Below are 57,348 nucleotides of genomic sequence, written 5' to 3'. Positions count from 1 at the left end.
TGTTAAAGAACGTTGCGACGTTGTCGCTAGGGATGCGTATAATACATCCTTTATTTTTCGAGTCAATACTTTGTTTTAAACTTTCTTACGATGATTTAAAACCAAAGTTTTATTTAACTCTCTGATTAACTTTTGCCTCGCTATGCGTTGGCGCCTGCCGTCTCAGTGGGGTCGCATTATAGGGAGAACAGATTTTTACGCAAGTACTTTTTCAAAGAAAAACTAAAATAAAACACTGTTCGGTCAGTATATGAGCGAAAGCCCTTAAAACTGATAGTTTTATAAACAATATAGGCTTTACTGGCACTGAAATAAGCACTACTGCTACACTAATACACTTAATATGTTTAATTTAAAGGTGCATATATGGCAATACGTTCTTATAAAGGAATTACCCCTGCGTTTAATAAGTCTGTTTATATAGACGAGTCGTCTGTATTAGTCGGTGATATTACTATAGGCGATGATAGCAGTGTATGGCCTTTAGTTGCTGCTCGCGGCGATGTTAACCATATTCGTATTGGTGAGCGCTCTAATATTCAAGATGGCAGTGTATTACATTTATCGCGTGCAACTAAAAACAATCCAGATGGTTACCCTCTTATAATAGGCGATGATGTAACGGTTGGTCACAAAGTGATGCTACATGGGTGCGTACTTGGTAACCGTATACTCGTGGGTATGGGTGCGATTGTCATGGATAATGTAATTGTAGAAGATGATGTTATTATTGGTGGGGGCTCGTTGGTACCACCAAATAAGCGCCTGGAATCAGGCTATTTGTATGTAGGAAGTCCAGCAAAGCAAGCCCGTCCATTGACTGAGCAGGAGCTCGCTTTCTTAAAAATATCGGCAGATAACTATGTCCAATTAAAAGATGAATATCTAGCTGAAGCTAACTAATTCCACTTCAATTTGACCTGCCGAGTTATAACTTTCTTCTTCTATTAGTTGCTCGGCACGTTCTTCGTATTCAAAACGGTATTTTTCAAAATAATCTGTAGCGTGACTTTCATCCGTGAGTTTAAGTTTACTTATCGCAATAACACACTCCACCAGCATGCCACTCACTTGAGCAAAAAACACTAATTGGTGGGAAGGCTCTCTAAACTCGAGTCTATCTATAAATTGTACAGCTTGGTTCATTTTAGTGAGCCTTGTTTAAGTGCTTTAACCACGGGGATAATTTCTGGCATTTTGTTATGCCAAACATAATAAGCTTGCGCTGCCTGCCCTACCAACATACCACTGCCATCTAAAAGCTTAGTATTGTTATTATGCTCTGCAACCCAGTTCATAAAAATAGTGTTTGTCAGTGAATAAAACATATCGTATGCAACATCACAGCATGTTAAGTGCTTTTTACCTAAGGCTGGTAATTCGTTATTCATACTGCTAGATGTTGAGTTTACAATTAGTGAGTAATCGCTTACTGGTAAATCATCGAACCCATAGCCTGAAACTTTTCCGTATTCAGCAAATAACTGAGCTAAGTCTTTTGCTTTTTGAGCGGTACGATTAACAATAATAATTTCTGCGGGTTTGTTTTCAAGCAATGGCAATATTACTCCCCTTGCAGCACCACCAGCACCAATTATTAAAATACGCTTATTTTTAATCATAACTTTATTAGCAAGAAGGTCATTTACAAAACCAACGCCGTCGGTGTTATCTCCTAATAATGTACCATCGTCTCTTTTTTTAAGTGTATTAACTGCACCGACTATTTTAGCGAGCGGTGTAAGTTCATCAGCCATTGCAAACGCCTGCTCTTTAAATGGCATGGTAACGTTCGCACCTTTTCCACCTTGCTCAAAAAATGTCGATACTGTTTTTTCAAAGCTGTCGATAGGTGCTAATATTGCGCGATAGTCGATTTGCTCACCTAGCGAGATAGCAAATTGTTTATGTATCGCGGGGGATTTTGAATGTTTAATTGGATTTCCAAAAACCGCATATTTGTCCATTTTAAAACAACCTCTTTGCAGCTAAGTGCTGCCTATAATCGATGATAAATAATATGATTAAACGACTTTTCTCTAAATCTAAGCCTAAGAAAGTAGATCAGACACCTACACCTGAAAAAACGCCTTACGAAATCATTGGCGGAGAGAAAGGTGCACGCGCTATTTCCGAACGATTCTACGACATTATGGCCTCAGATGAATACGCTAAAGCGTTATATGATATGCATCCTCAACCATTAGATAGAATTCGCCAAGTCTTTTTCGAGTTTTTATCTGGTTGGTTAGGTGGGCCTTCACTATTTGAGCAAAATCATGGGCAGCCCATGTTACGTAAACGCCATATGCCATTTTTAATTGACCAGAACTTACGGGATCAATGGATGTATTGTATGAACAAAACCCTTGATATTGAAATTGACAACCCACTACTTCGAGAAGGGCTTAAAAATTCATTTGCTCAGCTAGCAAGCCACATGATTAACCAACATTAATCATAAACAATAAAAAGACGCTTTCGCGTCTTTTTATTGTTTATATTTGCCACTCTCGGGCTATCAACTCTTCTGGTTTACTTGAAAGCCATGCTTGTGGTCTCAAGTAATACTGATATAAGTTTGCTTCAAGGCTGTTTTCAGCTGGTGTAAAGTTATACTCCCAGCGAGCCAGTGGTGGCATGGACATTAAAATAGATTCTGTTCGCCCGCCACTTTGCAATCCAAATAATGTGCCTCTATCCCACACTAAGTTAAACTCAACGTAACGACCACGGCGGTAGAGCTGAAAGTCACGTTGCTGTTCAGAGTACTTATCGTTTTTGCGACGTTCAATAATTGGAATATAGGCATCTAAAAAGCCATTGCCGACTGACTGCATAAACGTAAAGCTTTGCTCAAAGCCTAGTTCATTTAAATCATCGAAAAATAACCCCCCCACCCCACGTGTTTCATCACGATGTTTAAGGTAAAAGTACTCATCGCACCATGTTTTGTATTTTGAATAAACATCACTACCAAACGGCACACATATATCGTGTGCCACTTGGTGCCAATGCTGGACATCTTCAAATACCGGGTAAAAAGGGGTTAAATCAAATCCGCCGCCAAACCACCAAATAGGCTCTTCGCCCTCTTTTTCGGCAATAAAAAAGCGTACGTTGGCATGACTTGTTGGTACGTGCGGGTTTTTGGGATGAATAACAAGTGAAACCCCACAAGCATGAAAACTACGCCCTGCAAGCTCTGGCCTATGGGCGGTTGCAGAACCTGGCATGGATGCGCCAAATACATGAGAGTAATTTACGCCCCCCTGCTCAATTACGTTACCATCAGTAGTTACTCGAGTACGGCCACCACCGCCTTCAGCTCTTTGCCAGCTATCTTCGACAAATTTAGCACTGCCATCTGCAGCTTCTAGCCCTTGGCAAATGGTATCTTGCAAAGCCATAAAGTAGGCTTTTACTTGTTCTAATAATTCGCTTTGCATATTACCCTCTAAATACTTTACCGGTCATGGCATCTTTTATTGTGCTGGGTTGTGTGTTTCCACCTAACGGCTCGTCGACATAGAAGCCAACTTGATCAGCAAATTGCTCCTTTGCTTGCTCAATGCTTATTACTGTTTCTTGGCCTGTTAAATTTGCGCTGGTTGATACCAGTGGCTTTCCAAATTCTTGGCATAAGCGCTTAACTGTTGGGTGATTTGTTACCCTAACCGCAATAGTATCAAACTGCCCTGTTAACCATTTTGGTGTGCTTTTTGCCGCTGGCATAACCCACGTAATAGCAGCCGGCCAACTAGAAAATATATCTGCACGTTTGTCCATAGGTACTTTTGCATCATCAACATACTTTAATAATTGCCCATAATTATCAGCAATTAAAATAAGGCCCTTTTCAACTGGTCGCTGCTTAATTGCCAATAACTTTTCAACAGCATGCTGATTATCGGGGTCACATCCTAAGCCGAACACAGCCTCTGTTGGATAAACAATAACTTCGCCTTCATTTAAGCATGTAAGTGCTGAAGGCGTATTTGAACGTTCTGACAAGGTGGTCTCCAAAAATATTAAACGTTATTGAGTAAGCTTATGCATGCAACTTTTTTGCGGGCATTGCAGTAGTGTACCATTTGCCATGTGTCTTTCTATGACGATGGGCCAATCACATTTAGGGCATGGCTGCTCTACAGGTTTATTATTAAGCGTGTATTTACAGCTTGGGTAGCTGTCGCATGAGTAAAATACTTTACCAAACTTATTACTGCGAGCAACTAAGTGGCCTTTTTTGCATTTTGGGCATGCTGGTAACGTAGCCTCTTGTTCCTTTTGCTCGTTGTCGTTTGCAATATAATGGCAATCAGGGTACCCCGTACAACCAATAAACATACCATAACGGCCATTTTTAACCACCAGCGGTTTGCTGCATTGAGGGCAAGAGGAATCTTCAAGTACTTTTATTTCGTTACTTTCGTGGTGTACTAATGGCCTAATAAAGTCACATTGAGGGTAACTTGCACACCCCAAAAAAGGGCCTGACTTACTGTTGCGGATCACTAACTCTGAACCACACTGTGGGCATACTTCGTATTCTTTTTCTAAGGCGTGCTTATTTGCCGAGAAAAGCGAATGGTCGATTTTACTCATGGTGTTCCTAAGAGGTAAGTGAATTTTCGCCTAATATACCCAAACCAATTAAAGATACAAGCTATGCTATGCGCTTCATCTCTAGTAATTTGGGTGATATAAATAAATTCATAAGGTATTAATGCAATAACTCGGTGGGCTCATCAAAAATTAAGTCTTCCATTTGCTCGTATGCCTCTTCAGAGCCGGGGACATTAAATAACACCATAAGCACTATCCACTTTAAATCATCTAAGCTAATCGCTGGCTTATCGAGTGCTGCAAGCTTATCCATAACCATTTCACGGGTAATACTGTTGATAACCCCAATTTGCTCAACAAACATTAAAAATCCACGACACTCAACGTTTAGCATATCGCATTCGCTTTCTGTAAATATACGAATAGCGCGCCCTGGGTTAGCGATTAAATAAGGAGATTCATCGCTGTGTTGTAAATCGGCTAACTGTTCTAGCCAATTTAAGGCTTTAAATATTTCTGGTTTATTAAAGCCTGCGCGAACTAACTCGTCGGTTAATTCATTTTGCTCAGCAAAAATGTCAGCTTCGCTATGAATGTAATTTTCAAATAGATACATAAGAATATCGAACATGCTACCTTCCTACGCTAAGCCTAATATAACCATCTAAAATGCGTTCAATTTGATCGTCTAACTCTAAATCAAGCAACCTTGCCAGTACTTTATCTATTGGCCATTGAACTCGGCGTACAATATCGTCAACGGTTGTTACCTCAAACCCAATGCTATTTAATACTTCGCAATCACTACTTTGCTGCAGCGTCTCTTCTTTACTATATAGACCGCTTTGATAAGAAAAGCTCACTTCATCTAAAATATCAGTCACATTTTCAACAAGTTTAGCCCCTTGCTTAATTAAAAAATGGCTGGCTTGTGCAAGCGGGTTTTTAATAGAGCCCGGCACTGCAAACACCTCTTTATTTTGTTCAAGCGCATAACGCACCGTAATTAATGAGCCACTTTTAATTTCAGCTTCAACAATTAAAACACCTAAAGATAAGCCCGAAATAATTCTATTTCGACGAGGAAAGTTATGCGCGTTAGCGGCAGTACCGGGTAAAAATTCACTGATTAATAAACCACTATTGAGCACTTGTTCGGTTAACAGTTTATGACGTTTAGGATAATAAATATCAACGCCCGTGCCTAATACTGCAATGGTTTTACCAGATCCAGCTAGTGCACCTTTGTGCGCAGCACCATCTATTCCTCTGGCCATGCCCGATGTAACGGTAATACCTGCCTTCGTTAATTCGTATGCAAACTCTGAGGCTATTTCAAGCCCTGTTGGGGTGGCGTTACGGCTACCAACAATAGCTATTTGCGAGCTAGAAAGTAAAGACACATCGCCCTTACAAAAAAGCAATAAAGGTGCGCTAGCTATCTGCTTTAATGAATCTGGGTAACGTGCATCAAAAAAACAAATTACCTCTATACAATGCTGTGTAATGCGTTCTTCATAATGCTGTACTTGCTGCCAGTCTGTTCTGAGTAAATTACTGGCCTGGTTAGCGGTTAAGCCTAACTCGAGTAATTTAGCGTGGGGTAAGTCAAACAATGACTCAAGTGGGTGGTGTTTAGATAGGGCCAATAAGGTTTTTGTACCTAATCCCTTACACATATAAAAGGCAAGCCAGTGAGCTAACTTGCCTGATGACTGATCCATGCTCTCTCCTAGAGCACCGACTCGCTACTTCTTAATGAATAACTGCAATATCTCCAACGCGAATTGGGTGCTGGTTTTTTGTTATTAATGCATAACTTACTTTGTCATACACTTTGAATACAATTAACTCGCCTACTTTTTCTTTAGGCATTTTCCATGTTGTATTATCTTCGTCAGCTTTATCACTAAATAACTGACTTGCATCAGATAACAGTTTTTCAAATTTACTTGAATCCTCTGGGTAACGAGGACCACGAGGGCCATCAATAACCGTAGGTGATTCACGCTCTAAATCTAAAACATGGCCTGGTTCAATATTTTGCTCGCGGCCTAAGTTTAGCACTACAACATCCATCGTGCTGAATTCTCTTACTTGGCGAGGTGATGCTATGACTTGCCCTTTAACAGGCTCTTTTGGGCGGTGAATATCAAAATACGCAGGCAATAGCTGTCCTTCCATTGCTGGCATTAAAAAGTCACCTTGTTTAATTTCTCGTTTTACTGATTCGACTCGTAACGACGACGGCACACCGTTACTTTCATCGCCACTTCTAAACGCTCGCGCCATGCCAACGTAAGATGCACGCGTTGCTAATACTTCGCCCGTGTTTAAATCAACATAGGGTTCACCCTCGTTGTAAATCGCATAGGCGCCATGTACTTTAAGATCACCTTTAACATATAAAATATGGCCCAAAGTTTGTGTTTTTGTGTTTTCGTTAGCACCTAACACATACGGCATATTTTTTATATCGTCGCTGTTAATCGCTTGCTCGTAACTTAAGTAAGGTTTAATCATTTGCAAAGGTAAAGTGGTAATTGCATTTAACCCTTTTGGCGTAATACGTCCTTGAGGAGACAGCTTTCGATACGCTTTATTAATAACTAAACGTGGATTTCCGTCTGCATCGTATATAAGTGCCAATGCATCACCCGGATAAATTAGGTGAGGGTTATCAATTTGCGGGTTCATTTGCCATAGTTCTGGCCACAACCATGGCTCATCTAAATAAATGCCAGATATATCCCACAACGTATCACCTTTTTTTACAACATACTGTTTTGGTGCATCTTTTTTTATTTTTAGCACGTCAGCAATCGCCCCAAAAGAGGTGCTTAGTGCCAGTATGATTGCAACTAACGGAAATTTCATTGAGCTTCCTTGTATTGTTTTTTCATTATTATTGCTCAAAACCTGTTAAAGGTGAACGTGAATGGCTAAAATAAGAGCATACAATACCCTAAATTAAGCACAAGTGAAAAAGGTAACTAATGGCTAGGTTAGAAGTTTTAAGATTTCCAGATGAGCGTTTACGTACAATAGCAAAAGATGTTGCAGACGTTGACGACCAAGTTCGCCAAATTGTAAAAGATATGCTCGAAACCATGTACGACGAAAATGGCATTGGTTTAGCCGCAACGCAAGTAAATATCCACCAGCGTATTGTGGTTATTGATGTATCTGAAGAGCGTGACGAACCGCTGGTATTAATTAACCCGCAAATTATTAAAAAAGATGGGTCAACGATTAGCGAAGAAGGCTGTTTATCAGTACCTAACTCGTACGCAAAAGTAGACCGAGCTGAAACAGTCACAGTGGCTGCACTAAACGAAAACGGTGAAGAATTTGTGTTAGACGCAGATGAGCTATTAGCTATTTGTATTCAACACGAACTAGACCACCTACAAGGCAAGCTATTTATTGATTACTTATCTCCATTAAAGCGCCAACGTATCCGTAAAAAGCTTGAAAAAGAAGCCAAGTTTGCAGCACAGTAATCAGTACCTTAGGAAAACTCAGTGATCCAACCATTACGCATAATATTTGCCGGTACGCCGGATTTTGCCGCACGCCATTTACAAGCGCTAATAAATAGCGAACATGAAATTGTGGGCGTATATAGCCAACCAGATCGCCCTGCAGGTCGTGGTAAAAAATTAAAAGCGAGCGAAGTCAAAGCGCTAGCACTAGAAAATGACTTGCCTGTTTTTCAGCCTCAGTCATTAAAAAATGATGAGGCACTTGCAGAGCTCACCGCCTTAAATGCCGACATAATGATTGTGGTGGCCTATGGCTTAATTTTACCCAAAGCTATTTTAAATGCGCCACGCTTAGGCTGCTTAAACGTGCATGGTTCTATACTACCTCGCTGGCGTGGTGCTGCGCCTATTCAACGTGCAATTTGGGCAGGTGACGAGGAAACGGGCGTAACCATAATGCAAATGGATGAAGGCTTAGATACCGGCGACATGCTGCATATTAGCCGCTGCCCTATTAGTGATACAGAAACCAGTGCCAGTTTATATAACAAACTAGCAGAGTTAGGTCCTAGTGCATTAATCGACACCGTTAATAAGCTAGCTAATGGTGACATTACCCCTGAGCCTCAAAATGATGAGCTAGCTAACTACGCTAAAAAGCTCTCTAAAGAAGAAGCAAATATAGATTGGTCTATGAGCGCCGTGCAAATAGAACGTAATATTCGCTCTTTTAATCCTTGGCCAGTGTGTTTTACCCAAATGGGCGAACAAACCGTAAAAATATACCAAGCGAAAGTAGTTGATCAATCAGGTAAGCCAGGCGAAATTTTAGCAAGTGATAAAAATGGTGTTGTGGTTGCCTGTGGTGAACACGCTTTAAGTATTACTCAGTTACAACCGCAAGGTAAAAAACCAATGGCAATTAGCGACTTTTTAAATGGTCGCAGTGACTGGGTTAGCCCTGGCACACTATTAGGCGAAAATAATGAATAAAGTACAAAACGTACGAGCGCTAGCCGCTGAGACTTTATATAACGTGGTTGATAAAGGCGCTTCGCTTAATCAAGAACTACCATTTGCAAGCCAAGGTTTACCACCAAAAGACAAAGCACTGTTACAGCAAATTTGTTATGGCGTATTACGCTACTTACCTAGCCTTGAAAACTACTGCCAACATTTAGTAGAAAGCCCACTAAAAGGTAAACGTAGAATTTTTCAGTTTTTACTCTACGTAGGTATTTATCAATTGCAGCACATGCGCGTTCCACCGCATGCAGCAATTAGCGAGACCGTAAATGCACTGGGTCAAATGCGCGCACTAGGATTAAAAGGGTTAATAAATGCTATTTTACGTAGCTTTCAACGCCAGCAAGCAGAGCTTGAAGAAAAAGCAAAGCTTATTCCAGTGTGTTTGTACAACCACCCTAATTGGTTTATTAAACAGGTAAAAGAAGCCTATCCAGAAAACTGGGAAGCCATACTTGAAGAAAACCAGCAACAAGCGCCAATGTGGTTACGTGTAAACCAATCACAATTTAGCACGCAAGAATATAGCGATATGCTAACGGCTAACGATATAGAACATACATTAAACCCAGACTTTATAGACGGGATTAAACTTGCCAAGCCGCGTGATGTTTTTTCACTTCCTGAGTTTGATACGGGTGCTTGCTCAGTGCAAGATGCAGCAGCGCAGTTAGCTGCTCGATTTTTAGAGCCAAAAGATGATGATGTTATTTTAGATGCCTGTGCAGCACCTGGCGGTAAAACATGCCATATATTAGAGCTTGCCGACGCCGACGTACTTGCACTTGATAGCGATGCCACTCGCCTTGAACGCGTAAAGCAAAACTTAACCCGAATAGGTTTAGGTGCCGACCTACAATGTGGTGATGCATCGCAACCGCACACATGGTGGGACGATGAACAGTTCGATCGTATTTTATTAGACGTGCCTTGTTCAGCAACCGGCGTTATTCGTCGCCACCCTGATATAAAATGGCTACGTCGTGCATCCGACATTGAAGACTTAGCCGCACTACAAGGTGATATACTCAATAGCATTTGGCCTCTACTCAAGCCTGGTGGTACATTGGTATATGCAACATGTTCGGTTCTTCCAAAAGAAAACCAACAACAAGTTGCTAAATTTTTAGCTAATAACGATGACGTAGAGCATATTCCACTGCATGATAAAGACACCCTCACCACACCAGGTTTACAGCTACTTCCGGATGAAAGTGATGGTTTTTATTACGCTAAAATGGTTAAAAAAGCCTAGTTAAATAGGGCTTAATAACGCGTACAACAAGCCATTTTTAAATTTAAAAATGGCTTTTTATTACTACTTAATACACTGGTAAATAATGAAAATAATCATACTCGGTGCTGGACAGGTTGGCGCCACGCTAGCTGAAAACTTAGTAGGCGAACAAAACGAAATTACCGTAGTAGACATTGACGGTAACCGTATACGCGAACTGCAAGATAAATATGACCTCCAAGGTGTAATGGGGCACAGTGCTCACCCTGATGTATTGCGTCGCGCCGGTGCAGAGGATGCAGATATGATTATTGCGGTAACCAGCTCAGATGAAGTAAACATGGTGGCGTGCCAAGTGGCGTATAGTATTTTTAATACACCCACTAAAATTGCCCGAATTCGCTCTGAGCAGTATTTAAAATACCGTGAAAAACTTTTCCAAAACGATGATTTACCAATCGATCATTACATTGCCCCAGAAGCGTTAGTCACTAAGTATATACGCCGCTTAATTGACTACCCTGGCGCCTTGCAAGTATTGCAGTTTGCCGATGGTATGCTCTCGCTAGTTGCAGTAAAAGCCTATTACGGTGGTTTATTAGTAGGCTATGCCTTATCTGCATTAAAAGAGCATATACCCAATGTAGAAACTCGCGTTGCAGCTATTTACCGTCAAGGCAAAGCCATTAAACCGCTCGGTACAACCGTTATTGAAGCCGACGATGAAGTATTCTTCATCGCAGCAACCAAACATATACGCGCCGTAATGAACGAACTGCAGAAGCTTGAGCGTTCATACAAAAAAATAATGATTGCCGGTGGTGGTAACATTGGTGCAGGCCTTGCTCGCTCTCTTGAAAAAAATCACACCGTTAAGCTAATAGAGCGCAGTAAAGAACGTGCTGAACAGCTTTCAGAAATGCTCGACAATACGGTAGTATTTTGTGGCGACGCCTCCGATCAAGAACTTCTTTCTGAAGAACATATCGAACAAGTGGATGTGTTTATTGCCGTTACCAACGACGATGAAGCCAATATTATGTCGGCCATGCTTGCCAAACGCATGGGCGCGCAAAAAACCATGGTGCTTATTCAACGTGGTGCGTATGTAGACCTAGTACAAGGTGGCGAAATAGACATTGCCATATCGCCGCAACAGGCAACAATTTCTGCATTGTTAACCCATGTACGTCGAGGTGATATTGTTAACGTGTATTCATTGCGTAAAGGGGCTGCAGAGGCTATTGAAGCAGTTGCTCATGGCGATGAAAATACCTCCAAAGTAGTTGGCCGTGCAATTGCCGATATAAAACTACCTGCAGGGACAACTATTGGGGCCATTGTGCGTAACGACGATGTACTCATTGCACACGACGACACCATTATTATGTCGGGCGATCACGTGATTATGTTTTTAATTGATAAAAAACATATCAACGTAGTAGAAAAGCTCTTCCAAGTAAGTGCTATATTTTTATAACGCATCAAACACAAAAAAGCCGCTGAACATGGCGGCTTTAGTGGAGTATGATTGGGGCTTATCAATGCTACTGTACTTTGGCAAATTCTTCTTTAGAAAGCTCACCATTTCCATCTGTGTCTAAATCTTTAAAAATTTTCACTAGTTGTGAGTTTACTTGAGCTTCTTCCATGCTGATAACACCGTCACTGTTGCTATCAAACGATGCAAAGTCTACCGCTGCATAAGCTGCTGAAGAAGATGCTAAAGCTAAAACCGCAAGTGTTGTATTTAATGTTTTCATAGTGATGTTCCTAGTAAAATGAGAAATCCTTTTCTAAGATCCCTGTCTGTGAAAAATAGCTAAACCAATACCGGTTAACTTTAAAATTTTGCAAACTCGTCTTTAGACAGCTCACCGTTACCATCTGTATCTAGCTCTGTAAACTCAGCCATTAAATCAGTGTCTATTGCCGCTTCGCTTGGGCTAATTGCACCACTGCCGTCGGTATCTAAACTGTCAAAATCTGATGCTGCAAATGCTGCTGAAGAAGACGCTAATGCAATAAGTGCTAATGCTTTGTTTAAATGTTTCATGACTTAATCCTTCAAAATTTTATTTAAAAAATAACCTAATTAACTCGTAAAATAGCTTCACTTCCTTGTTATCCTTTTTCGAAGGCTCCCTTGCCTACTTAGGTTGTCTTTGGCAACTCAGGATGCTTTTTATTTAATTAAGCTTTTGAAAACTCTTCTTTTGATAACTCATCGTTTTGGTCAGTATCGAGCTCTGAAAACATGCTCATTAATTTTGCATCAACCGATGCCTCAGCTTGGCTAATTGCGCCATTGCCGTCTACATCGAGTGTATTAAAGTCAGAGCCTGCAAAAGCGGCTGACGAAGAAGCGAGTGCGATCAGTGCTAATGTTTTATTAATGCGTTTCATAGTATGTATCCTTCAAGTTGTATGTGAGTGATTGGTACTTACTGTTAATCACGTTTTTCGATTAGTACAACCAGACTATTACAACTTAAATGCCAATATTTATTAATTAATATTTTTCAGTACCTTACGTGTTAAATACTGAAAAAAGTGCAAATTTAAGCATTATTTTTGTAGCTATTTAGCAACGCAGGTTTAGTTAAAATTGGTAAGTTAATAAAAATCAGTTAGTTAGGTTTCATATAAAAAACCACAAAGCCAGGCAACTTGAATAGTTAAGGATGTGTTAGGTATTGATCAGGAAGTTTTAAACTGAACAAGGTGTAAAAATAAAATAAAATATAAAAAATTTGAATGCTATATCTCTGTTTTTATTTAATAAAAAATAATAATTTAAAGGCTGATAATTTATTTTCGTTCATAAAGTAAAAAGTCGCTATTTTGTTGCAAAATAGCGACATTAAAACCTAATCAGCATCGAGTTCTATCATAGCGGGGTCAATAAAGTGCTCTTTCATAAAAGCTTTCATCTCTTCTTTACTGGCTAATAACTTAATACCGCAACGCACGCCTGCATTATGATCTTTCACGCTGCACACTTCGCCTTCAAAGCCTTTGCTATTACTACCTAATACCATAGTGCATTGTGAGTCTTTGATGCTTTCTAGATCTGCGTCAGTTTTTACATCAAACATAGCCCCCGTTAGCGAAATATCTTTTATAACACCATCGAGTACCTTGTCATCACTGAGTTTAAGTTTTGCAGGCAATAGAGTTGGAATACGGGTTTGCGAACGTAAACTAAATAGCTGAACTTGCTTGGGGTAGTTTATAAAAATCAGCCTAACGGGGTGAGATGCAATAGATTTAATTTGCTGTCTAAACGCAATTATTTGTCCATCGTCACCTTCTATTAATGCTCTTACAACGACGGTGACGCCATCTCGTAAGTAATCATTTGCGCCCGGTAAACGTTTAGCTGTAGGAAAGTTTAAAATAATAAACTTTTCATCAAGCAAGCCTACCATTTCTGTTTTCACGCGCTTACTGCTAGTGGGTGTTAATATTTCTAAGTCAACTAAACTACCAACCGGTATATTATTTAATTTGTCTGCATGCGTTGCTGGCATATCCATTCCATAAACATAGTAGTAAAACGTTGTGTTTTATCCGCGCCAAAACGTAGGCGTAAATAACACAAGCAAAGTAAAAATTTCTAGTCGGCCAAATACCATTGCAATAGTCAGCAACCATTTAGCGCCGTCGGTTATTGCACCATAATGCGAGGCAACATCACCCAACCCTGGGCCTAAGTTATTTAAACACGCCGCCGTAGCCGAAAACGCCGTTATATTATCCATTCCCGTACCCATAAGCGCCAGCATAATAATAATAAATACTAAGGCATAGGCAGAGAAGAACCCCCACACAGCCTCTACAACCTTATCAGGCAATGCTTTACGGCCAAGTTTGATTGAATAAATAGCACGAGGATGTACTAAGCGGTTTAGCTCACGTACGCCTTGCAGGTAAAGTAAAAACACGCGTACCACTTTCATACCGCCCCCGGTAGACCCTGCACAGCCACCAATAAAGCTCGAAAATATTAATAAAATAGGTAAAAACAGCGGCCATGTTGAAAAGTTATCGGTAGCAAAACCCGCCGTTGTACTCATTGATACCGCTTGAAATAGTGCTTGGTCAAGGGTTTCATCACCATTGGCGTATATCTCGTTCGACGACAACACAGTGAAACAAATAACCACCAGCGCTAATTGAATGCATAAAAATACTTTAAACTCGGGGTCGCGAATGTAGACCTGCACATTCCGGCTTGCCACCGCCGCATAGTGCAAGGAGAAGTTAATAGCGGCAATGATTAAAAAGAATACACAAATAAAGTTAATAACCGGGCTGTCGAAATGGCCCATAGAAGCATCATAAGTCGAAAACCCACCAATGGCGACGGTAGAAAATGCATGACAAATGGCATCAAACCAGTCCATTCCTGCCGCCCAATACGCCAACATACAGGCAATGGTTAACGACACATAAATATACCAAAGATGCTTTGCGGTATCGGCTATGCGAGGGGTCATTTTTGAGTCTTTTACTGGGCCGGGGATTTCAGCACGATACAACTGCATTCCACCAACACCTAGCATGGGCAATATTGCAACAGCTAATACAATGATCCCCATACCGCCAAACCACTGTAATTGCTGGCGATAAAACAGCACTGACTTGGGTAAATATTCAATCCCCGTCAGCACCGTAGCTCCTGTCGTTGTTAAACCCGAAAAGGCTTCAAACACCGCATCAGCAAGGGATAAATTAGGCTCTTGTAAAAAGATAAGAGGCAAGGATGCGAATGCCCCCAGTACCAACCAAAACAAAACCACAATTAAAAAGCCTTCGCGGGCTTTCAAATCCCCGTTTTCATGTCGGTTTGGGTAATACGCTATTAAGCCAATAATAATACTGAAAATAAACGCTAAAACAAAAGGAACACCACCACCATCTTTATAAATTAAAGACACCACAGCAGGTGGCACCATGGTAATACTAAACAGCGCAACAAGTTGCCCAAGAATTTTTATGATGGTACGAAATTGCATTTAGCTAATCGCTTTTATTATTAGTAAATTCAGGCTCAACTGCATTAGCCTGGTTAAATAGAATGAATATGCATTACATGCAACTTGTGTAGGTTATTACTCTTTAATGGTTAACTCAACTGCGCCGTGACTTAAATCAAAAATATCTTTAATTGCTTGCTGTGCTTGGCGGCTATCAATGGTGATCACCCAATCAATATTAGCAGTAAATTGCTTTTCAATGTTTAGCACTTGGTAGTGCGTTTTAAGTAGCTGCTCAATTGCGCCTTGCATGCTGTATTCACTGCTGCCAAGTAGCTCAACACTTGGAACTTTAAGTACGGTGTCTAATTTGGCTAATGCATTATTTAACGATCCACCATAAGCACGCACTAACCCGCCAGTTCCAAGTTTAATCCCTCCAAAATACCGGGTCACCACGGCAGTAACTTCACCTAGCCCTGATCCCACCAGCACATTTAACATTGGTTTACCGGCCGTACCATTTGGCTCACCATCATCTGAAAAACCATACACGTGGCTGCCACCGGGGTTACCTGCCACATGGGCCCAACAATTATGCCGAGCATCGCTGTATTTATCTTCAATACTTTTAATAAAAGCTTTAGCTGCGGCTAAATCTGGAGTGTGTGCAATATGCACAATAAACGTGCTTTTTTTAATTTCTTCTTGGTGAAACACAGCACCGGCTGGGTATTTATATTCTGACATATTTTACTTAACCAAAAAAATGGGGCCATTAGGCCCCTTCTCTTGCTAACTTATCACTTAATCTAAGTGTAAGTCGCGCGTCATATTTTCTAAACTATCATCGTGCACAATAATGTTATCTTCAATACGAATACCGCCATAAGGTTTAAACGCTTCAACCTTATCCCAGTTGATGTATTGCTTGTTGTCGGTTTGCGCTAAATCACCTAACAACGAATCAATAAAGTACAAACCAGGTTCAATAGTAAACACCTGATTTTTCTCTATCATACGTGTACAACGTAAAAATGGGTGTCCTTCTGGAGATGCTTGATGTGTACCTTTATCGTCACTCATAAAGCCGCCCACGTCGTGTACTTGTAAACCAAGGTGATGCCCTAAACCATGCGGAAAGAAAGTAGAGGTAATTTTACGCTCTACAATATCTGCAGCCGGTAAGTTAACTATATTAAAGTCGCTAAGAATTTGCGCTATGCGGTTATGACACTCAACATGTAAGTCGCCGTAAAGCATACCTGGCTTTAATCCTTTGCCTAATTCGATTTGCGTCGTCGTCATTGTATTAACTAGCTCAGCAAATTCACCCTGCTTTTTGAAGTCATAAGTACGCGTTATATCTGCGGCGTAGCCGTTAAAGTTTGCGCCAGCATCAATTAAAAATGAGTTATGCGTTTGCGGTGCGTTTGGCTCAAAATGAGTGTAATGCAAAATAGCGCAGTTTTCGTTAAGCGCCACTATATTGCCATACGGCATTTCGTTTTCGCTTTGGCGTGTAGCCATAAGGTACGCTTGTTGAATATCAAACTCACTACCACCATTAAAAAAAGTGTCGCGTGCAGCTTTATGGCCATCAACCGCTATGCGGTTAGCATTACGTAAACACTCAAGTTCATACTGCGTTTTGTATGCTCTATTAAAGTGTAAATAGTTAAGCACGGGCTCTGGGTTCATTATGCTAAAGCCAAGTGCTTGAGCTACTTCTATGTATTCGCCCATGTAAGCGTACTTTGCTTTGTCATAAGGAAGTAGCTTTTCAACCTGATCGGGTTGTAACAATAGTTCTATATCAAAATACTCAGCCCAAAAATCACGTGGTTCGTCAGGTACTTTATGCCAAAAATCAACAGGACGATAAAAAATAAGCTTAGGTTTGTCGCTACCATTAACAACAATCCAGCAATGTGGATTATCAATAACAGGTAACCAAGCTTTAAAGTGAGGATTAACTTTAAACGGGTAATACATGTCGTCTAAAAATTGGCGCTTTGCTTGGCCAGAGTGAATAACTAATCCTTCTAACCCTTCGCTTTCGCAAATTGTACGAGTACGCTGCTGCAGTGTTGCAATATGTTCGGCGTATAAAACGGCTAATTTATCCATTGTTAATCCATCTGTTAAATTTAACTTGCTTTGAGTCTACCACTTATAGCTATTACGCTCAAAAAAGGGGGATGGCCCACTGTGAGCACAATCCCCCTTATTTAAACTTATGTTTACTAACCGCCTATTTTCATTTCCAGTATAGGAGCCAGTAAATTACCCTCTCGGCCCATACGAGTATGATATACCTGCCTGTAAGCAAATACATTTTTGACATAATCGCGTGTTTCTCTATACGGAATAAGCTCTATCCATAACTCTGCTGGCATTGCATCATCAGGCACCCAACGTTTTATACGATGGTAGCCTGCGTTATAAGATGCTGTAGCAAGTATTTCGTTACCATGGTTTTTCTTTTTCAAGTAACGTAAATAACTGGTACCTAACCTAATATTTGTTTTAGGTTGATATAATCGACTATTAGACACACTGCCTTTATTTACATACTTAGCGGTACTTGGCAGCAATTGCATTAAACCTCGTGCATTAGCACTTGATCGCGCGTCAGGAGCAAATGAGCTTTCACGCCTTGCAATAGCAATACTCCAAGCTACATCTATTTTATTACGCTTGCTGTAGCGCTCAAATATGTCTTGAAAAGCAAATGGAAAACGTTGTTCAACATTATCCCAGGCTTTTATTTTAGCGAGTGTGAATATCGTGCTGTCGTGCCACCCCAAATTGGTAGATAAAACAGAGGCTGCAAGCTTTTCTTCTTCATTTGAAGTGTTTGTTAAGTAATTCCATTCACGTCTCGCTGAAGTAACACGATCTAACTCATATAATGCTTTTGAACGTTTAAAACCAGGGGCATTACTCACCTTTGCAATTAATTGCTCACTAACCACTTTTGGTTGATTATTTAGATCAATCGGCAAACCTAAACGCGCAGCGGCTAAAAAACCGTAGTAGTCTCGGTTAGTCGCAATACTTTGCCACATTTTTTTAGCTGTTTGATCGTCACCGCGTTCTGCATAACTATACGCAAGCCAATATTGCTGACCTAAGCTAAGATTTTCTTTGCCTGTAAAAAACGCAGCAATACCTGCCCAATCTTGGGTTTTAAGCATGTTACCAAGCTGCCATTGCATTAATTTGTTGTCTTGGCGCTCTTTTGGCACTTTGTTTAACCAAAAACTGGCTTGCTTATGCCCGCTAGAAGCAAGTGATAAAGCAAAGGTGTAGTATAAATCTGCCTTTTCTTTATCGCTGTAGTTAAACATACGCTCTATTTTTTCCCATGCGCGCAGCGCTAGTTCTTTGTCGCGCCAAATTAGACGCTTAACACCATAAAGTGCAATTTCACCCTCTTTAGGCGATTTATTTTTATAGCGATATAACCCCGCCGCAGCGCTTGGGTCGCGGCGAACTTTTAAATATAAGTCAGCAAGGTAACGCTCATTTTTTGGTAAAAGTGTTTTTAAATAAGGTAGTAGGCTTTGCGTTCCGCCTTGCGCGGCAAGTGTAATTCGTTGCCATACAGTATCGGCATTCATATAGCCTTTTTTGCGCCAGTACGAGAATAACGAATCGCACTCCTTAGGTTGTGACTTTCCCACCGTCCATAAATCCGTCACCTGATTTAAAATGGCTTTTTCTGGGGCGCCTAAATCTAATTGATAACCCAAATATGTACAGGTGTATTCAGCGTTGCTCGTGTCGCGGTAATTACGAATATACGCCGCTTTTCTATTATTTTTTTCAAGATACTCCAGCCATACTTTACGAACGGGCCATTCAAGTGGCGTATGCTGATATATATTTAAGTAATCTTCTATTTCTGCTTGATATTTTATGCTCGGGTTTCGTTGCCAGTATGTTTTTTCTACATACGGTTTTAGTGGGTGGTTTAGGTTATTAACTACGTTTTTAAACTCGCGGTAACTTGCGTTGCGTACTTTTTTTTCAGCATCTAAAAATGCGTCGTTATCGATGCTAGCCTCGGCAGAATAAAGAGGAAAAATAAAAGCAGCTGCCGCAAAACTAAATAATTGTTTTTTCATAATGTCCTTTAATAAAAAATTAAAGTAGTGAATAAAAGCTTTTTCACCACCTTAGCACCAAACCAGCTATATTTTAACCAGTCGTTTGTAACCGAGTTAAATTTTTCGTTGCATTTTCTACTCAAAGCAAGCACACTGATTGAAATGCAAACTCATCGTACCAGTCTTAGTTCGTCAACTAGGGAGAATAAAATGTTATATAAAAGCGATTCCTTTGAAGTTAGCTTCCTAAAGGAAAACATCGCCGAGTTTAAGTTTTGTGTTGCAGGTTCTGTAAACACATTATCTCAAAAAACTCTTTCAGATTGTGCAGCAGCATTAAAAGAATTAGCTGCTAATTCTGATATCAAAGGCATGGTTTTTACCAGTGATAAAGACCACTTTATTATTGGCGCCGACATCTTCGAATTTTTACCTACATTTACTAAACCTGAAGAAGATTTAGTCGTGTGGATCAAAAACGCAACTGACGTTTTTGATGCAATTGAAGATCTTCCATTCCCAACTCTAAGCGTTGTAAACGGCTTAGCACTTGGCGGCGGATGTGAGTGGGCACTTGCTACCGATTATCGTGTTGCAAGCGAAAGCGCTAAAATGGGCCTACCAGAAGTTAAACTTGGCATAATGCCTGGTTTTGGTGGCACAGTGCGCTTACCACGTATCATTGGCGCAGATAACGCCATGATGTGGATCACCTCTGGCGCTGAAAACCGCGCAGCTGACGCCCTTAAAGTAGGTGCGTTTGACGCAGTAGTTAGTGCTGACAAACTTTTAGAGTCAAGTGTAGCAACACTTGAGTTAGCGATTGCAGGCAAGCTAGATTGGCAAGCAAAACGCAACGCAAAACTACAGCCACTTAAATTAAACCGTGTTGAGCAAGGTATGAGCTTTGCTATGGCAGAAGGTATGGTAATGGGTAAAACCAAAGGCCACTATCCTGCTCCGGTTATGGCAGTGCGTACTATTAAAGCAGCGGCAAACTGTACTCGCGATGAAGCAATGGCAATCGAAAATGCTAACTTTGCAAAACTTGCGCGTACCAACGAAGCTGCAGCGCAAACGGGCATTTTCTTAAATGACCAGTTCATCAAAGGTAAAGCACGCAAACTTGCTAAGCACAGCGATGTAGAAATCAAACAAGCTGCAGTATTAGGCGCGGGTATTATGGGCGGCGGTATTGCATATCAGTCTGCTTATAAAGGCACACCAATCATAATGAAAGACATCCAACAAGATGCGCTTGATTTAGGTATGGGTGAAGCGTCTAAATTATTAGGTGCAAAAGTTAAGCGTGGCCACATGCCAATGGAAAAAATGTTGGCAACACTAAGCAAAATTAAGCCAACACTTAACGATGCAGACCTACAAGACGCTAACATTATTGTTGAAGCCGTTGTAGAAAACCCTAAAGTTAAGCAAGCAGTATTAGCAGACCTTGAAAAGAACATGCCAGAAGGCACTGTACTTACATCAAATACGTCGACTATCTGTATTGACCTACTTGCTGAAGCACTTGATAAACCAGAAAACTTCTGTGGTATGCACTTTTTCAACCCAGTGCCAAAAATGCCATTAGTAGAAATTATCCGTGGTGCAAAAACGTCAGACAAAACAATTAACGCAGTCGTTGATTACGCCCTTAAACTTGGCAAGTCTCCTATTGTTGTAAACGATTGCCCAGGCTTTTTTGTAAACCGTGTTTTATTCCCTTACTTTGCAGGCTTTAGCAAATTAGTTGTTGAAGGCGCTAACTTTGCAAAAGTAGATAAAGTAATGGAAAACGTATTTGGCTGGCCTATGGGTCCGGCTTACCTACTTGATGTTGTAGGTATTGATACGGCTTATCATTGTACTGGCGTAATGGCTGACGGTTTCCCTGAGCGTATGGAACGTGCAGAAAAAGATCCGGTAACTGTTTTTGCTAACGAAAAACGTTTTGGTCAAAAGAACAAAGCAGGTTTTTACAAGTACGAAACAGACCGTCGTGGTCGTCTTAAAAAATCAAGCGATGCAACAGCCGTTGAGCTACTAGCGCCAATTACTGATGCACCGAAAGAATTCGATAAGCAAGAAATCATTGACCGTTGTATGATTCCAATGATCAACGAAGTACTTCTTTGTTTACAAGAAGGCATTGTTGCTTCTCCACAAGAAGCTGACATGGCACTTGTTTACGGCGTTGGTTTCCCTCCATTTAGAGGCGGCGCGTTCCGTTACTTAGATCAAACTGGTTTAGCTAACTTTGTTGCAGCAGCAGACAAATACGCTCACCTAGGTGCGATTTACCAAGTATCAGAGCAAACTCGCAAATGGGCTGAAGAAGGCCGTGTTTTCTATAAGGTGGAAGGTTAATATCATGAATAATCCAGTAATTGTAGATTGTATCCGCACACCAATGGGTCGCTCAAAAGGCGGCGTATTTAAAAACAAGCGTGCGGAAGACTTAAGCGCTCATTTAATGAAGGGCTTACTAAAACGCAACCCAGCGGTTGATCCAGCATCAATCGACGACATTTATTGGGGTTGTGTACAGCAAACATTAGAGCAAGGCTTTAACGTTGCACGTAACGCATCACTACTTGCGGGTATTCCACACTCAGTACCAGCAACCACAGTTAACCGCTTATGTGGTTCGTCAATGCAAGCATTGCACGACGCAGCACGCGCCATTATGACGGGCGCAGGCGACACTTACCTAATTGGTGGTGTTGAGCACATGGGCCACGTTCCTATGACTCACGGTAACGACTTTCACCCAGGCTTAGCAACTTCAATTGCACAAGCGTCTGGCTCTATGGGTTTAACAGCAGAATACCTTGCTACTATTCACGGTATTAGCCGTCAGCAGCAAGATGAATTTGCATACCGTTCGCACCAACGTGCACATGCTGCAACAGTTGAAGGCCGTTTCCGCCGCGAAATTTTAGCAATGGAAGGTCATGCAGCAGATGGTTCTTTAATTTTAGTTGAAGATGATGAAGTAATTCGTCCTGAAACAACAGTTGAAGGTTTATCTCAGCTTCGCCCAGTATTTAACCCAGCTTCGGGTTCTGTTACAGCGGGTACGTCTTCAGCACTTTCTGACGGCGCATCAGCCATGTTAGTAATGAGCGAAGAAAAAGCAAAAGAGCTAGGTTTACCAATTCGTGCGCGCATTAAAGCAATGGCGGTTGCCGGTTGCGATCCATCAATCATGGGTTACGGCCCAGTACCAGCAAGTAAAAAAGCACTTGCCCAAGCTGGTATCACTATTGATGACATCGACGTAGCTGAGCTTAATGAAGCCTTTGCTGCGCAATCACTACCAGTACTTAAAGACTTAGGTTTAGCTGATGTGGTTGACGAAAAAGTTAACTTGAATGGCGGCGCTATTGCACTGGGTCACCCTCTGGGTTGTTCTGGTTCGCGTATTAGCACCTCGCTAATTCACTTAATGGAAGACAAAAATGCTAAGTACGGTTTAGCGACAATGTGTATTGGTTTAGGCCAAGGTATCGCAACTGTATTTGAGCGTGTTCAAGACTAATACTCTTAACACGTAAACCATCTTGGTGAGTAAAAAGGCGCACTGACGAAAGTTAGTTCGCCTTTTTTATTTGCCAAATTTTAAGGCGCTATACTAACGCAATTTAGTTTTGTGTTGTTGTGATCGGGTTTATAATTTGGCGTTGATATAAATACACTTAAATTAAAACTGATCCAGATCTAAGTAAATTAGTTAATTTATACTTAAAATTACGCTAAACTTTGGCGCAACAAAAAATCTGACTACTTGTAAAGTCACAGATTTGAAAACTATTTACAGGCATACGTACTATGAATTTTGATAACCCCGATCACCAATTAGATGCCATTGGCCTTCGCTGCCCCGAGCCTGTAATGATGGTACGTGCTGCTATTCGTAAAATGAACGACGGTGAAACACTGTTAATAACCGCTGATGACCCATCAACCACCCGTGATATTCCAAGCTTTTGTGTATTTATGGATCACACGCTGGTGGCTAAAGATGCCGATGAAGCACCGTATAGATATGTGGTGAAGAAAGGGTTGTAAAGTTCTCAGTTCTCAGTTCTCAGTTCTCAGTTTTAAAATAGAAACCGTGCTCGTTAAATCAAGTACGGTTTTTTTACTTCTCTTTACGCTAAAAACTGACAACTATAAACATTCTGCTATTTCTTAGTAATAGTCACTTTTGGCTCTTCATAGTCACTAAAATCAATGCTTACTATGTATGTGCCTTTTATCGCAGGTGTGTAACTAAAGTAATTATAAATAGTATTACAGTCTGCCGTTGCAGCTTGCCCAAGTGTTAAACTTTGACCTTGTGGGTATGAGTCGCTGTAACCACAGTTAAAGCCTTCACTAAAATCGGCATCGGCAATTTTGAATTCGTACACTTTACCTGGTGTGCTAAATTTTACCTGTGCTTGATACAGTGCTGGGCCCACTAAGTTAAATTGATACTGTGGCTCTGCGTCCCATAAAGTAAAATCGCCTCGCAGGTACATGGTGCGGTCGAGTTCTTTTTGTGGCAATACATCGTTAATTGATATTTGGCTTGAACATGCACTGAGTAACCCAGCAATAGCGAGTGGTATTATTTTTTTTATTAAAATCATCAATTTTTATCCTATTCATTATACCTATTAGCTTAATTAAGTTAGGTAGGTATTAAAACTAAAAAGCCAGCGTTATGCTGGCTTTTTAAATTGCTAATGGTTGTTATTTTTGTAAAACAGAAATATCTGCAATATCCAAAAATAAACTACTTAACTGACTTAATAGCGCAAGGCGATTTTGCTTAACAGCTTCATCGTCGGCCATAACCATTACGTTGTCAAAAAAGTTATCAACACTTTCACGAATGCCTGCCAATTGGCTAAGCGCTTCTTGGTAGTTTCCATCGGCATAAAGTGGTGCAAGCTCAGTTGCAAATTTTGCCACTTGTGATGCTAATACTTTTTCAGCGTCGTCGCTTAATAAGCTCTCATCAACATTGCCTTGGCTTGTGATATCGTTTTTAGCAAGAATGTTACTTACGCGTTTATTTGCGGCTGCAAGGGCTTCTGCTGCGTCTAAAGTACGGAAGTGGCTCACTGCTTTAACACGACGGTCAAAATCAACTGGTTTAGTTGGACGACGTGCTAACACAGCTTGAATAACATCTACTTCAATACCTTCGTCTTGATACCATGCACGGAAACGCCCTAGCATAAATTCAAATACGTCGGTTGATACATTTAGATTAGTTAGCTTATCGCCAAACAATGTTTGTGCTTTTGCTACTAGGTCTAAAATATCAAGAGGTAACTCTTTTTCTACCATAATACGCAGTGCACCAATAGCAGCACGACGAAGTGCAAATGGGTCTTTATCGCCTTTTGGTGCTTGGCCTATACCAAAAATACCCACCAGCGTATCAAACTTATCTGCAATGGCTACTGCACAACTAATTAGGTTTGTAGGTAAGTTGTCGCCTGCAAAGCGTGGCATGTATTGCTCGTTTTGTGCAAGCGCTACATCTTCTGCTTCACCGTCAAAGCGAGCGTAATGCATTCCCATTACACCTTGTACATCGGTAAATTCCATTACCATTTCGGTCATTAAGTCTGTTTTACTTAATAGGCCTGCACGTTTCGCTAAGTCTTTATCTGCGCCTAATTGCTCAGCAATATACCCTGCAATTTCGCTAATACGCTCAGACTTATCTTTAAGCGTACCTAACTGCTTTTGGAATAAAACGGTATCAAGCGATTCTAAACGGCTTTCTAATGTTTTCTTTTTGTCGGTCTCAAAGAAGAACTGTGCATCAGCCAAACGTGGGCGTACAACTTTTTCGTTACCAGAAATTACTACGCTTGGATCTTTACTCTCGATGTTAGATACAAACAAAAACTTATTTAAAAGCTTGCCGTTTTGATCTAATAACGGGAAGTATTTTTGATCGTCCTTCATAGTGTAAATTAGCGCTTCGGCTGGTACATCTAAAAATGCTTCTTCAAATGTTGCCGTTAAAGTAACTGGCCACTCTACCAGTGATGTTACTTCTTCTAGTAAATCTTCATCCATTGCAACAACAGCGTTAACTGCGCTTGCAGCTTCTTCTATTTGTGCACGTATTTGCGCTTTACGTTGTTCGTAATCAGCAATAACGTAAGCCGATTTAAGTACATCAAAAACCTCATCAGCATGGTTAATGCTAATTTTTTCTGGGTGATGAAAACGGTGACCTTGAAGTTGGTTACTTACTTGCTTACCAAGAATCTCACCTTCTAGCAATTCGCTACCAAATAAAATAGTGACGGTATGAACTGGGCGAATAAATTGTGTTTTATTCGCACCCCAGCGCATTGGCTTTGGTATTGGTAATTTACTTAACGCTTTTGCGATAGCATCTGCCATTAGCGTTTTAGTTTCTTGCCCTGCTACTTTAGCAATGTGCAATAACCATGCGCCTTTATCCGTTTCAAGTGTTTGTGCTTCACTTACCTCAATACCACAACCGCGTGCCCAACCCATTGCTGCTTTTGTAGGGTTACCTTCACTATCAAATGCTGCTTTAGTTGCTGGGCCGCGCTTTTCAACTTCTTTGTCCTGTTGTTTAGCTTCAAGTGCTTTAACTTGTAAACCTAAACGACGAGGCGATGCATACCAGCTTACGCCTTGATGTGCTAATTCTAGCGATTCTAACTCTTGAGTTAAATTTGCAGCAAATGCCTCGGCAAGTTTACGCAACGACTTTGGTGGTAACTCTTCAGTGCCAATTTCTACTAATAAATTTTGTGCTGTCATGCTTACTTATCCTTACACAGCGGGAAATCAAGCGCTTCGCGTGCATCGTAATAACTTTGTGCACACGCTTTTGATAACGCACGAACACGTAAAATATAACGCTGACGTTCTGTAACCGATATAGCATGGCGCGCGTCTAATAGGTTAAATGCATGCGATGCTTTCATCACTTGCTCGTAGGCAGGAAGTGGTAAATTTGCTTCTATTAACTTTTGGCTCTCAGCTTCACACTTATCAAACTGCGCAAACAAGTCTTCTACGTTTGCATGTTCAAAGTTGTAAGTAGATTGCTCTACTTCATTTTGATGAAATACATCGCCGTAAGTTACACGCCCTAGTGGACCGTCTGCCCATACTAGGTCGTAAATGCTATCTACGCCTTGAATATACATCGCTAAACGCTCTAGGCCGTAAGTAATTTCACCTGTTACTGGTGAGCACTCTAATCCGCCTACTTGTTGGAAGTAGGTAAATTGCGTTACCTCCATACCGTTTAACCAAATTTCCCACCCTAAGCCCCATGCGCCAAGCGTTGGTGATTCCCAGTTATCTTCTACAAAGCGTACTTCGTGAGTTAGGGTATCAATACCCATTGCTTCTAGTGAGCCTAAGTAAAGCTCTTGAATGTTATCTGGTGATGGCTTTAAGACTACCTGAAATTGGTAGTAATGTTGTAAGCGGTTTGGGTTTTCACCATAGCGGCCATCCGTAGGACGGCGACACGGTTGTACGTATGCGCTAGACATTGGCTCAGGGCCAATTGATTTCAAAAATGTTTGCGGGTGAAATGTCCCAGCGCCCACTTCCATATCAAGTGGTTGAATAATGACACAGCCTTGCTGTGCCCAATAATCCTGTAAAGCCAGGATCAAACCTTGGAAGGTTTTTACGTCGTATTTTTGCATATTTGGCTTTTTACTATCTAAGAAGTAGCGTGAAAATTATCCTTAGTATACCGTGTGTACACTCAGGTTTTAAGCAGTTTGTGTATTTGTAGAAAATAAAAAAGGAGCCCTTAGGCTCCTTTTTATTATCTAAATATGTTTTTACACGTCTAAGTTAACTACGCGTAGTGCGTTAGTTTCAATAAAGTCACGACGTGGCTCTACCTGATCGCCCATAAGCGTAGCAAATAACTGATCCGCGCCTACAGCATCTTCAATGGTTACTTGTAACATACGGCGTGCGCCTGGATCCATGGTAGTTTCCCAAAGTTGATCTGGGTTCATCTCACCCAACCCTTTGTAGCGTTGGATATAGATCCCGCGCTTAGATTCAGTGATCAACCACTCCAAAGCATCCACAAAGTTATCAACAGGTTTTGTTTTCTCACCGCGTTGAATATAAGCACCTTCTGTAATGATGTTTGCAATGTTAACACCAGTCACAGCAATACGTTGGTAGTCACGCGATGTGATGAAGTCGTAGCTTAGTACGTGAGACTTATCTACACCGTGTTGACGAATATTCACAACAGGATAATACAAGTTACGCTCTGCATCATACTGAGTTGCAGCGTTGAAAATAGTTGCATCTTCGTCACGGTCAACTAAATCGTCAACAAGCTCTTTTGTCCACGCAATTACTTTAGCTTCGTCTGCAAGGTCTTCTTTTGTTAATTCGCTTTGGTAGATTAAACGTTCCATTACCGTGTTAGGGTATTTACGTTTTAAGCGCTCGATTACTTTAACTGTATTTTGGTAATCGTGAACTATTTTCTCTAATGCTTCACCTTCAAGCGCAGATGCATCGGCACTTGTGTATAAAGCTGCATTATTAAGTGCAAGCGATGTTAAGTACTCAACAAGTGCTGGGTCATCTTTAATATAGCGCTCTTGCTTACCTTTTTTCACTTTATAAAGTGGTGGTTGAGCAATATATATATATCCGCGCTCTACAATTTCCGGCATTTGACGATAGAAGAATGTAAGCAATAAAGTACGAATATGAGAACCATCTACGTCCGCATCGGTCATGATGATAATACGGTGATAACGTAGTTTTTCAGGGTTATATTCGTCACGGCCAATACCACAACCTAATGCAGTAATTAGTGTTGCAACTTCTTGTGAAGACAGCATTTTATCAAAACGTGCTTTTTCTACGTTTAGAATTTTACCTTTAAGCGGAAGAATCGCCTGATTCTTACGGTTACGACCCTGCTTGGCTGAACCGCCAGCAGAGTCCCCTTCCACTATGTAAAGTTCTGATTGTGCAGGATCTTTTTCCTGACAATCGGCTAATTTACCCGGTAAACCGGCAAGATCCATTGCGCCTTTACGACGTGTCATTTCACGCGCTTTACGTGCCGCTTCACGCGCACGTGATGCATCTATAATTTTCCCAACAACAATTTTTGCATCTACTGGGTTTTCTAATAAAAACTCAGTGAACTTCTCAGCCATTGCTTGTTCTACGGCAGACTTTACTTCGCTAGATACTAGCTTATCTTTTGTTTGCGAAGAGAACTTAGGATCAGGAACTTTAACACTAATTACAGCAGTCAAACCTTCACGCGCATCGTCACCGGTTGCGTTACTGGTTGTTTTTGCTTTCTTGTTAAAGCCTTCTTTTTCCATAAAGTTATTAAGTGTACGTGTTAACGCAGATCTAAAACCGGCTAAGTGAGTACCACCATCACGTTGTGGAATGTTATTTGTAAAACAGTAAATGTTTTCTTGGTATGCGTCATTCCATTGCATTGATACTTCAACGCTAATTCCGTCTTCTACACGCTCATGTGTAAAGTGGAAAACGCCTTTATGAATAGGTGTTTTGTTACGGTTAATGTATTCAACAAATGCCTGAATACCACCTTCGTATTTAAAGTGGTCGCTTTTATTTTCTTCACGCTCATCATTTAAAATGATACTAACGCCCGAGTTAAGGAACGACAGTTCACGTAGGCGTTTTGCTAAAATATCGTAATGAAAATCTAAATTAGTGAATGTTTCTGCACTTGGCCAAAAACGTAGTTCCGTACCCGTTGTTTCAGAATCTCCAATAACAGCAAGTGGCGCATCTGGCACACCCATAGTGTAAAACTGCTCATGAAGTTTACCTTCTCGACGCACGGTTAGTTTTAATTTTTCTGAAAGTGCGTTTACAACCGAAACACCCACACCATGCAAGCCGCCTGATACTTTATAAGAGTTATCATCAAACTTACCACCAGCATGAAGTACCGTCATGATTACTTCGGCAGCAGAAACGCCTTCTTCTTCATGGATAGACACTGGGATACCACGGCCATTATCTCTAACCGATACAGAGCCATCTAAGTGAATCGTTACAAAAATATCATCACAATGACCAGCAAGGGCTTCGTCTATTGAGTTATCAACGACCTCAAACACCATGTGGTGTAAGCCTGTGCCATCATCGGTGTCCCCTATATACATCCCAGGACGCTTTCTTACTGCGTCTAATCCTTTAAGTACTTTAATACTCGACGAGTCATAATTCTCAGACATGGTTAATCCCACTTATCTTGTTATTAGGTTGCCATGTTTCACGTGGAACATTTTTAGTTCTCGTTGCATGGGTTCCACCACAGCAGAAATACTCTCAGATAAAATTGAAGAGATAAATATTTGAGAACTGCAGTGAGACAATAGTTGTCCAACTTTCTCTTTTGTATCTTCGCCTAACTCTGAGGGTAAATCATCTATTAGCAATATAGATTGCTTATCGGTCTCTGACTCAATTAAGCTATTTTGCGTTACTTTTAACGCATACAATAATAACTTTAACTGCCCGCGTGAGAACGTATTCTCTACACTGTTGCCAGCGACACTGAAACTAAAGTCGGCCTTATGTGGGCCTTTACTTGTAAATCCTTGGCGAGCATCTCGCTCAAAGTTTTGCTCTAACGCATCTGCAAGAGATTCATTCTCTTTCCAGCCTGCATTAAACGTCATTTCTAAATCGCGTATAAGCGTTAATTCTGAACACATTTTATCAAAAAATTGCTGTTTAAACCTACTTATATACGCCAATCTTAATTTATTTATTTCTTCAGCCAGTCTAACAAATTCTTTGTCCCAAAACTTAATTTGGTCAAAATAATTCTTAGGCTTAGATTTTAGTAAAGCATTACGCTGTTTTAATACTTTATTAAACGATTGCCACAAGTAAAAAAACTCATGTTCCACGTGGAACAAACCTAAGTCTAAAAACTTTCTACGCTCTTTTGGCCCACCAAAAAATAAGGAATAACTTTCAGGCGTAATAATTTGAACAGGCATAAGCTGTGCAAGCTCAGATATTTTACGGCTCGCTTTACCCTGAATCTTTAAATTTGTTTCACCTAAACGCGTTTTGCTAATACCAATAGGAATTGATAAATCATGCACCGTCTTTCGGCCATGAATTACAAATTGCTCTTGCTGGTGTGCAATAATGCTTTTGTGCTTTGGTGTTCTAAAAGACTTGCCGTGAGAAAGGTAATAAATAGCTTCTAAAAGGCTGGTTTTTCCGCTGCCATTTTCACCATATATAATGTTTACGCCATTAACAGGTTCTAGCGTCAGCGCCTCAATATTACGAAAATATTTGAGGCTCAAATGACTTAAGCTCATTATATGTTTGTGATCTTATAAACGCATAGGCATAACAACATACATTGCTTCATCATCACCAGCACCTTCTATTAGTGCACTGCTGTTTGAGTCTGCTAACGTAAACTGTACATCTTCAGTTTTTAATGTGTTTAATACATCCAAAACGTATGAAACATTAAAACCAATCTCTAACTCATCACCTTGATAATTTACTTCAACAACCTCTTCAGCTTGTTCTTGCTCTGGGTTATTGGCAGTAATTTTTAATAAACCATTTGATAAGTTTAAGCGTACACCACGAAATTTCTCATTTGATAAAATAGATACACGCTGAAAAGCATTTCGTAACCATTCACGGTTAGCAATAATTGTTTTATCACCGCCTCGTGGAAGTACACGACGGTAATCAGGAAAACGACCATCAACTAGTTTACTGGTAAACGTAAACTCAATGTCAATAATGCGAATGTGGTTAGCACCGAATTGAATAGTGACTAGCTCATCGTCGGCAACCATAAGGCGCATGATCTCTTGCACACCTTTACGTGGAATAATTAATTGGCGTTGAGTATTCAGTGATTGAGTAAGCTTTTTCTGTGCAATCGCCAAGCGGTGTCCGTCGGTAGCCACCGTTTTAATATCGCTATTATCAACTTCAAACGACATACCGTTTAAGTAATAACGTACATCTTGGTTTGCCATTGAAAAGTGCGTGCTTTCAAGTAATTTACGAAGCTCTAAACGCGTTAGTTGAAATTCAACTTCACCATCCCATTCTTCTAAATTGGGGAAGTCAGCCGCTGATAACGTTGTAAGTGAAAAACGACTTTTACCACTCGTTAATAACAACTGGTGGTCTTGTAAGCTTAACGTAATGTCTGAACCTTCAGGTAGACTTTTACAAATATCGAGTAACTTTTTAGCAGGTAAAGTTAATTTTGTATCGGCAATATCATCACCAACAAAAACACCAGACACTAATTCAATTTCAAGGTCGGTCCCTGTCATCGAAAGCTGTCCGTTTTCTACTACTAACAAAACGTTAGATAAAATTGGTAACGTATGCTTACGCTCAATTGCACCCGATACTTGAACCAATGGCTTTAAAAATTGTTGTCTTGATATTGTTATTTGCATAAAAAAGTCAGCCCTAAGATGACAATGTTCTTATTAAATTTTGATAATCTTCTTTAATTTCGTGACTTTCATCACGTAACGATTTTATTTTACGACACGCATGTAAAACCGTTGTATGGTCACGACCACCAAACGCGTCTCCAATCTCAGGTAAACTGTGATTGGTTAATTCTTTAGACAGCGCCATAGCAACCTGACGTGGCCTTGCTATTGAGCGGCTTCGGCGTTTAGAAAGTAAATCCGAGACACGAATTCGATAATATTCAGCCACTGTACGCTGTATATTATCAATTGTGACGAGCTTATCTTGCAGCGCCAATAAGTCACGCAATGCTTCTTTTACAAAGTCGATAGAAATAGGACGTCCAGTGAAGTTTGCATTTGCAATTACACGGTTAAGTGCGCCTTCAAGTTCACGTACATTTGAACGTAATTTTTTTGCAATGAAAAAAGCCACTTCATGAGGTAAATTTATTTTACTCTGCTGCGCCTTTTTCATCAAAATAGCGACACGTGTTTCAAGCTCTGGTGGCTCAATAGCAATTGTTAATCCCCAACCAAAACGAGACTTAAGCCTGTCTTCTACCCCTTCAATTTCTTTAGGGTAACGGTCAGAAGTTAAAATAATTTGCTGATTACCTTCAAGCAACGCATTAAAGGTATGAAAAAACTCTTCTTGAGAACGTTCTTTATTGGCAAAAAATTGAATGTCATCAATCATTAATGCATCAACACTACGGTAATAACGTTTAAATTCTTCTATTGCATTATTTTGTAGTGCTTTAACCATATCTTGTACAAAACGCTCTGAATGCATATACACAATTTTAGCATCAGGCTTATTTGCCATAATGCCATTACCTACAGCATGGAGTAAGTGCGTTTTACCTAAGCCCGTACCACCGTATATAAATACAGGGTTAAATGCAGAGCCAGGGTTATCGGCCACTTGAGTTGCAGCCGCTTTTGCTAATTGGTTAGATTTACCCTCAACAAAACTATCAAAGGTGTAGTTTTCTTTAATGTTTGATTTATAGCCCGATTTAGGTGCGGGTTCAACAACCGGTTTTTGCTCACGCGGCTGTTGCTTTGCTGATGCTTGAATACTAGGTGCAGGCTGTGCTTCTGTAGCAGGTGCAACCTGTGTATTTAAAAGTGGTTTGCTACCTACATCAAAACGAAGTTCCGGTGCTTCGTCACCACAAATCTCCACGAGTAGTTCGTTAATGCGGTTAAGGTATTTTTCTCTCACCCAATCAAGCACAAAGCGATTAGGTGCATAAATAGTCAGAGTATCTTCGGTACTTTCTGCTTGAAGTGGTCTTACCCACATACTGAACTGCTGCGAAGGCAATTCATCTTGCAATACATATAAACAACTTTGCCAAACCGACAGATACACAGTTAAACTCCCAGAGATATAATTTTTATTCCCGCACATCAAAAATGGTTAAAAACCATGCATTTATTGCGTTTAAATAGCCAAATAAGCGGCCCAAGACCAAGTATTATGAAGGCACTTTATCCACAAGTAAAAGGCTGATTTTTATAAAATTATGTATAACGACATGAAAAAAAGCTAACAACCTGATTTAATTAAATTTTTAATTATTAGCCTGATAACAGATCATAACAAAATAACACCAAGATCGCGAACCAATTTTACGATCCAATTTACTTTTCCCCCGCTTTTATTCACTTTTTATACAAGGGCTGTGGAAAACTTCTTATTTATGATGATCCTACTAGATCGCGCTTTACGATCACTAACTGCCTGCTTAATAAACACGGTGCTTAACGCGTAATTATGATTGACTTTAGGTCGTTTCATCTATAATATCTCGCGCTCGCAATGGCACCTGTGCCAGGATCGCGACCTGCATAGGATGTTTTAACTTTAACCGATCGGATGAGATTGTTATGAAAAGAACTTTTCAACCTAGCGTTTTAAAACGCAAACGTGCACACGGTTTCCGTGCTCGCATGGCAACTGTAAATGGCCGTAAAGTATTAGCACGTCGCCGCGCTAAAGGCCGCAAAGTTCTTTCTGCTTAATTTATAAGTGGAAGACTTTAGCTTTGGCAGGGAGTTACGTCTGTTAACTCCCTCGCATTACTCTCGTATATTTAATGAACCCGCTCGGGCTGCAACTCCTTACTTTACTCTATTAGCTAAACCCAATGACCAAGAAAAACCTAGGTTAGGACTTACTGTTGCTAAAAAACGTGTAAAAAAGGCATGCCAACGAAACCGTATTAAACGTCTTGCTCGCGAAAGTTTTCGTTTAAATCAACACAACATCGATAACATTGATATTGTGCTTATGGTTAAAAATGGCATTGACGAGCAGTCTAATGAAGAATTAACCAAGCAACTGACCAAGTTATGGCGGAAAATCAACGAACGCTGTAAACCAGGTGCGCCTAAGCCTCCACCCTTTAAGAAACGCCCAAACAAATCAGCTAAATCTAATAAACAAACCCAATAGCAATAGAATTACAGGGTTAATTAATGTATCTTTAGCTCACCTTTTAATCATGCATTTAAAATTTCCAATAGAGCCTTTAAATACATGATATCTATCTCACTAAATTTAACTAGGGGCATAAACATCATGAGGTTACTCAAACCACTTGTTGCTTTACCGACATTATGTTTAGTGTTATTGATCCGCGGTTATCAAAAGTGGATTAGCCCGCTATTAGGTCCGCATTGTCGTTTTAATCCAAGCTGCTCACATTACGCAATTCAAGCAATAAAATTGCATGGATTGATAAAAGGAAGTTGGTTAGCATTAAAACGCATATTAAAATGCCATCCTTTACATTCAGGTGGTGATGACCCAGTACCTGAAAAAATAACCCATATTAACCACCAACACGAGAAATAAGAGCTGTTATGGAATCGCAACGCACGTTTTTATTCATTGGCCTAATGCTAGTGTCGTTTTTATTATTCCAAGAATGGAATAATGATTATAACCAGCCAAAAGTCGATCCAAGTGCCACAACACAAACGCAACAAGCAAATTCAACTGAATCGGATGATTTTATACCTTCATCGTCAGACTCTGGCTTACCGGCTTCAACAACATTAGCTAAACGTTCTGTTATAGAAATAACAACAGACGTGTTTAAAGTTAAAATCGACACCAAAGGTGGTGATATTGTTGAATCGGACTTACTTCAATACGAAGAAGTGAAAGGCGAAGAAACACCTTTCATGCTGCTGGGTGAATTTGAGGGTAATCAATACTTTTCACAAAGTGGTTTAATTGGTTTAAATGGCCCAGACGCATCTGCAAACGGTCGCCCTACTTACCACAGCGAACAAACGTCTTATACCTTAACAGGTGATGAGTTACGCGTACCGTTACAGTTTACAGATAGCAACGGTGTTAGCTTTACTAAAACGTATGTATTTAAAAAAGGTCAGTATGATGTTGGCTTAGAATACACAGTAAACAATACAACCAGTGCCCCTATTCAAGTGCAGCTTTACACACAAGTTAAGCGCACAGTACAAGAAAAAGGCAGCTTAGTTGATCAAAACTATTTAGGTGCAGCTTACGGTACAGACGAAGAACCATACGAAAAGTATAGCTTTTCTGACATGGCCGACAAAAACCTAAATGAAAGCACGCAAGGTGGTTACATTGCATTTATTCAACATTACTTTGTAAGTGCGTGGGTACCAAAGCAAGACCAAACCAACACCCTTTATAGCTTAATTACAAGCAGTAACGCCGCTATCATTGGTACAAAAGCAGAACCTGTTAATGTTCAAGCCGGTTCAGAGCAAACCATTACTTCTATTTACTACATGGGCCCTAAAGAGTCTGATGTATTAGAAGCGCTTCACCCTGACTTAGACCTAACTGTAGACTACGGCTGGTTATGGTTTATTTCACAGCCACTATTTGAACTACTGAAGTTTTTATACTCTGGCGAAGGTTCATTCTTTGGCTTGTTTGATATAAATGTTGGCGGTTTAGGTAACTGGGGTTTAGCAATCATTGCTATCACTATTATTGTTAAATCATTGATGTACCCGCTAACTAAAGCGCAATACACGTCAATGGCTAAAATGCGTGCCCTTCAACCAAAAATGGCAGCTCTTAAAGAAAAATATGGTGATGACCGTCAAAAATTCGGTCAAGCTACTATGGAAATGTACAAAAAAGAGAAAGTAAACCCAATGGGTGGTTGTTTCCCTATTTTGCTACAAATGCCTATTTTCTTAGCGTTGTTTTATGTATTTTTAGAATCAACAGAACTTCGCCATGCTGAGTTTATGCTTTGGTTAACTGATTTATCAGCACAAGACCCATACTACGTATTACCAATTTTATTTGGTGCAAGTATGTTTATAACTCAAAAGCTTCAACCTATGACGGTTACCGATCCAATGCAGCAAAAAATGATGACCTTTATGCCGGTTATCTTCTCTGTATTCTTCTTATGGTTCCCATCAGGCTTAGTACTTTATTGGTTAGTATCTAACCTTATTTCAATCGCGCAAATGCTTTATATTTATCGCGGTATGGAAAAGAAAGGAATAAAAGTAAGAGGCTAACTTAGCCCTACTTATTACAAAGGCGACTTAGGTCGCCTTTTTTATTGCCCATTTTTTATCAGAGCATTCGCGAGTGGTAATTTCATAGGTTACAATAGCGCCATAACGTACACATTGTTGGTAAATTAAATAGCATGATCAATCAAGACACAATTGCAGCACAAGCTACCGCACCTGGGCGTGGTGGTGTTGGTATTATTCGGGTTTCTGGCAGCCTTGCCAAAAGCGTTGCTGAACAAGTTATTGGTAAAATACCAAGAGTGAGATACGCCGATTATGTACCATTTAAAAACTTAAATGGCGATCAGCTTGACCAAGGTATTGCCATTTATTTTGCCGGACCTAACTCATTTACTGGTGAAGATGTACTTGAGTTACAAGGCCATGGCGGCCCAGTTGTGCTTGATATGCTACTTAAAGAAATTAGTAAAATAGAAGGTGTACGCTTAGCAAAACCAGGTGAGTTTTCAGAGCGTGCATTTATGAACGACAAGCTTGATTTAACCCAAGCAGAAGCAATTAGTGACCTAATTAATGCCACTAGTGAACAAGCAGCTAAAAGCGCCTTACAATCACTTCAAGGTGAGTTTTCTAAACACATTGAAACACTGGTTGAAAAAGTAATTCATCTTCGTATGTACGTAGAAGCAGCAATCGACTTTCCAGATGAAGAAATAGACTTTTTATCAGATGGCAAAGTATCGGGCGATCTAAACGCAATTATAAACCAATTAAACACCGTAACTGACCAAGCTAAACAGGGAAGTATAATGCGCGAAGGTATGCGTGTTGTGATTGCAGGTCGTCCTAACGCGGGTAAATCAAGCTTACTAAATGCCCTAGCAGGCCGAGAGGCAGCAATCGTAACCGAAATAGCAGGTACCACCCGCGACGTACTGCGCGAACACATTCATATTGATGGCATGCCACTGCATATTATCGATACCGCAGGTCTTCGTGAAAGCCCTGACCGCGTAGAGCAAATAGGCATTGAGCGCGCATGGGATGAAATAAACCAAGCCGACCGCGTTTTATTTATGCTTGATGGCACCGATACTGTAGACACCGACCCACATAAAATTTGGCCAGAATTTATGGCAAAATTACCAAAAGGTATGGGGGTTACAGTGATCAGAAACAAAGCCGATTTGTCGGGTGATATTGTAGGTTTAGATGAAAACCAACAATACCCGGTCATAAGTTTAAGTGCTAAAAACGCTGAAGGTATAGAGCTCGTTCGTGAACATTTAAAGGCCTGTATAGGTTTTGACGGCGCAACAGAAGGTGGCTTTATGGCTCGTCGCCGTCATTTAGACGCTTTAGAAAGCGCAGCTTATCATTTAGATACGGGTAAAACGCAGCTTGAAATGCATGTTGCAGGTGAAATTTTGGCCGAAGAGCTGCGCCTAACGCAGCAATTTTTAAACGAAATAACCGGTGAGTTTACTTCAGACGATCTACTTGGAAAAATATTTAGCTCGTTCTGTATTGGTAAATAAAAGACCTAACAATTAAACAATTAAACAATTAAACAATTAAATAATTAAAAATTAAGGGCGTAAAAACGCCCTTTTTTACTGCCTAAATTAAGCCTTTCTATATCAACATATGGATATTTTTTAGATAAGCTGAGTGCTATTTTAGGCTCTTATTTTCTCTAAATTAGTATCTTTAAATGCTTATTAATGGCCTACTTTACAAGATATAACCGCCTATTTAAGGTGATATATCTCCCACATACGAATAAGTTAAGCCACTATAATTAACCCTAAAACAAGCTGAAATCACTGTTTTTAATATTTTATTAGCTAAAATTGCAGCCTTAATTGGCTATATATCAAAAAATAAGGCGATCACAAGTGTGTATTGATCGCGCTATCCACCAGCTCAAACATGTAAATGCATGATCGAATATCACAAAAACTTTAAATTTAGTCAGATCAGTTATCCACAATTTCCATTTTTTGGACAAAAATCCAAAATTTTTTAGCTGAAATACACGTTATTAGCTCTATTTTTAGTAAAAAGCGGCCGTTATAAAAACTATTTTGATATTTATTTAATAAGATCATATTTAATTGATCGTTATTTAAAATTATTTTCGATCTAAATAATCGGTTATCAACACCCTTTATATCCACACAATGATCAACATTACTTCTATATTAAACATTCATCATAATTGGACTTACAAAAGCTTAAAATCAATAACTTACAAAATTTTAGTTACATAGAACATAAAGTTAAACAGAACTTCCCCCAATCTTATTAACAGTTTGATCAGAAGGTTGCATTTGAAGGTATTATTTTACATCTATATAAATCAACAACTTAAAAAAACTTTAAACAATGATCTAAAAATTAGCCTAAAAATAGTTATCCAAACCCACACTCTACCCTTTACTGCAGTTTGTACTCGGCTATCATAGGCAGCAATTAAAACTAATGCGATCATAACTAATCATGAGTTCAGTAAATATTATTGTGGGCAGCCAAATGGGATCGGCCGAGTATGTTGCGGAGCAATTAAGCGATGAGCTAAATAACCAAGGTATTACAACCCAACTCCATGATCAGCCAAAATTTAATGAAATAGATCAACACAATACGCTCTGGTTAATATGTACATCTACTTATGGCGCAGGTGATTATCCCGATAATCTTTTAAGCTTTGTAGAACAAGTAGCGCAATCAACTGATTTAAAGCATTTAAAGTTTTCGGTTATTGCATTAGGTGATACCAGCTACGACACATATAACTTAGCAGGGCGCAATATAGAAGCACTACTAAGCAAAAAAGGCGCTATAAAAGTGGCTGAACGCTTAGAATTAAATATATTAGACGAGTCACTCCCTGAAGACACAGCCCTCGCTTGGTTAGACACTTGGGTTACCCAAACAGGTTTAAAATAAAGAGATCAAGTAAAATCTCATATAAAAGTTACTCACAATTTACTAATAATTTAATTAATAATGTGGATAAAGTTTGAATAAACTGCATTTTAAAGCATGCTTATCCATGGGATAAGATCTAACTAATCGCCCCCTGTGCATAAAGTAGCTTTTTGATCAGTGCTTATTTGTGGGATGATCCGATCATATTAACACCTTTAGATCTGATCTAATTTAATGTTTTTAAACAAGATCTAAAGCTTATCAACAGAAAACCCGATCAGTAGTAGTAATAGTATTAAAAGATCTCTTTAAAAGATCCTTTATATTATTAGAGATCACTTACTTAGATCTGAGCACAGTTTAATCATTTATCTTCTGCTCATTTCTAGGTAGAATACGCTCCCTTTTGAAGTTTACCGGTTTGATTTAAGTAGGATCCCATTAATGATTTTTCATGAAAATTTTGACGTTATCGTAGTAGGTGGTGGACATGCAGGCACTGAAGCCGCATTGGCAGCTGCCCGTATGGGGATGAATACCCTGCTACTAACTCACAATATGGATACCCTAGGTCAAATGTCTTGTAACCCAGCAATTGGTGGGATAGGCAAAGGTCATTTGGTAAAAGAAATCGACGCGCTTGGCGGTGCAATGGCACAAGCTATTGATAAAGGCGGGATCCAATTTCGTACTTTAAATTCTTCAAAGGGACCTGCGGTTCGTGCAACCCGTGCACAAGCTGATCGCGCTTTGTATAAAGCGGCTATTCAAACCACATTACAAAACCAAGAAAACTTAAAAATATTTCAGCAGTCGTGTGATGATCTTATTGTTGAAAACGATCGAGTAACCGGCGTAGTAACTCAAATGGGGTTACGTTTTAGTGCACCTAGTGTAGTACTTACCGTAGGTACATTTTTAGGTGGCCAAATACATATTGGTTTAGAAAATTACAAAGGCGGACGTGCAGGCGATCCACCATCAATAGCTTTAGCACAACGATTACGTGAACAGCCTTTTAGAGTAGATCGTTTAAAAACAGGTACTCCACCACGTATTGATGCGCGTACGGTTGATTTTAGCAAAATGCAGGAGCAACCAGGCGATGCCCCTACACCTGTATTTTCATTTTTAGGTAAACAAAGTGACCACCCGCAACAAATACCGTGTTACATCACTTACACAAATGAAAAAACACATGATGTTATACGCAAAAACTTGCATCGTTCACCTATGTACTCAGGTGTTATTGAAGGCATTGGTCCACGTTACTGCCCATCTATTGAAGATAAAATTGTTCGCTTTGCAGATAAAGACAAACACCAAATATTTGTAGAGCCAGAGGGTTTAACATCTTACGAGCTTTACCCTAATGGTATTTCGACAAGTCTACCGTTTGATGTGCAATTAGAAATAGTGCAATCGATCACCGGTTTTGAAAATGCACATATTTGTCGACCAGGTTATGCTATTGAATACGATTACTTTGATCCACGTGATTTAAAACAATCACTAGAAACTAAATTTATTGAAGGCTTATTCTTTGCAGGCCAAATAAACGGAACTACTGGTTACGAAGAAGCAGGAGCCCAGGGCTTAATTGCTGGTATGAACGCGGCACTTAAAGTGCAAGGTAAAGATTCGTGGACGCCACGTCGTGACGAAGCATATGTTGGTGTATTAATTGACGACTTAGCAACGCTTGGTACAAAAGAACCTTACCGTATGTTTACCAGCCGTGCTGAATACCGTTTATTGTTGCGTGAAGATAATGCCGATATTCGTCTAACTGAAAAAGGCCGTGAGCTAGGTTTAGTTAACGATGAGCGCTGGCAGGCATTTAACGAAAAAATGGAAATTATCGAAAAAGAAAAACAACGTATAAAAGACACGTGGATTCACAAAGATCATACTGTTGTTGATCAAGTAAACGCTTTATTAAAAGCTCCATTAACGCGTGAAGCAAGTTTAGAAGAGTTACTACGCCGCCCAGAGATCCGTTATGATGATCTAATGGCTATTGAAGGCTTAGGATCTGAATTTACAAATAAAGCGGCTTTAGAACAGGTTGAGATCCATACAAAATACGCAGGTTACATTGCCCGTCAGCAAGATGAGATAAATAAACAGCTTCGCCATGAAGAAACAATTTTACCAAAAGAGTTTGATTATAAAACCGTATCAGGTTTATCAAACGAGGTAGTGGCAAAACTAGAAGAGTCTCGTCCGGATACTATTGGTCAGGCTTCGCGTATTTCTGGTATCACACCAGCGGCTATTTCGTTATTATTAGTGTATCTGAAGAAGCAAGGCTTATTACGCAAATCTGCGTAACGGTAAGGGCACCTAGTGTTACAACAACAATTAACTACATTGTTAGCGCAAACTGATATTGCGCTAACAGAAAAACAACAGCAACAGCTTGTTCGTTACGTTGAACTATTGGATAAGTGGAACAAAGCATATAACTTAACCTCAGTACGTTTACCTCAAGAAATGATGGTAAAGCATATTATGGATAGCCTTGTTGTTGCACCTCATTTACCCGGTCATCATTATATTGATGTTGGTACAGGCCCTGGGCTTCCTGGTATTGTATTAGCTATTGCACTTCCTGATACCCAATTTGTGTTACTCGACAGCTTAGGTAAACGTGTACGCTTTTTAATGCACGTAAAGCATGAACTTGGGCTTGGTAATGTTACCCCGGTACAGTCAAGAGTTGAAGAATATCAGCCAAGTGTTAAATTAGATGGCGTACTCAGTCGTGCGTTTGCATCATTACAAGATATGGTTGATTGGTGTTCACACCTAATTGATCAATCTGGCCATTTTATTGCGCTTAAAGGCGTTTACCCTAGCGAAGAGTTAGAGTCATTACCCGCTGGCGTAAAGTTTGAGAAAAAAATTGCATTAGAAGTACCTGAGTTAGATGCACAACGACATTTAATTATTCTTTCTAAAGACTAGGGATCAGAGACACTGTGGCAAAAGTCATCGCATTAGCAAATCAAAAAGGGGGTGTAGGTAAAACTACGACCGCTGTTAATCTCGCTGCGTCTATGGCCGCAACGAAGCGTAAAGTGCTGTTAATTGATCTCGACCCGCAAGGTAATGCCACTATGGGCAGTGGTGTAGATAAATATGGCGACGTGCCCACTATTTACGACCTACTTATTGAAGATAAGCCCATTGAAGACGTGATCATTAAAGAAACATCTGGCGAATACCATATGATTGCAGCAAACGGAGACGTAACCGCTGCCGAAGTTAAACTAATGGAATTATTTGCCCGTGAAGTGCGTCTTCGTAATGCACTTGAAAAAATTCAGGACCAATACGAGTTTATATTTATAGACTGCCCGCCTTCATTAAACATGTTAACTGTTAATGCTATGGCCGCTGCAGATTCTATTTTAGTACCAATGCAATGTGAATATTATGCACTGGAAGGCCTAACAGCATTAATGGATACCATTACGCAATTGGCTAAATTAGTAAATCCTGAATTAAAAATTGAAGGCATATTACGCACTATGTACGATCCGCGTAACCGCCTAGCAAATGACGTTTCAGAACAATTAAAACAACATTTTGGTGATAAAGTGTATCGCACTGTGATCCCACGAAATGTTCGTCTAGCTGAGGCGCCAAGTTTTGGCGCACCTGCTATGTACTACGACAGAGCATCAAGTGGCGCAAAAGCGTATTTGGCACTTGCCGGTGAAATGCTGCGCAGAAAAGAAAAAACAGCGTCCGTTGTCGCCTAACTTTGAGGTAAAAAAATAACATGTCTGCTAAAAAACGAGGTTTAGGCCGAGGACTCGATGCACTTTTAAGTTCGTCTAAGCCTGCACCGAGCGCCAGCAAGGAACAAGACACACAAAACGTAACAGAGGTTGTCCAAAGCACAATTAGTGCTACAGATAACCCGTTACAAACATTGCCTATTGAGTTTTTGCATTCAGGCAAGTACCAACCTCGTAAAGACATGTCTGAAGAGGCACTCGAAGAACTCGCCAGCTCTATTCGCTCACAAGGAATTATTCAACCTATTGTTGTGCGCCCTATTGCCCACAATAGCTATGAAATTATTGCCGGTGAACGTCGTTGGCGCGCAGCGCAAATTGCAAAACTAGACGCAGTTCCATGTATTATTAAAGATGTACCCGATGAAGCCGCCGTTGCTATAGCACTGATTGAAAATATTCAGCGTGAAGATTTAAATGCAATGGAAGAAGCGGTTGCGCTTAATCGTTTATTAAATGAGTTTGAATTAACACATCAGCAAGTGGCTGATGCAGTTGGTAAATCAAGAACCACCGTAACAAACTTATTACGTTTAAATAATTTAAATAGTGATGTAAAAATTCTGTTAGAACATGGTGACATAGAAATGGGCCATGCGCGTTGTTTACTAGCACTTGAAGGCGAAGCGCAGTCTGACGCAGCACGAACCGCCGTTGCAAAGGCACTAACAGTAAGAGAAACTGAAAAGCTAGTGCGTGCAATTTTAGAGCCAGCACCCGCCAAACAAGAACACCAAAAAGACCCAGATGTTAAACAGTTAGAACTACAATTAGCTGAAAACCTAGGTGCTAAAGTAGAGATAAACTACAACAAAAAAGGCAAAGGTAAATTGGTTATTTCATATACTAATTTAGACGAGCTTGACGGCATTTTGAATCGTATTAATCACGACAATACCCACCATTGATCTATTACATGTCTAAAAAGAGACATTTGTAGCAAATTTGTGTTACAAACACTCTACTCAAGTTGCAAAACTGGCAGGATACAGTATAATTTCGCCAGTTTTCACACCCTAACGATTTGAACGCCATTAAGGTTAACAAAAAGTGAATAATAAGTTAGCAAGTCCGTATAGGCTTGCCGCATTTAAACTAATTTGTCTTCAGGGTGTTGTAGCATTATTTGCTGCCGTAATTATTTTTATTGGTTTGGGAGTTGAAGCCAGTCTGTCAGCGTTAGCTGGTGGTGCAGTTGCGATACTTCCTCACTGTGTTTTTGCACTTTACGCATTCCGATTTATGGGGGCGAGTCGTGCAGAACAAGCGTATAACGCGTTAAAACGCGGTAACGCACTAAAGTTTATGCTGACAATCATATTGTTTGCGCTAGTACTAAAGCATTTTCCGGTAGTTCTACTGCCCTTTTTTAGTATCTATGTACTGGCTTTATTCACTGGATTGTTTGCACCCGTTTTTTTTAAACATTAACTTTTGGGATATAACATGGCTGCAGAAGAAGTTACTCTATCTAGCCATATCCAGCACCACTTAACCAATGCTAAGATGTGCTCGACCGACGCCGGTCTAGCCTTCAATAAAGCATGTACGGACAGTGGTTTTTGGACATGGCATGTAGATACCCTCGCATGGTCAATCGGACTAGGTCTTATCTTTTTATGGATCTTCCGTAGTGCCGCTAAAAAATCAACATTGGGCGTACCAGGTAAATTTCAGTGTTTCATTGAAATGATAGTTGAGTTCGTTGGCGACAACGTACGTGATACTTTCCATGGTAAAAGCAAGCTGATTGCACCATTAGCATTAACGATATTCGTTTGGATATTCTTAATGAACTTAATGGATTTAATCCCAGTTGACTTCTTACCTGCATTTGCTGGTTTAGTAGGTGAGCAAGCCTTTGGTATGGACTCACACGACGTATACATGAAAATTGTACCAACAACAGATATAAACTTAACTGCAGCGCTGGCGCTAGGTGTGTTTATATTAATGATTGGTTACTCAATTAAAATTAAAGGTATCGGCGGTTTTATTAAAGAGCTAACACTTCACCCGTTTAGTTCAAACAATACAGCTATGCAGATTTTTTTAATCCCATTCAATCTATTACTAGAACTTATCGCATTGGTTTCTAAGCCATTTTCACTGGCGCTGCGTTTGTTCGGTAACTTATATGCAGGTGAACTAATCTTCATCCTTATAGGTGCGATTGGCTTAATGCAACTACCGTTGCACTTTGTTTGGGCTGTATTCCATATCTTAGTAATCGTATTGCAAGCATTCGTATTCATGATGCTAACAATCGTATACCTAAGCATGGCAAGTTCAGATAATCACTAATTTATAACTTTTAATTTTTACTTTTAATTACAATTGAAACTTTGGAGAAAAAAATGGAACTAGTATTAGGTCTTAAGTACATCGCAGTAGCTTTACTTATCGGCTTCGGTGCAATCGGTACAGCAATCGGTTTTGGTAACATGGGCGGTAAATTCCTTGAAGCATGTGCGCGTCAACCTGAGCTTGCACCATCGCTACAAGTTAAAATGTTTATCCTTGCTGGTCTAATCGATGCTGTAGCAATGATTGGTGTTGGTATCGCGATGGTATTGTTGTTCGTACTTTAATTTTATTTTTTGAACAGCTTACTATTTAAGGAGGAGCGGTTGTGAACTTAAACGCCACTCTTATCGGTGAATTAATTGCGTTTACGGTGTTCGTACTTTTTTGTATGAAGTTCGTATGGCCACCACTAAACGGTGCAATTGAAGCTCGCCAGAAGAAAATCGAAGATGGTTTAGCTGCCTCTGATAGAGCCGAAAAAGACTTAGAACTTGCGCAACAAAAAGCTGCAGAACAGCTTAAAGATGCAAAAGCTCAAGCGGCTGATATCATTGATCAAGCTAAAAAGCGTGCCGTGCTAATTGTTGACGAAGAAACAGTTCGTGGACAAGAAGAGCGTGAAAAAATTATTGCTCAAGGGCACTCTGAAATTGAATCAGAGCGTAACCGTGTGACAGAAGAGCTACGTAAGCAAGTAGCAACACTGGCTGTGGTTGGCGCAGAGAGAATTTTAGAGCGTGAAATCAATCAAGCCGCACATAGTGACATCGTTGAAAAACTTGTCGCTGAGCTGTAATTAGGAGGGTATGAGCATGTCTGAATTGACTACTATCGCTCGCCCATACGCTAAAGCGGCTTTTGAACTTGCCGTTGAAAAAGGCGCTATTGAAAGCTGGAATGACATGTTGTTTTTCGCTGGCCACGTTGCCAGCGACGAGCAAGCATCAGCCATTTTAGCTGGATTGCCTACTGCTTCTGCACAAGCTGAGTTATTTATTAACTTATGCGCAGAGCAGCTCAACGAACAAGGTCAGAACCTAGTGAAGGTGATGGCTGAAAATGGACGTTTGATTGCACTGCCTGAGGTTGCACAGTTATTCGCTGCGTTTAAAGCAGAGTATGACAAAGAAATCGATGTAGACGTGATTTCGGCAACCCCTCTTACTGCAGCGCAGCAAGAGTCATTGGTAGCGACACTTGAAAAACGTTTCGCACGCAAAGTTAAGCTGAATTGTAGTGAAGACGCGTCAGTAGTTGGCGGCCTTATTATTAAGGCAGGCGACACTGTAATCGACGGCTCTGTACGCGGAAAATTAAACCGCTTAGCCACAACACTACAATCGTAATTGGGAAAAAGAGCATGCAACTTAATTCCACTGAAATTTCAGAACTAATCAAACAACGTATTGAGAAGTTCGAAGTTGTAAGTGAAGCTCGTAACGAAGGTACAATTGTATCTGTTACTGACGGTATCATCCGCATCCACGGTCTAGCTGACTGTATGCAAGGTGAGATGATTGAGCTTCCTGGCAACCGTTATGCTATCGCACTAAACCTTGAGCGCGACTCAATTGGTGCAGTAGTAATGGGTCCATACGCTGACCTTACTGAAGGCGTAAAAGTATACACAACTGGTCGTATCTTAGAAGTTCCTGTTGGTGCTGGCTTACTTGGTCGTGTTGTAAACACACTAGGTGCTCCTATCGATGGTAAAGGCGCTTTAGATAACGACGGTTTTGAACCTGTAGAAAAAATTGCACCAGGTGTAATCGAGCGTCAATCTGTAGATGAGCCAGTACAAACTGGTTACAAATCTATTGATGCGATGATTCCAGTTGGTCGTGGTCAGCGTGAGCTTGTAATCGGTGACCGCCAAACAGGTAAAACTGCACTAGCAATTGATGCGATCATCAACCAAAAAGACACAGGCGTTAAGTGTGTGTACGTAGCGGTTGGTCAAAAAGCATCTACTATTGCTAACGTAGTACGTAAATTAGAAGAGCACGGTGCACTTGCAAATACTATCGTAGTTGTAGCATCTGCTTCTGAGTCTGCGGCACTTCAGTACTTAGCACCGTTCTCGGGCTGTACTATGGGTGAATACTTCCGTGACCGTGGTGAAAACGCATTAATCGTATATGATGATTTATCTAAGCAAGCTGTTGCTTACCGTCAAATCTCATTGCTACTTAAGCGTCCACCAGGTCGTGAAGCATACCCAGGTGACGTATTCTACCTTCACTCGCGTCTTTTAGAGCGTGCATCGCGTGTAAACGCTGATTACGTTGAAAAGTTCACTAACGGTGAAGTGAAAGGACAAACTGGTTCATTGACGGCATTGCCAATCATTGAAACTCAAGGCGGCGACGTTTCTGCGTTCGTACCGACTAACGTTATCTCTATCACCGATGGTCAGATCTTCTTAGAAACTGACTTATTCAACTCAGGTATCCGTCCGGCAGTAAATGCTGGTATCTCGGTATCGCGTGTTGGTGGTGCTGCACAAACTAAAATCGTTAAGAAACTAGGTGGCGGTATCCGTCTAGCCCTAGCTCAGTACCGTGAATTAGCTGCGTTCTCGCAGTTCGCGTCTGACCTTGACGATGCTACACGTGCTCAACTTGAGCATGGTGAGCGTGTAACAGAGCTAATGAAGCAGAAACAGTACGCGCCAATGTCTGTTGCTGAAATGTCTTTGTCGTTATTTGCAGCTGAGAAAGGTTATCTTAAAGATATCGAAATCGCTAAAATCATGGATTTCGAAGCAGCTTTACTTTCTTACGCAAGTAGCACATACGCAGAGCTTGTGGCTCAAATCAATGAAACTGGTAACTACAACGCCGAGATCGAAGCGCAACTTAAAGAACTTCTAGAGAAGTTCAAGTCTACGCAAACTTGGTAATTTAGTTATTAATGGTGCGCTTTAGTTTACTAAAGCACACCTTGATTCGGAGAGAGAGTCATGGCCAGCGGAAAAGAGATTAAAAGCAAGATCGGGAGTATTAAAAATACTCAAAAGATCACTAGCGCAATGGAAATGGTTGCTGCGTCTAAAATGAAAAAGGCGCAAGAACGAGTGGCTTCAAGCCGTCCATACGCTGACAAATTACGCAAAGTGATTGGTCGTGTTGCTCAAGCAAATCTTGATTTTACTCACCCGTTCTTAGAAGAACGTGAAGTAAAACGAGTTGGTTATATTGTTATCTCTACTGACCGTGGTCTATGTGGCGGCCTAAACTCAAATGAGTTTAAGAAAGTTGCATTAGACATAAAAGCATGGAAAGAAAAAGGTGTAGACGCAGAGTTTGCAACTTTAGGCAGCAAAGCTGCTGGTTTCTTTCAACGCTTTGGTGGTCAAGTGCTTGCTAAAAAAGCAGGCCTAGGAGATAAACCTTCAGTACAAGACGTTATTGGTCCTGTAAAAGTAATGCTTGATGCATTCTCTGAAGGTAAAATTGACCGTTTATTCCTGGTATATAACAACTTCGTTAATACCATGAAGCAAGAGCCAACAATAGATCAGTTACTCCCTTTGCCAAAAGCTGAAGAAGAAGTATCTGCCCACACATGGGACTACTTATACGAACCAAGCCCAGACGCTATTTTAGAGTCTTTGTTAGTTCGCTTTGTAGAGTCTCAGGTATACCAAGGTGTGGTTGAGAACGCTGCCTCTGAACAGGCTGCCCGTATGGTTGCGATGAAAGCCGCAACTGATAACGCTGGCGACCTTATGGATGAGTTACAGCTTGTTTACAACAAGGCCCGCCAAGCGGCAATCACACAAGAAATTAGTGAGATTGTTTCTGGTTCAGCCGCAGTTTAATGCTTCAGGCAAAGATTAACGAGAGGAATAGACATGAGTTTAGGTAAGGTCGTCCAAATTATCGGTGCCGTTGTGGATATTGAATTTTCACAAGACAACGTGCCAGCCGTATATGACGCGCTAAAAGTAACAGATGGCGATTTAGCTGGTTTGACTCTAGAAGTTCAACAGCAGCTAGGTGGCGGTGTGGTACGTACTATCGCACTAGGTACTACAGACGGTTTACGTCGTGGTGCAGCAGTATCAAACACAGGTGAAGCGATTCAAGTTCCAGTTGGTAAAGCAACACTTGGTCGTATCATGAACGTACTTGGTGAGCCAATCGATGAAGCTGGCCCAATCGGCGAAGAAGACCGTATGTCTATTCACCGTGCAGCGCCTTCATACGAAGAGCAATCAAGTTCAGTAGAACTTTTAGAAACAGGTATCAAGGTAATCGACCTTGTATGTCCGTTTGCTAAAGGTGGTAAAGTTGGTTTATTCGGTGGTGCCGGTGTTGGTAAAACCGTAAACATGATGGAACTTATCCGTAACATCGCAATCGAGCACAGCGGCTACTCAGTATTCGCAGGTGTTGGTGAGCGTACTCGTGAGGGTAACGATTTCTACCATGAAATGAACGATTCAAACGTACTTGATAAAGTATCGCTTGTATACGGTCAGATGAACGAGCCTCCAGGTAACCGTTTACGCGTAGCGTTAACAGGTCTTACTATGGCTGAAAAGTTCCGTGACGAAGGTCGCGACGTACTTTTCTTCGTAGATAACATCTACCGTTACACACTTGCGGGTACAGAAGTATCAGCACTACTTGGTCGTATGCCATCAGCGGTAGGTTACCAGCCTACACTAGCTGAAGAAATGGGTGTACTTCAAGAGCGTATCGCATCTACTAAGACGGGTTCAATCACATCAATCCAAGCGGTATACGTACCTGCGGATGATTTAACGGATCCATCTCCAGCAACAACGTTTGCTCACTTAGATGCAACAGTAGTACTTTCACGTGATATCGCATCACTTGGTATTTACCCAGCGGTAGATCCACTTGATTCATCTTCACGTCAACTTGACCCATTAGTAATTGGTCAAGAGCACTACGATACAGCGCGTGGCGTTCAAACAGTTCTTCAGCGTTACAAAGAACTTAAAGACATCATCGCAATCCTAGGTATGGACGAGCTTTCTGACGAAGATAAGCAACTTGTATCTCGTGCACGTAAAATCCAACGTTTCCTATCTCAGCCGTTCTTCGTGGCAGAGGTATTTACAGGTGCGTCAGGTAAATACGTTTCACTTAAAGACACAATTGCTGGCTTCAAAGGCATTTTAAACGGTGAGTTTGATGACCTTCCAGAGCAAGCGTTCTACATGGTTGGCTCTATCGAAGAAGCTCAAGAAAAAGCCAAAAGCATGTAATTAGGAGGGTAGTATGGCAGCTATGACTGTACATCTTGACGTAGTAAGCGCAGAGCAGAACTTGTTTTCTGGTTTGGTTGAATCGATTCAAGTATCTGGTAGTGAAGGTGAGCTTGGTGTTAATGCCGGTCACGCGCCACTACTAACTGCCCTTAAACCTGGTATGGTGCGTTTAGTTAAGCAATTTGGTGAAGAAGAACTCATCTACATTGCTGGCGGTACACTAGAAGTTCAACCGAACATAGTGACCGTACTTGCAGACACAGCCGTTCGTGGTGAAGACCTAGACGAACAAGCTGCAGAGCAAGCTAAACGTGACGCTGAAGCGCAAATGGCAAAAGGTGCATCGTCAGAGCTTGATTACAATCAAGCGGCAATGCAGCTAGCTGAAGCGGTAGCACAACTACGTGTTATTCAGCAATTACGTAAAAAGTAAGCCTATCTGGTTTATAAAAAGCCCACTTTAAAGTGGGCTTTTTTGTGCTTGTTGCTAAGGTACGTGTTTTAATTTAAGCTTTTTTAAGTCGTCGAAGTTATTAACTGAGCTTTTCACTTATATCCTTCATCAATCCCCGCTACAATAACGTCATTAAATTAAGTGTGTTTTTCAGCCAAGATTCAGCACTAGCAAATTAGTTTACTGAGTATTTGCACAGGGCGTGACTTACGCAATCTTCTGCATAAACAGACTTGTTAACTAAAACAACGGAAAAAGGAAATTGTTTTAATGGCTCTAACTACTGTAATTCTTGCTGCGGGTAAAGGTACTCGTATGCGATCTGCTCTACCAAAAGTGCTGCATAAAGTGGCAGGTAAACCTATGGTGCAGCATGTTATTGATAACGCAAAGGCACTGGGTGCAACAACCACTAATTTAGTTTATGGGCACGGCGGCGAACTATTACAACAACAACTTGCCGATAACGATGTAAAGTGGGTACTGCAAGCAGATCAATTAGGTACCGGCCATGCTGTTGCACAAGCAAATCCTCATATTAACGATGACGATACCGTATTGGTTTTATACGGTGACGTTCCTTTAACAAAACAATCAACACTTGAGCGCTTATTGGCTGTAACACCTAAAAATGGGCTAGCGGTATTAACCGTTAACTTGGTTAATCCAAATGGCTACGGTCGTATGCTGCGTGAAAATGGCAAGCTTGTTGGTATTGTTGAGCAAAAAGATGCAAGCGCAGAGCAGTTACTTATTAATGAAGTAAACACCGGTATTATGGCGGTTAACGGCAAACTGTTAAAAACCTGGTTAGGCAACTTATCTAACAATAATGCGCAAGGTGAATACTACCTAACAGATATAGTTGCTATGGCGCACAGTGAAGGTGTAGAAATTACATCGGCTCAGCCAGATCATGCAATGGAAGTTGAAGGTGCAAACAACCGCGTACAACTAGCAGGGTTAGAGCGTGCTTACCAAGTATGGCAAGCAGAAGAGTTAATGTTAAATGGTGCTACCCTCGCCGACCCTGCCCGTATTGATGTACGTGGCAATGTTAAAACAGGCGAAGATGTATTAATTGACATAAACGTTATTTTTGAAGGTAATGTAACCCTTGGTAATAACGTACAAATAGGTCCTAACTGTGTACTTAAAAACTGTACCATAGGCGATAACGTTGTAATAAAAGCGAATACCCTTATTGAAGATGCAAGCGTAGCGGCTAAATGTACCCTTGGCCCATACGCTCGCCTTCGGCCAGGTGCGGTAATGGAAGAAGACTCGCACATTGGTAACTTTGTAGAGATGAAAAAAACCCGCTTAGGTAAGGGTTCTAAAGCAAACCACTTAAGTTACTTAGGCGATGCTGAAATTGGCGAAAAAGTAAATATTGGCGCAGGTACAATTACCTGTAACTACGATGGGGTGAATAAAGCAAAAACCATTATTGGTGATAACGCTTTTATAGGCTCTAACTCATCACTTGTTGCTCCTGTAAACATTGGTTCTACTGCAACTGTGGGAGCAGGCTCTGTGATCACTAGCACTGTTGAAGACGAGCAACTGGCAATAGCACGTTCAAAGCAACGCAACTTAACCGGTTGGAAACGACCAGTTAAAAAATAATAATTAAAGGCTACTTAGGTAGCCTTTTTTATTGCAGCTTAAGTTTAAATTGATCTTTATAACGCCTAGAAAGGTTGAGCACTTTACCTGTAGTTAGTTTTATTTCGCTGTCTCCACTGGGGAGTGGTGTAATGCATTCTACTTTATCGAGTTTTACGCCATGACTTCGGTGAATCCTACAAAAACCCTGCACTTCTAGTTGTTTACTTAATTCAGTGAGCGTCACTCTTAAAGGGTAAATGGACGTACCAATATGTAAATTTACATAATTGCCTGAAGATTCAAGCCAATCCACGTCGTCAATTTTTATAATAAATTCTTTACCCCGCTTTTTAACTAATAAGCAATTAATAGTATCAGTATTGTGTTGCGCACCTTCATCAATAGACGAGGCCTCTCCCAACAACTGTTTAACAATATACTGATAAACTTTAATAAGGGTGATAAAGAATAAAAAGCTTATCGCATCTTTTTGGTATTCATATAAAAATTCAAACCAGCTGAGGCCAAAGTTGTAGTGAAGTTCGTTCAACCAATAAATGAGCTTCCGTCCTCCAACCATTACACTAATATGGAATACGCTGAAAATAATAGACGCTACAAAGTAAGTACACAGCGAAAGCCCAATATTATGCCAATTAAAAGGTACTTTTTTTAATAGCCACACTACAGCCGGAAATATAAGTAACGTGCTAAACGCACTTGAATATTCCCATACAAACGGCTCCCATATTAAAAAAGGCAGTGCGCCGTCTCTTTGCGCCTCCATTATTTGAGTTGTCGCATTAACCGTATTGTTTATTACAACGTAGCTAAACAGGAGTAACGCGGCATAAAAAGTTTGAAAACGTTGAAAGTGTTGAAGGTTCATTATGTATGCTTTTATATTTGTAGGCGACAGCTATCCCTGTATACCACCTTTTATCACTATTGCTTGTAATATAAGCACTTATGTATAGTTTTTGCGAGTTATTTTAAGTTAACTACCGGTATCACAAACACATTGGTTAACGTATGAGTACTCAATTAAACGCAATACAATCTACACACTCTCGGCATTACTTTATTGATTGGTTGAGAGTAATTGCTTTTGCGGCTCTCATTTTTTATCACATAGGTATGTTGTATAGCCAAAATTGGGGGTTTCATTTTAAAAGTAATTATACGTCTGAACACGTAGAGTATTTTATGTTGCTGTTTTCCCCTTGGAGAATGCTGCTAATTTGGTTTATATCAGGGGTAGCACTTCGTTTTATACTTGATAAGGTAAGTGGCTATAAATTATGTGCTTTATTTGTTTTAAAGCGTTCTATTTTCATATTACTCCCCCTGCTGGTGGGGTTATGGTTAGTTGTGCCTTTTCAGCTTTATGCCGAAATGCATCAACAAGGCGTTATAGATATGACGTATTGGCAGTTCTATTTAGCGTTTTTAGATACCAGTAATAGCATATTTGTTAATTACCAATCTGGAGTATGGCCGCATGTTGATGTAAATCATTTATGGTATTTACGCTCTTTGTGGCAGTTTATGCTTATTGTTTTTATATACTCATTAGTAGCAAAGTTTTCTATTTTTTCTTCTTTATTAAATACGATTAAAGTAAACCTATCATTTTCTATGCTTACAGGCCTATTGGTAATAGCCATGTTGCTTGCTAATAATTGTTTAAAAGGTGATGCAATACGCGAAGTAAGCGGCTTCATATTTTTATTTACAGGCTACTTGTTAGCTAAAAACACTTATTTTTGGAAAAGTTTAAATCGATACCTTTGGCTATTGTGTGCAAGCTTTACTCTATTGTATGTGTGTATTGCTTTGGCGTATCAAAATGAACTGGATTTGCCAAACTATGTGTGGACTGCAATATACAATATTCAAAGAGTAGTTGGTGTACTTACCATGCTTACCTTAGCGCAGCGTTTTTTAAATTTTAAAGCAGCTTACTTAAACACACTAAATAGCTGGGTGTTTCCCTTTTATGTATTGCATCAAAGTGTATTAATTATTTTATGTTTTGTGCTACAACCTTTTAACCTTGGTCTTATGGTTGAGTTATTTTTAATTATTGTGGGCACTTGGGGGGCGTGTGCAGCTATTACATTATTGGTAATGCGCATTGATATTATTAGGCCCTTGCTAGGCCTTAAAATTAAAAACAACTATTCGAAAGCGCTTAAAAAAATGGGTTATGTATTGGGTATGTTGCTTATTTTACCTTTAGCCTATCAGCTGGTTTTTTAAGGTAAAAAAGCTTTATTAAAAGTGCCACAACTTTGTAATACCTCTGTGTTGATATTTACCTAATACCACACTAAGGAAAAGAACAATGTTAAAAAAATCAATAATAGCGCTTTCACTTTTATCTATGCTGACTGGTTGCTCATTAGATGGCGATGATGGTCAAAATGGCGCACAAGGAGCTCAAGGCGAGCAAGGTACAGCAGGTGAAAATGGAATTAACGGCACTAATGCAAATTCGGCTTTAACTATTAACCTAATAGGACGAGCAGTACTCAATGCGCAAAGCCCTGAAGGTGCTGCCGAAATAGTCGCATATCAAGCATCAAAAAAATGGATTTACGCTATTAATAGCTCGGGGGATGCTGCGGTTGTAAATATTATTCCTGCAGACACATTCGATACAGCTGCTCTAGTGCAAGACAACGAAGGCATTGTAAATACAACCAACTTAAGTACGGCAATTACACTTACCTTAAACGACAACACACCCGGTGACGCAAACAGCATAGCAATAGATGAAAATAACCAGTTACTTGCTGTAGCAATGGCTGCTAAAAGTGTTGGAGAGGCAGGTCAAATTGCCTTTTACGACATAAGCGGCGATACACCAATATTTATAAAAAATGTAACGGCTGGTTTTTTACCCGATATGGTTACATTTAGCCATGATGGAGCAAAAGTAGTTGTTGCCAACGAAGGAGAACCTAACGGCGACTATAGTATTGATCCACAGGGTTCTATCAGCATTATCAATGTTAATGATGGTGTAATTGCCGACAATGCTACCAATATTGATTTTACAGCATACAACGATAAGCAATCTGAACTTGAAGCACTCGGGCTGATATTTGCTAATCCAACAGGGCGCACCATAAATGGTAATCTAATCAATACCACCGTAGCAATGGACTTAGAGCCAGAGTACGTCAGTATTTCTAAAGATAACAAATATGCCTATGTATCGACTCAAGAAAATAACGGACTAGCCATCGTTAATTTAGAAGATAACTCTCTTGAGTTAAAAGGGTTAGGCTTTAAAGACTGGTCTAGCTTACAAATAGACGCATCAGATAAAGACGGCGGTGTTAATTTTAAATCATACCCTGGCTTATATGGCATGTATCAGCCAGACACAATTTCAAGCTTTAGCTGGAAAGGTGCAAACTTTATAGTGTCGGCTAATGAAGGTGATGCACGCGAATACTTTTTTGATACAACCGATGAAGCAGATTGCATAGCCAAAGGCGGCGTAGATTTCGATGAAGACGATGGTTGCCTTGCTTACATAGATGAAAGCCGCGTCGAAGACTTAACGCTTGCTGCTAATTTTGATTACTTAAATAACGACGATAACGACATCGGCCGTTTAAAAGTGACAACGGTTAAAGGTGATAATAATAACGATGGCCAATACGAATCGCTTTATGCCTATGGCGCACGTTCGTTTACCATTTGGGACAGCAATGGGCTGGTGGTGTTTGATTCTGGAGACGATATAGGCCGTATTACCGCATCAGTTCATGGCGAGGCGTTTAATAATAATGAAGATGAAAATAAAGGCGATACACGCTCAGACGATAAAGGCGCAGAACCCGAAGCGCTAACTATAGGTACAATTGGCGAACGCACCTTTGCATTTATTGGACTCGAGCGTATGGGGGGGATCATGATTTACGATATTACTAACCCATATGATGTGCAGTTTGAAGACTACTTTTATAACCGAGGTTTAATAGCTGGTGCAGAAATTACCGGTGATCTAGCACCAGAAGGAATGACATTCATACCACGCGAACAAAGTGCAACTGGCGAACCGCTACTTATCATAGGTAATGAGATATCTGGTTCTATCGCAGTATGGGAAGTTTCAGCTAATTAACCACTCTGTAAAAAGCGGAAAATATCATGCTTTATTTTCCGCTTTTTATATTGATAGAGTATTAGCATTTAAGTAGAGATTAAAAATGCATGTTTTTTAAGCTAAAAGCGCCCTCTACCCCTTTATTTGTATACCTTTCGTACTAAAAGTATTTTTATTCAAAAAAGCATGAATTAAACGTTGACCCCCACTCGAATATCCCTATAATGCGATCCCACTGAGACGGCAGGCGCCAACGCATAGCGAGGCAAGAGTTAATTAGAGAGTTAAGTAAAACTTTACTTTTAAAGATTCTAAAAAGAAATTTGAAAACAAAGTATTGACTCGAAAAATAAAGGATGTATTATACGCATCCCTAGCGACAACGTCGCAACGTTCTTTAACA

General features: G+C 40.3%; 55 protein-coding genes. 31 read left to right on the top strand and 24 right to left on the bottom strand.

Going from position 1 to position 57,348, the window contains the following annotated elements; genetic code table 11:
* Window positions 1-366: 366 nt before the first annotated feature.
* Window positions 367-903, top strand: a complete 537-nt coding sequence (locus tag R0J88_RS15725) for a gamma carbonic anhydrase family protein (RefSeq protein WP_410900394.1) — start codon at window positions 367-369, stop codon at window positions 901-903.
* Here R0J88_RS15725 and R0J88_RS15720 read toward each other — a convergent pair.
* Window positions 886-1,146, bottom strand: coding sequence for a DUF1488 domain-containing protein (locus tag R0J88_RS15720; RefSeq protein ID WP_410900393.1), 261 nt, complete (start codon window positions 1,144-1,146; stop codon window positions 886-888). The two genes, R0J88_RS15725 and R0J88_RS15720, sit on opposite strands and share 18 nt — an antisense overlap.
* Complete coding sequence (gene aroE / locus R0J88_RS15715) at window positions 1,143-1,967, bottom strand: shikimate dehydrogenase (protein ID WP_410900392.1); 825 nt, start codon at window positions 1,965-1,967, stop codon at window positions 1,143-1,145. Before aroE ends, R0J88_RS15720 begins: the two co-directional genes overlap by 4 nt.
* A 53-nt stretch (window positions 1,968-2,020) precedes the next feature.
* Here aroE and R0J88_RS15710 point away from each other — a divergent pair, with 53 nt between their 5' ends.
* On the top strand, window positions 2,021-2,458 hold the full coding sequence (locus tag R0J88_RS15710; protein WP_410900391.1) for a group II truncated hemoglobin: 438 nt from the start codon (window positions 2,021-2,023) through the stop codon (window positions 2,456-2,458).
* 40 nt (window positions 2,459-2,498) lie between these two features.
* Here R0J88_RS15710 and hemF read toward each other — a convergent pair whose 3' ends face one another.
* From hemF to R0J88_RS15680, 6 genes are all read right to left on the bottom strand, one after another.
* On the bottom strand, window positions 2,499-3,449 hold the full coding sequence (gene hemF / locus R0J88_RS15705; protein WP_410900390.1) for an oxygen-dependent coproporphyrinogen oxidase: 951 nt from the start codon (window positions 3,447-3,449) through the stop codon (window positions 2,499-2,501).
* Between the two features lies 1 nt (window position 3,450).
* Complete coding sequence (locus R0J88_RS15700; protein ID WP_410900389.1) at window positions 3,451-4,014, bottom strand: L-threonylcarbamoyladenylate synthase; 564 nt, start codon at window positions 4,012-4,014, stop codon at window positions 3,451-3,453.
* 24 nt (window positions 4,015-4,038) lie between these two features.
* Window positions 4,039-4,608 carry a type I DNA topoisomerase gene (locus R0J88_RS15695; RefSeq protein ID WP_008130812.1) on the bottom strand — a complete coding sequence of 190 codons (570 nt, stop codon included), beginning with the start codon at window positions 4,606-4,608 and terminating at the stop codon, window positions 4,039-4,041.
* A gap of 118 nt (window positions 4,609-4,726) precedes the next feature.
* On the bottom strand, window positions 4,727-5,200 hold the full coding sequence (locus R0J88_RS15690; protein ID WP_008130811.1) for a DUF494 family protein: 474 nt from the start codon (window positions 5,198-5,200) through the stop codon (window positions 4,727-4,729).
* Window position 5,201: 1 nt separating this feature from the next.
* Entirely contained in the window at window positions 5,202-6,293 is a 1,092-nt protein-coding gene (gene dprA, locus R0J88_RS15685) for a DNA-processing protein DprA (RefSeq protein ID WP_410900388.1), read from the bottom strand.
* Between the two features lie 31 nt (window positions 6,294-6,324).
* Window positions 6,325-7,446 carry a LysM peptidoglycan-binding domain-containing protein gene (locus R0J88_RS15680; RefSeq protein WP_410900387.1) on the bottom strand — a complete coding sequence of 374 codons (1,122 nt, stop codon included), beginning with the start codon at window positions 7,444-7,446 and terminating at the stop codon, window positions 6,325-6,327.
* A 119-nt stretch (window positions 7,447-7,565) separates the two neighbouring features.
* Between R0J88_RS15680 and def the strand changes: the two genes are divergently transcribed.
* The 4 genes from def to trkA all read left to right on the top strand — a co-directional run bounded on the left by def (window position 7,566) and on the right by trkA (window position 11,797).
* Window positions 7,566-8,072, top strand: a complete 507-nt coding sequence (gene def / locus R0J88_RS15675; RefSeq protein ID WP_006794002.1) for a peptide deformylase — start codon at window positions 7,566-7,568, stop codon at window positions 8,070-8,072.
* 21 nt (window positions 8,073-8,093) lie between these two features.
* Window positions 8,094-9,047, top strand: a complete 954-nt coding sequence (fmt, locus tag R0J88_RS15670) for a methionyl-tRNA formyltransferase (protein ID WP_410900386.1) — start codon at window positions 8,094-8,096, stop codon at window positions 9,045-9,047.
* Entirely contained in the window at window positions 9,040-10,335 is a 1,296-nt protein-coding gene (rsmB, locus tag R0J88_RS15665) for a 16S rRNA (cytosine(967)-C(5))-methyltransferase RsmB (protein WP_410900385.1), read from the top strand. Before fmt ends, rsmB begins: the two co-directional genes overlap by 8 nt.
* Before the next feature lie 85 nt (window positions 10,336-10,420).
* Window positions 10,421-11,797: a Trk system potassium transporter TrkA gene (gene trkA / locus R0J88_RS15660; protein WP_410900384.1), complete on the top strand. Its 1,377-nt coding sequence runs from the start codon at window positions 10,421-10,423 to the stop codon at window positions 11,795-11,797.
* 67 nt (window positions 11,798-11,864) lie between these two features.
* On the opposite strand, the gene R0J88_RS15655 is transcribed toward trkA, so the two are convergent.
* The 8 genes from R0J88_RS15655 to R0J88_RS15620 all read right to left on the bottom strand — a co-directional run bounded on the left by R0J88_RS15655 (window position 11,865) and on the right by R0J88_RS15620 (window position 19,432).
* Entirely contained in the window at window positions 11,865-12,080 is a 216-nt protein-coding gene (locus R0J88_RS15655; RefSeq protein WP_410900383.1) for a calmodulin, read from the bottom strand.
* A gap of 80 nt (window positions 12,081-12,160) precedes the next feature.
* A complete protein-coding gene (locus tag R0J88_RS15650; protein ID WP_058405184.1) occupies window positions 12,161-12,373 on the bottom strand; it encodes an EF-hand domain-containing protein in 213 nt (70 codons plus the stop codon).
* 137 nt (window positions 12,374-12,510) lie between these two features.
* Window positions 12,511-12,723 carry a calmodulin gene (locus tag R0J88_RS15645; RefSeq protein ID WP_410900382.1) on the bottom strand — a complete coding sequence of 71 codons (213 nt, stop codon included), beginning with the start codon at window positions 12,721-12,723 and terminating at the stop codon, window positions 12,511-12,513.
* A 464-nt stretch (window positions 12,724-13,187) separates the two neighbouring features.
* A complete protein-coding gene (locus R0J88_RS15640) occupies window positions 13,188-13,850 on the bottom strand; it encodes a flagellar brake domain-containing protein (RefSeq protein WP_410900381.1) in 663 nt (220 codons plus the stop codon).
* A gap of 36 nt (window positions 13,851-13,886) precedes the next feature.
* On the bottom strand, window positions 13,887-15,338 hold the full coding sequence (locus R0J88_RS15635; RefSeq protein ID WP_008130797.1) for a TrkH family potassium uptake protein: 1,452 nt from the start codon (window positions 15,336-15,338) through the stop codon (window positions 13,887-13,889).
* Between the two features lie 96 nt (window positions 15,339-15,434).
* A complete protein-coding gene (locus tag R0J88_RS15630) occupies window positions 15,435-16,049 on the bottom strand; it encodes a YigZ family protein (protein WP_410900380.1) in 615 nt (204 codons plus the stop codon).
* A 57-nt stretch (window positions 16,050-16,106) separates the two neighbouring features.
* Window positions 16,107-17,429, bottom strand: coding sequence for a Xaa-Pro dipeptidase (gene pepQ, locus R0J88_RS15625; protein WP_039038509.1), 1,323 nt, complete (start codon window positions 17,427-17,429; stop codon window positions 16,107-16,109).
* Between the two features lie 116 nt (window positions 17,430-17,545).
* A complete protein-coding gene (locus R0J88_RS15620; protein WP_410900379.1) occupies window positions 17,546-19,432 on the bottom strand; it encodes a transglycosylase SLT domain-containing protein in 1,887 nt (628 codons plus the stop codon).
* 192 nt (window positions 19,433-19,624) lie between these two features.
* On the opposite strand from R0J88_RS15620, the gene fadB reads away from it, so the two are divergent.
* The 3 genes from fadB to tusA all read left to right on the top strand — a co-directional run bounded on the left by fadB (window position 19,625) and on the right by tusA (window position 23,488).
* Window positions 19,625-21,784: a fatty acid oxidation complex subunit alpha FadB gene (gene fadB / locus R0J88_RS15615; RefSeq protein WP_410900378.1), complete on the top strand. Its 2,160-nt coding sequence runs from the start codon at window positions 19,625-19,627 to the stop codon at window positions 21,782-21,784.
* Between the two features lie 4 nt (window positions 21,785-21,788).
* Window positions 21,789-22,958, top strand: a complete 1,170-nt coding sequence (gene fadA / locus R0J88_RS15610; protein ID WP_410900377.1) for an acetyl-CoA C-acyltransferase FadA — start codon at window positions 21,789-21,791, stop codon at window positions 22,956-22,958.
* Between the two features lie 290 nt (window positions 22,959-23,248).
* Window positions 23,249-23,488 carry a sulfurtransferase TusA gene (gene tusA, locus R0J88_RS15605; RefSeq protein ID WP_006793987.1) on the top strand — a complete coding sequence of 80 codons (240 nt, stop codon included), beginning with the start codon at window positions 23,249-23,251 and terminating at the stop codon, window positions 23,486-23,488.
* Between the two features lie 116 nt (window positions 23,489-23,604).
* Here tusA and R0J88_RS15600 read toward each other — a convergent pair whose 3' ends face one another.
* From R0J88_RS15600 to dnaA, 7 genes are all read right to left on the bottom strand, one after another.
* The gene (locus R0J88_RS15600; RefSeq protein WP_410900376.1) at window positions 23,605-24,054 is read right to left on the bottom strand and encodes a hypothetical protein; all 450 of its coding nucleotides are present in this window, start codon (window positions 24,052-24,054) and stop codon (window positions 23,605-23,607) included.
* 103 nt (window positions 24,055-24,157) lie between these two features.
* Complete coding sequence (gene glyS, locus R0J88_RS15595) at window positions 24,158-26,227, bottom strand: glycine--tRNA ligase subunit beta (protein WP_410900375.1); 2,070 nt, start codon at window positions 26,225-26,227, stop codon at window positions 24,158-24,160.
* Window positions 26,228-26,229: 2 nt separating this feature from the next.
* Complete coding sequence (gene glyQ, locus R0J88_RS15590; protein WP_410900374.1) at window positions 26,230-27,132, bottom strand: glycine--tRNA ligase subunit alpha; 903 nt, start codon at window positions 27,130-27,132, stop codon at window positions 26,230-26,232.
* 141 nt (window positions 27,133-27,273) lie between these two features.
* Complete coding sequence (gene gyrB / locus R0J88_RS15585; RefSeq protein WP_039038505.1) at window positions 27,274-29,700, bottom strand: DNA topoisomerase (ATP-hydrolyzing) subunit B; 2,427 nt, start codon at window positions 29,698-29,700, stop codon at window positions 27,274-27,276.
* Window positions 29,701-29,712: 12 nt separating this feature from the next.
* Window positions 29,713-30,807 (bottom strand): DNA replication/repair protein RecF, encoded by a 1,095-nt coding sequence (recF, locus tag R0J88_RS15580; protein ID WP_008130777.1) that lies wholly within the window; start codon window positions 30,805-30,807, stop codon window positions 29,713-29,715.
* Between the two features lie 15 nt (window positions 30,808-30,822).
* A complete protein-coding gene (gene dnaN, locus R0J88_RS15575) occupies window positions 30,823-31,926 on the bottom strand; it encodes a DNA polymerase III subunit beta (RefSeq protein WP_006793980.1) in 1,104 nt (367 codons plus the stop codon).
* A 13-nt stretch (window positions 31,927-31,939) separates the two neighbouring features.
* A complete protein-coding gene (gene dnaA, locus R0J88_RS15570; RefSeq protein ID WP_006793979.1) occupies window positions 31,940-33,328 on the bottom strand; it encodes a chromosomal replication initiator protein DnaA in 1,389 nt (462 codons plus the stop codon).
* 518 nt (window positions 33,329-33,846) lie between these two features.
* Between dnaA and rpmH the strand changes: the two genes are divergently transcribed.
* From rpmH to glmU, 20 genes are all read left to right on the top strand, one after another.
* On the top strand, window positions 33,847-33,981 hold the full coding sequence (gene rpmH, locus R0J88_RS15565) for a 50S ribosomal protein L34 (protein WP_004335215.1): 135 nt from the start codon (window positions 33,847-33,849) through the stop codon (window positions 33,979-33,981).
* Between the two features lie 7 nt (window positions 33,982-33,988).
* Window positions 33,989-34,414 (top strand): ribonuclease P protein component, encoded by a 426-nt coding sequence (rnpA, locus tag R0J88_RS15560; protein ID WP_006793978.1) that lies wholly within the window; start codon window positions 33,989-33,991, stop codon window positions 34,412-34,414.
* 126 nt (window positions 34,415-34,540) lie between these two features.
* Window positions 34,541-34,816 carry a membrane protein insertion efficiency factor YidD gene (gene yidD / locus R0J88_RS15555; RefSeq protein WP_006793977.1) on the top strand — a complete coding sequence of 92 codons (276 nt, stop codon included), beginning with the start codon at window positions 34,541-34,543 and terminating at the stop codon, window positions 34,814-34,816.
* An 8-nt stretch (window positions 34,817-34,824) separates the two neighbouring features.
* Window positions 34,825-36,501, top strand: coding sequence for a membrane protein insertase YidC (gene yidC, locus R0J88_RS15550; RefSeq protein ID WP_410900373.1), 1,677 nt, complete (start codon window positions 34,825-34,827; stop codon window positions 36,499-36,501).
* Between the two features lie 134 nt (window positions 36,502-36,635).
* Window positions 36,636-38,000: a tRNA uridine-5-carboxymethylaminomethyl(34) synthesis GTPase MnmE gene (gene mnmE, locus R0J88_RS15545; RefSeq protein ID WP_410900372.1), complete on the top strand. Its 1,365-nt coding sequence runs from the start codon at window positions 36,636-36,638 to the stop codon at window positions 37,998-38,000.
* 964 nt (window positions 38,001-38,964) lie between these two features.
* Window positions 38,965-39,414, top strand: a complete 450-nt coding sequence (gene mioC / locus R0J88_RS15540) for an FMN-binding protein MioC (RefSeq protein WP_006793961.1) — start codon at window positions 38,965-38,967, stop codon at window positions 39,412-39,414.
* 426 nt (window positions 39,415-39,840) lie between these two features.
* On the top strand, window positions 39,841-41,730 hold the full coding sequence (gene mnmG, locus R0J88_RS15535) for a tRNA uridine-5-carboxymethylaminomethyl(34) synthesis enzyme MnmG (RefSeq protein ID WP_006793960.1): 1,890 nt from the start codon (window positions 39,841-39,843) through the stop codon (window positions 41,728-41,730).
* 15 nt (window positions 41,731-41,745) lie between these two features.
* Window positions 41,746-42,366, top strand: coding sequence for a 16S rRNA (guanine(527)-N(7))-methyltransferase RsmG (gene rsmG / locus R0J88_RS15530; RefSeq protein WP_276755152.1), 621 nt, complete (start codon window positions 41,746-41,748; stop codon window positions 42,364-42,366).
* A 14-nt stretch (window positions 42,367-42,380) separates the two neighbouring features.
* Window positions 42,381-43,166 (top strand): ParA family protein, encoded by a 786-nt coding sequence (locus R0J88_RS15525; RefSeq protein ID WP_006793958.1) that lies wholly within the window; start codon window positions 42,381-42,383, stop codon window positions 43,164-43,166.
* 20 nt (window positions 43,167-43,186) lie between these two features.
* Window positions 43,187-44,113: a ParB/RepB/Spo0J family partition protein gene (locus R0J88_RS15520; RefSeq protein ID WP_410900371.1), complete on the top strand. Its 927-nt coding sequence runs from the start codon at window positions 43,187-43,189 to the stop codon at window positions 44,111-44,113.
* A gap of 142 nt (window positions 44,114-44,255) precedes the next feature.
* On the top strand, window positions 44,256-44,636 hold the full coding sequence (locus R0J88_RS15515) for an ATP synthase subunit I (RefSeq protein WP_006793956.1): 381 nt from the start codon (window positions 44,256-44,258) through the stop codon (window positions 44,634-44,636).
* Between the two features lie 15 nt (window positions 44,637-44,651).
* Window positions 44,652-45,509, top strand: coding sequence for a F0F1 ATP synthase subunit A (gene atpB, locus R0J88_RS15510; protein WP_410900370.1), 858 nt, complete (start codon window positions 44,652-44,654; stop codon window positions 45,507-45,509).
* 53 nt (window positions 45,510-45,562) lie between these two features.
* Window positions 45,563-45,796, top strand: a complete 234-nt coding sequence (atpE, locus tag R0J88_RS15505) for a F0F1 ATP synthase subunit C (RefSeq protein ID WP_004335261.1) — start codon at window positions 45,563-45,565, stop codon at window positions 45,794-45,796.
* Window positions 45,797-45,837: 41 nt separating this feature from the next.
* Window positions 45,838-46,308, top strand: coding sequence for a F0F1 ATP synthase subunit B (gene atpF, locus R0J88_RS15500; protein WP_006793953.1), 471 nt, complete (start codon window positions 45,838-45,840; stop codon window positions 46,306-46,308).
* Window positions 46,309-46,324: 16 nt separating this feature from the next.
* Window positions 46,325-46,858, top strand: a complete 534-nt coding sequence (atpH, locus tag R0J88_RS15495; RefSeq protein ID WP_006793952.1) for a F0F1 ATP synthase subunit delta — start codon at window positions 46,325-46,327, stop codon at window positions 46,856-46,858.
* A gap of 14 nt (window positions 46,859-46,872) precedes the next feature.
* Window positions 46,873-48,414 (top strand): F0F1 ATP synthase subunit alpha, encoded by a 1,542-nt coding sequence (gene atpA, locus R0J88_RS15490; protein ID WP_006793951.1) that lies wholly within the window; start codon window positions 46,873-46,875, stop codon window positions 48,412-48,414.
* A 60-nt stretch (window positions 48,415-48,474) separates the two neighbouring features.
* Window positions 48,475-49,335, top strand: a complete 861-nt coding sequence (atpG, locus tag R0J88_RS15485) for a F0F1 ATP synthase subunit gamma (RefSeq protein ID WP_008130741.1) — start codon at window positions 48,475-48,477, stop codon at window positions 49,333-49,335.
* A gap of 33 nt (window positions 49,336-49,368) precedes the next feature.
* Entirely contained in the window at window positions 49,369-50,754 is a 1,386-nt protein-coding gene (atpD, locus tag R0J88_RS15480; RefSeq protein ID WP_006793949.1) for a F0F1 ATP synthase subunit beta, read from the top strand.
* Between the two features lie 13 nt (window positions 50,755-50,767).
* The gene (locus R0J88_RS15475; RefSeq protein WP_006793948.1) at window positions 50,768-51,190 is read left to right on the top strand and encodes a F0F1 ATP synthase subunit epsilon; all 423 of its coding nucleotides are present in this window, start codon (window positions 50,768-50,770) and stop codon (window positions 51,188-51,190) included.
* A 291-nt stretch (window positions 51,191-51,481) separates the two neighbouring features.
* Window positions 51,482-52,840 carry a bifunctional UDP-N-acetylglucosamine diphosphorylase/glucosamine-1-phosphate N-acetyltransferase GlmU gene (gene glmU / locus R0J88_RS15470; RefSeq protein ID WP_410900369.1) on the top strand — a complete coding sequence of 453 codons (1,359 nt, stop codon included), beginning with the start codon at window positions 51,482-51,484 and terminating at the stop codon, window positions 52,838-52,840.
* 28 nt (window positions 52,841-52,868) lie between these two features.
* On the opposite strand, the gene R0J88_RS15465 is transcribed toward glmU, so the two are convergent.
* Entirely contained in the window at window positions 52,869-53,711 is an 843-nt protein-coding gene (locus R0J88_RS15465) for a LytR/AlgR family response regulator transcription factor (protein WP_410900368.1), read from the bottom strand.
* Between the two features lie 143 nt (window positions 53,712-53,854).
* Here R0J88_RS15465 and R0J88_RS15460 point away from each other — a divergent pair, with 143 nt between their 5' ends.
* Together R0J88_RS15460 and R0J88_RS15455 are read left to right on the top strand one after the other, a co-directional pair.
* Window positions 53,855-55,084 (top strand): acyltransferase family protein, encoded by a 1,230-nt coding sequence (locus tag R0J88_RS15460; RefSeq protein WP_410900367.1) that lies wholly within the window; start codon window positions 53,855-53,857, stop codon window positions 55,082-55,084.
* Window positions 55,085-55,169: 85 nt separating this feature from the next.
* On the top strand, window positions 55,170-56,963 hold the full coding sequence (locus R0J88_RS15455; protein WP_410900366.1) for a choice-of-anchor I family protein: 1,794 nt from the start codon (window positions 55,170-55,172) through the stop codon (window positions 56,961-56,963).
* Window positions 56,964-57,348: the final 385 nt, after the last annotated feature.

The sequence above is a fragment of the Pseudoalteromonas sp. SIMBA_162 genome (genome assembly GCF_046535955.1).
GTDB lineage: Bacteria > Pseudomonadota > Gammaproteobacteria > Enterobacterales > Alteromonadaceae > Pseudoalteromonas > Pseudoalteromonas marina.
This window is presented reverse-complemented; position numbering and strand designations above follow the sequence as displayed.

Excerpts from the sequence above, each read along its gene's own strand:
- R0J88_RS15695 (WP_008130812.1), bottom strand. The coding sequence starts at position 4,608 with ATGAGTAAAATCGACCATTCGCTTTTCTCGGCAAATAAGCACGCCTTA.
- R0J88_RS15725 (WP_410900394.1), top strand. The coding sequence starts at position 367 with ATGGCAATACGTTCTTATAAAGGAATTACCCCTGCGTTTAATAAGTCT.
- yidD (WP_006793977.1), top strand. The coding sequence starts at position 34,541 with ATGAGGTTACTCAAACCACTTGTTGCTTTACCGACATTATGTTTAGTG.
- fadA (WP_410900377.1), top strand. The coding sequence starts at position 21,789 with ATGAATAATCCAGTAATTGTAGATTGTATCCGCACACCAATGGGTCGC.
- tusA (WP_006793987.1), top strand. The coding sequence starts at position 23,249 with ATGAATTTTGATAACCCCGATCACCAATTAGATGCCATTGGCCTTCGC.
- mioC (WP_006793961.1), top strand. The coding sequence starts at position 38,965 with ATGAGTTCAGTAAATATTATTGTGGGCAGCCAAATGGGATCGGCCGAG.
- glyQ (WP_410900374.1), bottom strand. The coding sequence starts at position 27,132 with ATGCAAAAATACGACGTAAAAACCTTCCAAGGTTTGATCCTGGCTTTA.
- R0J88_RS15465 (WP_410900368.1), bottom strand. The coding sequence starts at position 53,711 with ATGAACCTTCAACACTTTCAACGTTTTCAAACTTTTTATGCCGCGTTA.
- R0J88_RS15710 (WP_410900391.1), top strand. The coding sequence starts at position 2,021 with ATGATTAAACGACTTTTCTCTAAATCTAAGCCTAAGAAAGTAGATCAG.
- R0J88_RS15720 (WP_410900393.1), bottom strand. The coding sequence starts at position 1,146 with ATGAACCAAGCTGTACAATTTATAGATAGACTCGAGTTTAGAGAGCCT.
- pepQ (WP_039038509.1), bottom strand. The coding sequence starts at position 17,429 with ATGGATAAATTAGCCGTTTTATACGCCGAACATATTGCAACACTGCAG.
- atpH (WP_006793952.1), top strand. The coding sequence starts at position 46,325 with ATGTCTGAATTGACTACTATCGCTCGCCCATACGCTAAAGCGGCTTTT.
- R0J88_RS15600 (WP_410900376.1), bottom strand. The coding sequence starts at position 24,054 with ATGATTTTAATAAAAAAAATAATACCACTCGCTATTGCTGGGTTACTC.
- R0J88_RS15630 (WP_410900380.1), bottom strand. The coding sequence starts at position 16,049 with ATGTCAGAATATAAATACCCAGCCGGTGCTGTGTTTCACCAAGAAGAA.
- hemF (WP_410900390.1), bottom strand. The coding sequence starts at position 3,449 with ATGCAAAGCGAATTATTAGAACAAGTAAAAGCCTACTTTATGGCTTTG.
- recF (WP_008130777.1), bottom strand. The coding sequence starts at position 30,807 with ATGAGCTTAAGTCATTTGAGCCTCAAATATTTTCGTAATATTGAGGCG.
- R0J88_RS15455 (WP_410900366.1), top strand. The coding sequence starts at position 55,170 with ATGTTAAAAAAATCAATAATAGCGCTTTCACTTTTATCTATGCTGACT.
- atpA (WP_006793951.1), top strand. The coding sequence starts at position 46,873 with ATGCAACTTAATTCCACTGAAATTTCAGAACTAATCAAACAACGTATT.
- R0J88_RS15690 (WP_008130811.1), bottom strand. The coding sequence starts at position 5,200 with ATGTTCGATATTCTTATGTATCTATTTGAAAATTACATTCATAGCGAA.
- rpmH (WP_004335215.1), top strand. The coding sequence starts at position 33,847 with ATGAAAAGAACTTTTCAACCTAGCGTTTTAAAACGCAAACGTGCACAC.
- atpD (WP_006793949.1), top strand. The coding sequence starts at position 49,369 with ATGAGTTTAGGTAAGGTCGTCCAAATTATCGGTGCCGTTGTGGATATT.
- R0J88_RS15640 (WP_410900381.1), bottom strand. The coding sequence starts at position 13,850 with ATGCCAGCAACGCATGCAGACAAATTAAATAATATACCGGTTGGTAGT.
- def (WP_006794002.1), top strand. The coding sequence starts at position 7,566 with ATGGCTAGGTTAGAAGTTTTAAGATTTCCAGATGAGCGTTTACGTACA.
- R0J88_RS15635 (WP_008130797.1), bottom strand. The coding sequence starts at position 15,338 with ATGCAATTTCGTACCATCATAAAAATTCTTGGGCAACTTGTTGCGCTG.
- R0J88_RS15620 (WP_410900379.1), bottom strand. The coding sequence starts at position 19,432 with ATGAAAAAACAATTATTTAGTTTTGCGGCAGCTGCTTTTATTTTTCCT.
- fadB (WP_410900378.1), top strand. The coding sequence starts at position 19,625 with ATGTTATATAAAAGCGATTCCTTTGAAGTTAGCTTCCTAAAGGAAAAC.
- mnmG (WP_006793960.1), top strand. The coding sequence starts at position 39,841 with ATGATTTTTCATGAAAATTTTGACGTTATCGTAGTAGGTGGTGGACAT.
- glyS (WP_410900375.1), bottom strand. The coding sequence starts at position 26,227 with ATGACAGCACAAAATTTATTAGTAGAAATTGGCACTGAAGAGTTACCA.
- yidC (WP_410900373.1), top strand. The coding sequence starts at position 34,825 with ATGGAATCGCAACGCACGTTTTTATTCATTGGCCTAATGCTAGTGTCG.
- atpG (WP_008130741.1), top strand. The coding sequence starts at position 48,475 with ATGGCCAGCGGAAAAGAGATTAAAAGCAAGATCGGGAGTATTAAAAAT.
- atpE (WP_004335261.1), top strand. The coding sequence starts at position 45,563 with ATGGAACTAGTATTAGGTCTTAAGTACATCGCAGTAGCTTTACTTATC.
- R0J88_RS15680 (WP_410900387.1), bottom strand. The coding sequence starts at position 7,446 with ATGAAATTTCCGTTAGTTGCAATCATACTGGCACTAAGCACCTCTTTT.
- R0J88_RS15650 (WP_058405184.1), bottom strand. The coding sequence starts at position 12,373 with ATGAAACATTTAAACAAAGCATTAGCACTTATTGCATTAGCGTCTTCT.
- R0J88_RS15475 (WP_006793948.1), top strand. The coding sequence starts at position 50,768 with ATGGCAGCTATGACTGTACATCTTGACGTAGTAAGCGCAGAGCAGAAC.
- R0J88_RS15520 (WP_410900371.1), top strand. The coding sequence starts at position 43,187 with ATGTCTGCTAAAAAACGAGGTTTAGGCCGAGGACTCGATGCACTTTTA.
- R0J88_RS15645 (WP_410900382.1), bottom strand. The coding sequence starts at position 12,723 with ATGAAACGCATTAATAAAACATTAGCACTGATCGCACTCGCTTCTTCG.
- aroE (WP_410900392.1), bottom strand. The coding sequence starts at position 1,967 with ATGGACAAATATGCGGTTTTTGGAAATCCAATTAAACATTCAAAATCC.
- trkA (WP_410900384.1), top strand. The coding sequence starts at position 10,421 with ATGAAAATAATCATACTCGGTGCTGGACAGGTTGGCGCCACGCTAGCT.
- R0J88_RS15460 (WP_410900367.1), top strand. The coding sequence starts at position 53,855 with ATGAGTACTCAATTAAACGCAATACAATCTACACACTCTCGGCATTAC.
- gyrB (WP_039038505.1), bottom strand. The coding sequence starts at position 29,700 with ATGTCTGAGAATTATGACTCGTCGAGTATTAAAGTACTTAAAGGATTA.
- mnmE (WP_410900372.1), top strand. The coding sequence starts at position 36,636 with ATGATCAATCAAGACACAATTGCAGCACAAGCTACCGCACCTGGGCGT.
- dnaN (WP_006793980.1), bottom strand. The coding sequence starts at position 31,926 with ATGCAAATAACAATATCAAGACAACAATTTTTAAAGCCATTGGTTCAA.
- atpB (WP_410900370.1), top strand. The coding sequence starts at position 44,652 with ATGGCTGCAGAAGAAGTTACTCTATCTAGCCATATCCAGCACCACTTA.
- R0J88_RS15655 (WP_410900383.1), bottom strand. The coding sequence starts at position 12,080 with ATGAAAACATTAAATACAACACTTGCGGTTTTAGCTTTAGCATCTTCT.
- glmU (WP_410900369.1), top strand. The coding sequence starts at position 51,482 with ATGGCTCTAACTACTGTAATTCTTGCTGCGGGTAAAGGTACTCGTATG.
- rsmB (WP_410900385.1), top strand. The coding sequence starts at position 9,040 with ATGAATAAAGTACAAAACGTACGAGCGCTAGCCGCTGAGACTTTATAT.
- dprA (WP_410900388.1), bottom strand. The coding sequence starts at position 6,293 with ATGGATCAGTCATCAGGCAAGTTAGCTCACTGGCTTGCCTTTTATATG.